Source organism: Chryseobacterium rhizoplanae (genome assembly GCF_900182655.1).
GTDB lineage: Bacteria > Bacteroidota > Bacteroidia > Flavobacteriales > Weeksellaceae > Chryseobacterium > Chryseobacterium rhizoplanae.
Window position 1 is genome coordinate 1 of sequence record NZ_FXTC01000010.1, and the last position, 57,671, is coordinate 57,671.

The following is a 57,671-nucleotide window of genomic DNA, read 5'->3' on the forward strand; positions in this document are numbered from 1 at the left end:
AATACCTACCACAAAAGGCTTGGCTCAGACCCTGAAAAGCTTATTGTAGAAAAATTCACCTATGATTCCCAGAACAGGCTTCTGACCCATACCCACCAGGTGGGCAGTAACCCTGTTGAATACCTGTCTCAAAATAAGTATAATGAACTTTCCCAGCTTGAATCTAAAAAAGTGGGTGGAATAGCTGCAGCCTCTCCGTTACAGGCCATTGCTTACCAATACAATATCCGTGGCTGGATGACAAAGGTTAATGATCCTGTCAATCTGAATGGGAAATTATTCGGGTATGAAATGAAGTATAACAATCCTGTTTATACCAATACTTCATCCGGAAGATTTAATGGGAATATCGCCGAGATTGATTGGAATATTTCCAGTGCCGAGGGGTTGAAAAGATACAATTACCAGTATGATGCATTAAACAGGATGTTGAAAGGAGCTTATTCCCAGCCCAATTCTTCACTCGCCCAGAATGATTACTTTAATGAAGAGCTAAGCTATGATCTCAACGGGAATATTAAAACCTTAAAGAGATTATCATGGCCTGCTGCCGGAGGAACAACCGCAGAGAAAATTGATGATCTGATCTATAATTATCAGAATGGAGACAAAAGTAATGTACTGGACAAAATTACCCTTCCTCCGGGAGTTATTAACAACAGTTCAGGATATAATGCATTACAGGGAACCATGGTCTATAATCCCAACGGGAATATGACGGATCATCCTGACAGAAAAATGAAGATCATTTACAATTATCTGAATCTTCCCAATAATATTGCGGTTAATGCAGGGATAATGGACAGTTCCAACACCAGCTATATTTATAGGGCAGATGGCACGAAAGTCTCTAAAACATATAGCAATAACGGATCTATAGAAACCAATTACCTGGACGGTTTCCAGTATGATAACAGGCATGCCTATGATACCTCAGCCTCCCTTTATACCATTCCTGCATTGAAGTTTTTACCTACCTCAGAAGGATATTATGATTTCACTGAAAATAAGTATATTTACAATTACACGGATCATTTAGGAAACGTAAGAGTGAGTTACAGAAGTAATGGCAGTGGTGGAACAGAGATCATTGATGCCAACAATTATTATCCTTTTGGATTAAAACATCAGGAGAGCCCTATTGTCCCAGCTCCTTTTGGAGGGGTTCCGTATAATTACAAATACAACGGAAAGGAATTGCAGGAGACGGGTATGTATTCCTATAAATTCAGGCAACTAATGGTTGATCTTACACAATGGACAACTCCAGATCCATTGGCAGAGCTATATCCGGGGCAGAGTCCGTATGCTTTTGTTGGTAATAATCCAATAAATAGAATAGATCCTTTAGGTTTAACAGATTATAAAGTAAATGGAGAAACTCGAACAATTGATGACGGACATACAGATGTAACAATGAATGTAACAGAACGTCAATTTAATCGTCTACAGAATAGGTTTAATAAAGGAGGTTCTAGTTATGAAAGATTAATGAACCGATTATCTGATCGCAACGGTTACACGACTTTCTCTGCAAATGGGAGTGGCGTTGGTGATGGTTTTACAATCACGAAGCATAAACCAAGTGAGGACACTTATGGCCAATGGTCAATCCAGAATAATCATCAGACTTACGGAACAGTTGAACATATAGCAAGAGTTACGGATTCTAGTTTAGGATCTGTGACAGGTCAATTTGGAAATATTAATGTTGGAAGTAACAATAAGCTTTACTTTAGACAAAATACTGGAAGAATCTTTAATGGTAATCAGTATGTAAGAACTGTTTCTGCTGCATCAAAATATAGCAAATTAGCCAAAGGAGCTAAATGGGGAGGACTTGCTACAGGTGTTGCATTAGGTGGATATGAAATATATCAAGGAGTGCAGCAAGATGGAGGTACTTACGGATATAACGCGCAAGTACAAACAGGTGGCGCAGTTGGTGGTTTGGCAGGAGGATGGGCAGGCGCGGAAGCGGGTGTTGCAGGGGGAGCTGCTATTGGCGCTTTGTTCGGAGGTATTGGAGCTATTCCCGGAGGAATAATTGGAGGATTGATAGGTGGTGCTGCAGGAGCTTGGGGTGGAGACTATTATGGAGAAAAAGCAGCAAAGGCAATTATTGAATAAACTATAACTTATTATGAAAGATGTTCTATTGCTATGGCAAAAAATACATTATAATATATACAGATTTAATGTATTTACAAGCATATATGTATTTGGATTGCCTATCATGCTGCTACTAAAAAATAAATATATTCTTGAAATATATAAAAAAAAAGGCATTAGTAATCCTGAAAAATTAATTAGAAGTACTGTGTCAAATTCTAAAGTAGGAACAATCAATTGGTTAACTGATGGATTTATGATATTATTTATGGCGTTAATTTGTTTTTCTATTTTAAATTTTATTACGATAATATCAGGATATGTAATTTGGAAAAACTGGTCCCCTTTAATTTTTATTTTGTTAATTGGTATTCCAGCAATAGTAATTAATTATTTTGCTCTATGGCAAAATGACAAATACCTCACATATTTTAAAGAATTTGAAAAAGAAACAAGAAATATGAAGCGTAAATGGGCTTGGATAAGTTTTAGTTTGATTCTTGGGATTTTTGGATTATTAATTTTCAGTTTTTACTGTATTAATCATACATCTAGAAGTAAAAATTCAACTTATCAAGCTAAAGAGAAAGCAATAAATGATATTTTGAACAAAGCTGAAGATAGTTTATACCAAGGTATTGATAAAGACTCAATTGATGCTAATATAGAGACTCGATTAGAAAAAATAGAAGATAGCTTATATAAAAATATAAATTGAAATAGTCAATACTTAATCTGATAGTTTATAAAAATGATTGGCTTTACCATAATATCAATAGGTAAAGCCAATCATTTTTATTTTAAGCCACTTTCAGGCACTCATCAGTATTATCGATACCAACAACTATTACCCTTTTGGGCTGAACCATATTTCAGGGGCTTTCAGTACTTCAGGTTTACTATCTTCAGACACTTTGAAATGGTCTTCAAACACTATTATAAGTATCCCGAGCTACTTGATCAAGTGCCGGGAACCATTTCGTAAACTGTCTCAAGCCATTTGAGAAATGCTTTAAAATACTATTGTAAGTATCTCCAGGCACTTCATCAAATAGGGATAACTATTTTACAACCGCCTCAAACGTTTACATAACTTCCTATAGCTATTTATTCAAGTAGCTTGCGGCTGTTACTGAACACTCTTCAGCCATTATGTAACCGGGTATAGCCCCTTGTCTAAGGGGATAGAGGGAGTTGGTAAAGAGGATAAGCCTGCTTCCAATATATGGATTTGGGTGAATGGAAACAGGCCATCTCAGTATATTTTAATTTCCTAACTTTGTAGTTCTCAATAACAATCAAAATAAAACTATGTCAATCACGAACGAAGATCAGATGACCGGAATGCAAAAAGTAAGTGAAGCCGTTGCCTATACCTTGAAAAAGATGATGGAATATGCTGAACCGGGCATGACCACAAAAGATCTTGATGAATACGGAGCCAAAATACTGGAAGGCTTCGGGGCAAAGTCAGCGCCTTACCTGACTTACGGATTTCCTGGCTGGACATGTATTAGCGTGGATAATGAATTCTGCCATGGTATTCCAACTGATCAGAGGATTTTGAAGGAAGGTGATCTGATCAATATTGATGTGTCTGCCGAACTGGGCGGATATTGGGCTGATAATGGCGGTTCTTTTGTCATCGGAAAAGATATTCATGGACATCAGAAACTGGTGGAAGCATCCAAAGATATTTTAAGAAAAGCTATTGATAATATAAAAGGCGGTGTTAAAATAGCAGACATAGGGCATTTAATGGAGACAGAAGCAAAGAAAAGAGGTCTTAAAGTCATTAAAAATCTTGCCGGACATGGAGTGGGAAGAAGCTTACATGAGCAACCTGATGAATTGCTCAACTACAAAAACCGTTATGACACCAGACGTTTTAAGAAAAACTCTGTGGTGGCTATTGAAACTTTTATTTCCACTGATTCCAACCTTGCAGTAGAATTAAAAGACGGATGGACTATGGTAGGAAATAAAGGCGGCTATATGGCTCAGCACGAACATACCATTGTAATCACCGATGGAAAACCTATCATTCTCACCGAAATGAACAAAATCCTGAATTAAAGAAACCACGACGGTGCGAAAACAATCATAATCATTTTTTAAGGCACAAGAATATTATTGTAATTCCCTGCTGAAAATCTTTGATTTTCTTGCGCCTTAAATATACATCAGAATAAAATCCTTTAGCGCCTTTGCGTTAAAAAAAAAATACTATAAAGCTCCAAAGCTTCATCCAATCAACTTGTTGATTCCTTCTTCGCTCCCCCTATATTCAGGATCAAGAATAGAAAACTTTGCGTTTACAATAAAATCTGCTTTCAAAATACTTCATTCGTAGAATTAAAATCTTTCAGAATACTTTCATAATCTGCTGTAAACCCATTCTCCATAGTCCCTTCAATACGATAGGTTTCTACATCCGTAATTCCCGTATAACTCCTGAAAACATCTTTGATATAAGCGGAAACATAATCCGGAGCACCTTCTGCACTCCTGCCTCCGGAAGCAACTGCTAGATATACTTTTTTACCTTTAAATTGTCCTACGCGGTTCCACTGCTCATCAAAAACATAAGTCACTCCCGCCCGGATCAGCTGATCCAGCCATGCTTTCAAAGGAGTGGAAATTCCCAGATTAAACATGGGAGTTCCAATGACAATAATATCAGCCTCACGCACTTCATCCACAATTGTATTGGCATAGGAAAGAAGCTGCTGGCTTTGCTCATCATACAATCCCGGATGCTTATAAAACTCATGAATAGACATTTCATTAGCATGTGGTGGAGTGTCTTTAACCAGATCCCGGACTGTTATCTTATTGATATTGCCCTGTTGTAAAAGCCTTTCTAAGATGAAAGTACTCAATTTATTGCTATAAGATAGTTCTCCTCTCGCGCTGGAAATAATGTGCAGAATATTCTTCATACTTTATTTTTTGTTCTTATGACGATCTGATGTTCATAATGGGGACAGATGTGTGTACTTTTTATCAGTCTAAAACTTAAAAAGTAGTATTCAAGAGATTTTACGATTGAGAAAGCTTGGTTTTAAATTGTTAAACAATAAATACTTTGCTATATTTATAGGATCAAACCACCTCACAAAACTTATCTGCTATGAAAAAAGTTCTTTTAATCCTTCTGGGAATCATTGTCATTCTGGCCGCTGTAGTATTGATTAAAACTTATACCTATCCGTTTAAGAAAAATAATATTGGAGCAGGTGAAGGATGGAAACCTATAAAAAATGATTCTGCAGTCATGAGGCTGTCGGGAGGAATAAAGGTTCCAACCGTTTCTACAGGAAGTTTAGGCGAATTCAATTATGCGCCGTTTGATCAGTTCAAAACTTATTTAAAAACATCTTATCCATTAGTGTATCAGAACACAGAAAATGTTGAGGTGAACCAATATGGGTTGGTGTTCAGGCTTAAAGGGAGCAATCCTGCCCTGGAACCCATTTTATTTCTTTCCCATATGGATGTTGTTCCACCGGGAGATGCTGATATCAAAAATAATGAAGAAAATGTCTTCCGTCCGGATGATAAACCGGCAGAACCTGTTGCAAAAGTAGCGGAAGACTGGGATTTTGCCCCTTTTTCCGGAGCTGTAGCGAATGGAAGGATCTATGGAAGAGGTGCAATAGACATGAAAGGAATGCTGTTTTCCTTAATGGAATCCATGAATTCTATGATTAAAAATAAACAGATTCCAAAACGCGATATTTATCTGGCGTTTGGTTTTGATGAAGAAGTTGGCGGGCAAAAAGGTGCTATTCAGATTGCTGATTATTTTAAGAAAAAAGGCTTGAAGTTCGATGCCGTATATGACGAAGGCGGATTGATTATGAGAAAGGGAAATGTGGCAGGGATAGATACAGATGTTGCTGTTGTAGGATGTGCTGAAAAAGGCTTTCTTTCCGCAAAAATTAAAGTGAAAGGACTCGGCGGGCATTCTTCTATGCCTCCAATGGAAAGCGCTATAGGAAAAGCGGCTGTTATTATGCAGCGTCTGGAAGATGATCAGATGAAACCTGTGATTACCCCGTTAATCAAAGAGTTCTTTAATAATATCGGAGGGGAAATGCCTTTTACAACACGAATGGCGCTTGCCAATCAATGGCTTTTAAAACCTGTTTTGATTTCACAACTCACTAAAAACAATACAACCAACGCATTGGTAAGAACAACAACAGCACTGACAATGATGAAAGGCAGTGATGGGACCAACGTACTTTCTCCTGAAGTTGAATTTGTGGTTAATTTCAGATTGCTTCCCGGAAATTCAGTAAAAGATGTACGGGATCATATAGCTAAAGCAACTGAAGGTTTCGATGTTGAAGTAGAAGAAATTGACAATACAAGAGAAGCTTCTGCTATTTCCCCAACCAATACGAAAGCTTTTAAAATCATAGAAGCGGGCATAAAAGAAATTCATCCCGGAGCAATTGTTACCCCATATCTTACCATGGCAGGAACGGATGCCGGGAAATATGAGATTGTGAGCAAAAATGTGTACAGATTCATGCCTATCAAGATCAACAGCGCAGAACAGCAGAGCATACACAGTACCAATGAATATCTCAGTATCGAAAACTACCTGAAAATGATTCACTACTTTGAGTTTGTGATGAAGAATTATGATAAGTAGTTCGGGGTACGGGATCTAGGGATAATGCATACTATTAAACGCAGAGTTCGCGAAGTTTTCTATACTATCTTATTTTTTTTTCGATCGCAAAGGCGTTCCACTCAGCAAAGAAAAAGTATGTCTCTCTGCTAAATGAAATGCCTTTGCGAACAAATAAGCTATGTATATTAATAAACTTTGCGAACATCAGCGTTAATATCATTGAGGATTGACTTTGCGAAACAAAAATTGATCTTTGACCAAAAAATATTTTACGAAAAATATATTACGTCAAGTTTTGTCGCATTACGCATATAGCTTTGTCATATCAAAATTACAGAGCTATGGAATTGCCATTTTACTTAAACTTTAACGACTTTGAAAGTAATTATTACGACAACCTTGAAAAATGGTTTGAAGAATATCATAATACCAGCGAAACAGATTATCTGAATGCTCTTGCTGAACTTTACCGTCCGTATGTCTATTATAATTTTACAGATGACATGCTAAAGCCGGATGCTTCCATTGAAGTGAAAGACTGCTTTTTTCCTTATCATGAAAAAATAGGGATTTCTTTCTGTATTGATTGTGAAAACGGAACCTCTCCATCCAATGGAATGAACCAGGTTTTTGAATTTAAAAATATTTCCATGATGGAGTATGCCCAGCATATTCTGGATAAGATTAATAAGTTTTGTTCAAAAAATCCAAGTGCTTTTGACGGTACCAAAAATATTCAGGATTATCTTAATCACTATGCTATCATTACCTCTATGGAAGGAGTAGGGTATTGTATCAGCTACAACCGCCATCAGAAAGCCATTCCTTTTTTGAAAGCCTACCTTCCATACTATGGCCAGACGGTGAGTATGGCGGTATACAGAGACTTTCTTTTCTCTGTGGTGCAGATTGCCGAATTCATAGATCAGAAACTGAAGACAGTACATGCATTTAAACAGACTATCTATGCCCGTTCAAAAGCTGAAGCCAAATTCAATGTGCAGTTGAGCCGCCAGTTTCTGACGTTGTGCAACTAATATTTACACCAACATTCATACTTAATTATATTGCAGAGAAACTTATGTTTCAAACAAAAATCCCGGTCAGCGACGACTGGGATTTTGTTGTGGTTATAGTATTATTCTTTTTTTTATCTCTTTCTGTAAGGAATATTCCAGATCAGGTCCGCTGCCAGATAATGAACGCCTCCATGATGAATACTTCTGCTGTCTCTGATCAGATCATCCATATATCCTACATCTACTGTAAAAGGAGAATTGGGGATTGTAAACATATAGTAAGCTGCAATTCGCATTTCACGATACCCGAAAGAACCCCAATGCGGGCCAGGTTCATTGAGATGACTGATGGAGAACAGGGCTTCTGCACTCAATGCCAGCTTTTGATTGTTTTTAGGAGATAAATTATAGGTTAATTGACTCTTGATACGCGTTCTGAATTGAAAATCTTCCTCTACTTGATGAAAGTCTGCATCAAAAAATTTTCTGAATTCCTGTCGCACTGTATTTTTTAGTTTCCATTTCTGTCCAAGGTCAAAAGTATACGCATATCTTCCGTAAATTCTGAATTCCTGTTCCATATTTTCTTTATCATAAGGAGCTGTGTTTTCGTACTGTGGCTGCCGGCGGTAACTGATGGCGTAGCTGTACTGCTGATGGGGTGCAAAAGAATGATACACTTCGTGATTGAGGACAATGATAGCCTGTTTTGAAAATAAATTATGATCATCCGGACTGCTTTTTCGCCCGATGGCAATATAGCTCAACGCCTGTTTCTTTCCCAAAGAATCCAGCTGTCGTTTGACTCCAAAGGCTCCCCAGAATGCAGTATTGGCATCTCCCAAACCGGGTGGACTGATCTGTGCTTGTAAAGTTGAACCGATAAAGCCCAATAAAAATAATCCGGCAAAAAGTTTCTTTATGCTCAACATCATGGGTGGCTGCTTTTTTGTTAGTTTTAAATGACTGCGAAACCATGAGGTGGGCAAAAATACCATTGATACGCAGAGAGAATACTTTAAGATGTCAAAATTAGAGGCTTTGTTCATAGAATGTTTATTCAAAAACTTTTAATACTGTTTAAAAACATGACAAAATAAAGAGATGATTTAGGATAGATTTAGGAATGGAGCTTTCTGAATCAAAATAACGATTGTGGATAAAATGTTAATAACTTGTGGAAAAGTGGATAACTAATCATGAATCAGTTTTTACAATTAGCGTATGCAATTGTTTTACTCTTTCTATTTTCAAAAAGAATATAATATTTGTTAAAATTTATTTAGAATAATTCAAATTAATATTGTGAGAGAATTTGCTATTCCGTTATTTTGCACCTTTATTTATAATTATTTTAAATAAGGCTGAAAAAATGATACAATCAAATGAATATATGCTCTCATCAGGGCATATGAATCATTCCGGAACTATTCCTCAGAATGATATACCTACCCATCACAACATACAATGGTCTAAGCAGCTGCTCATCCTTTTCTTTTCGTTTCTGAGCTTTGTAACTCTATATGCACAGGATTTACATGGGGGAATAACCGGGAAAGTGAGTATGGTAGACGGACAGCCTCTGAGGGCAATATCAGTCTCATTACTTGAAACAGATCGACAAACCCTTACAGATGATGAAGGGAATTATCATTTTGAAAATCTTAATGCGGGTTCTTATACCCTAAAATTACAAATTCTGGGAAGTAAGGAAATCCGTCTTCCTGTGGAGGTTAAAACAGGGGAAGACACAAAATTGGACTATCAGCTTACCAAAGAAAATATTCAGGCGATACAGGAGGTGGTTATCATGAAAAATACCAACAGGTTTTCCAAGAAAGAAAGCGGATTTGTAGCAAGATTACCCTTAAAAAATTTAGAAAATCCACAAGTATACAATACGGTGACAAAAGAACTTTTCCAGGAACAGGTTGCTGTAGATCTGGGAAGTATTTCTAAAAATGTACCGGGAGCAGGAGTGCCCATGATTGCCAATCAGGGAAGAGTAACATTCCGTTCAAGAGGATTCGAAACAGAGCCTAATGCAAGAAATGGAGTGGCAGGAGCAGCATTCTCAGTGATTGATCCCGTAAACCTTGAACGTATAGAAGCTATTAAAGGACCATCCGCTACATTATTCGGGAAAAGTGTAGCCAGCAGCTATGGTGGAGTCTACAACAGGGTAACGAAAAAGCCCTATAATAATTTTGGCGGTGAAGTAGGCTATGTGGGTGGAAGCTGGAGCTATAACAGGTTAACAGTAGATGTGAATACTCCTGTTAACAAAGATAGAACTGCTCTTTTCCGTCTTAATGCAGCGGGAACTTTTGAAAAGAGTTTTCAGGACCTTGGTTTTACCAATTCCTTAGCGATTGCACCTAGTTTCTCTTACCAGATCAACGATCGTATGTCGCTTCTTCTTGATGTGGAATTTAATCAGGCAAAAGGAACATCTGTTGTTCGTTTCAATCCTTATACGGGAAATAACAAAACTCAGTCTATTGCAGATATGAAATTTCCGTATTATAAAAAATTCTTAGGGGATGATCTGGCGTATGAAACGCAGATGATGAATATCTTTGCCCAGCTGAACTATAAAGTTTCAGAAAACTGGACTTCCCAGACCATATTATCCCGTGCAAGATCAACCATCAAAGGGTATATTTCTGCAATTAACGGAAAAACAGACTCTACAGCAAGTGCTCAGGTAATGGTGGGAACAACTTCATTTATTGCCACAAATATCCAGCAGAATTTCATCGGAGATTTCCATATTGGGAGTTTCAGAAACAGAATGGTGGTAGGATTGGATTATTATAACAATTCCAATCATTTCGACCGTTACCATACCAATACCAAAGTATTCAACTTTGTTCACCCTTCAGCGGATTTCAGAGTGAATCAGAATATCATCGATGCCCTTACGGCAACTTCCGCTTTCAGAAAAGAAAACAATAGCGATAATACCTATGCGGCGTATGTATCGGATGTATTCAATATTACAGACCAGCTTATGGTAATGGCTAGTTTGAGGGTAGACAGGTTTCAGTTTAAAGGAGTTTATGATATCACCACAGGGGAAATTAAAGGAGGCTTAAGCAATAGCGGAACCCAGTCAGGTCCCTATGGACAGACCGCTTTTTCACCTAAGATGGGAATCGTATATGAAATATTGAAAAATAAGGTTTCCTTGTTTGGAAATTATATGAATGGTTTCAATAACGTAAGCGGTGTTGATATCAATGGAAATACATTCAGACCGGAATATGCCAATCAGCTGGAATTTGGGGTGAAGGCAGATATTTTCAATCACAGACTGGTAGGAACCTTAAGCTATTATAACATTCGTGTAGATAATATTTTACGAACCAACCCTGACGATGTCAACTATTCAATACAGGACGGAACACAGCTAAGCAAAGGAATAGAAGCTGAAATTACTGCCAATCCCTTTGATGGATTCAATATTGTGGCGGGATATGCTTATAACGACAGTAAATATACCAATGCCAATCCTTCTGTTGACGGTTTAAGACCTGCACTATCAGGCCCAGCCAATATGTATAATTTCTGGATCAGCTACCGGATCTCTGAAGGAAAATTAAAAGGCCTTGGAATAGGTGGAGGAGGAAATATGGGTTCCTCTTCTTATCAAACCAATACACAAACAGCGAAAGTTATAATCCCATCTTATAAAATGTTTGATCTTGGGATTTTCTACGATCAGCCGAAATATAGAGTAGGATTGAAATTCGATAATATAACCAATGAAAAAGCATGGTCTGTACGTCTGACACCACAGGCTCCGGCACGTTTTCTTGGAAGTGTTTCTTTAAAGTTTTAAATAATTATTATAATTGAAAAAATCCCGGACTGATGTTCGGGATTTTTATTTTTTATGATTAAGATAAGATCAGTTGATCCAAAGGCAGTAATTATTCCGGTAACGTATTTTTCCATAGGAATTCCCCTGAAAAGTTCCGGGAGTATTGTCATTCCAGTCCTGTCGGATTACATACAGCCCCGCAAGAGTTGGCTTAAATACAGCTTGATGGTTTTCATCAATAGAAATGTTTTTCTCCCAGTTTTCGGGGTTAAATATCCTGATGGCAGTTCCTTTTTCAACAGGTTTCATGTTCCTGTACGGAGAAATAGTATAAATGCCGTTTTTTTCCTTAAGAATAATATCCATGAACTGGACAGGTAATATCAATTCCGAAGGTTTCCCGACATGATAAGCACTACACATAAAATCAATTGGTCTTACATTTTCAGCAGGATTTTTAGAACGAAGAAGAACAGGCTGCTGATCGTTCATTCCTAAAATCCGGTAAGTTCCCTCCTGATCTGGGGTGAAAGTTCCTTCCCAATAGTCTCCCTTCATTTGTAATTCAAACTTTGATTTTTCTCCTTTGGCATTCAGGATAAAGAATTGGAAATTTTTGATTTCATGAAATTCTGGTCCAGTGGTCCGGTGGCACTCGCTAAGATCATCAATAAAACCATAAAAAACCTGAACCTTTACAGGATCTTTTAATTTTCCCGATCCGTGAATTTCCATCCAGTAGGCACTGGCTTTCGCCAATTGCGGAAATAGAAAAAGCGTTGAAAATAATAGCAATGAGAATACTGTCCTGAATGTATACATATTGAAAAGTCCTGTTTGAATAAGCGAATTTAGTGAAAAAGGAAATAAACAAATTTTTAGATTCAATAGTTTTCTCGTCATGAGCATTTGAAAAATGTTTTACAGAGAATAGTAAATTGCCACAGTATGCAAAATACTGTGGCAATCTGGTTTTATGGACTGGTTTTATTTATATTTTAATTTTGCCCTGTTTTACACATGGCATCCCATGTCGTCCAAAAGTGGGCATTGATAGCGCCGATAGGAGGATTGGTGCTGTCGGCAACAATACCTACCATTGATGCACAGTTAGAATTACAGCCTATTTCATTATGGCTTCCGTTCTGAGGAGGAATCTGGCGCCATGTACCGGTAGATCCGCTTAGCAATTCTACTTTAATCTCAAAGATCCCTGAAAGATTGGGAGTCTGAATTTGTTTGGTCGGATTTTCACTGGAAATCGTATCGCTCCAGTTTCCCTGTGAGAATGTTACGCGCCATGTAGATATCATTCTGGCGGTGTCGTTTTGAGGTGAAAGGTATACCCAAAACTGTGCTCCGTTTCCAAGTACGAGTTGACCTGAAGAATTTGCATTTACACTTGTTGATGTCATATTGATTTGGATTTTAGTTGATTAGATTGTAATTCAAAGTAACGAAGAACAGAAATGATATTGTATAGTATAAATTACCAATTATGTTTTTGAGTATAAATACTTATGGAATAGAGAATTGAATATAAATCAGGAATTTTAACCAAAAAATAAGCCTGTGCTTCATTAGCACAGGCTTTAATTTTTTTTGCAGAGAGGAAGGGATTCGAACCCTCGATACAGTTACCCGTATACTACCTTTCCAGGGTAGCTCCTTCAACCACTCGGACACCTCTCTTTTTGAGATTGCAAAAATAGTGTAATTTCTTTAATATCCAAATTATTCTTGCAATTTAATCCGTAATTTCTCCACAAAGGCTTCTGGTGAAATTATCAGCAAAGCTTCCGGTGTAGCTTGGATTATCAATAAGGTGCATTGCTTTGGTAATAGCTGTTTCCGCAGTCATGTCCCTTCCGCTGATGGCACCGATTCTGGAGAAAATATTACTGTTTTCATACTTTCCGAATGAGATACCTCCTGATATACACTGGCTTACCACTACGATTTCCGTTCCGTTATTTCTGATTTCCTGAAGTGTTTCCTGGGTTTTTGCACTGCTGAAAATGGTTCCGGAACCAAATACCTGAAGAATAAGCACCTTCATTTTAGGAATTTCCCTGAAATGACTTAAGTGCATTCCCGGAAAAATCCTCCAGAATAAAATATCTTCGGAAATATGTTCATCTACATGGAATTCTACTTCAGGCTCACAACGGAACAGGTTATCTTTAAGAATATTCAAATGAACTCCGGACTGACCCAGAATAGGATAATTCGGACTTGCATACGCATCAAAATACTCGGCAGAATATTTCAACGTTCTGTTTCCTCTTAATAGCTTGTACTCAAAATAAATGGCAACCTCCTGAATGACCGCTTCATCATTTTCATAAAGGCTGGCATAATAAAGGCTGGTCAGAAGATTTTCCTTGGCATCTGTCCTCAGGTCACCAATCGGAAGCTGAGAACCGGTCATGATGACGGGTTTTCTTAATCCTTTTAACATGAAGCTTAATGCTGATGCCGTATAAGACATAGTATCTGTCCCGTGAAGAATCAGGAATCCGTCGTAGTCATTATAGTTTTTAAGAATATAATTGGCGATAATCCTCCATTCTTCAGGTCCCATATCCGATGAATCCAGTGGTTTGGCGAAAGGGTGGACAAAGACTTCACATTCCATAAGCCTCATTTCAGGCATCTTTTCAAATATATTACCAAAATCAAAGGCACGGAGACTTCCGGTTTCATAATCTTTTTCCATCCCGATGGTTCCACCGGTATAGATGAGCAGGACTTTTCGCTTCATGTACTATTTTTAATTAAGAATTGGAGCCCGATTAGGGTTCATAGGTCAAAATTACGTTAATTTGCAAAGATTTGAAAATGAATGAAACGCTTAGATCGAAATTTTATAAAAATAAGATGGTAATTACAGGCGTTATATTAGGCTATTGAAAAAATAACTAAATGCAGATGAGTGATTTAGCACAGACTTATGAATATTTAAAACAGTTTTTAACTGAAGAAAGGCTGGCAAAAATTGAACATTTCTCGCAGGAAAGTTCAGACTTTGTGCTTCCGGTTGTAGAAGATGTCTATCAGTTTAGAAATGCAGCAGCAATTGTACGCTCTGTGGAGGCTTGCGGCTTTCATAAGGTGGTGGCTTTACAGGAAGAATATAGTTTTGAACCTAATCTTCGGGTAACAAAAGGCGCAGATACCTGGGTTGAGGTAGAAAAGCTTCCGCGGAATATGGAGTCCTTTCAGAGTATTAAAGACAGAGGATATAAAATTGTGGTGGTTTCATTGGAAAATAATGCTAAAATGCTGCCTGAATATGAAATCACGGAGCCGATTGCATTGGTTTTCGGAACCGAAATGGAAGGGGTGTCTCAGGAAATTTTAGACTTTGCAGATGAGACACTGGCAATTCCAATGTATGGTTTTACAAGAAGCTTTAATGTTTCGGTAGCAGCTTCAATCTGTATGTATGAATTGAAACAAAAGCTTATAAAATCTGATATTGATTATAAACTGGATGAAGAAAAACTTTTAAGGATGAAAATTCTCTGGACCGTAAATTCGATCAGAAGCGGACAGCAGATTTTTGAGAAATATCTGAGAGAAAACAATATTGACTGGAAATAGAATCAGAGAGAAAAAGAGAAGGTGCTGAACCTTCTCTTTTTGTTATCTATATCATGTTATAATAATTCCATGCGGCTACAAAAACCCCTGCAGTTTCCGTTCTGAGCCTTTGATTTCCGAGAGAGACAGCCTTTACTTTATTCTCTGCCAGAAATGCAATTTCCTTTTCAGAAAAATCACCTTCAGGGCCTATTAAAAAGGTAAGCTGTTTCAGTTGAGGAATATTTTTAAGATCAATTCTTTCCAGATTCTCATGACAGTGTGCTACAAAAGTATGTTCCGGATCAGTATTTTTCAGGAAGTCCATTAGTTTTACAGCATCATTGATGACCGGAAAATGAAATCTCAGACTTTGTTTCGATGCCGCTACAGCCTGCTTCCTGATTTTATCAATATTAATATTTTTACGTTCCGTTTTCTCAGTTACGATAATACTGATCTCCGAAATGCCCATTTCTACAGCTTTCTCCACAAAAAACTCAATCCTGTCAATATTCTTGGTGGGAGCAATCGCAATATGAAGTTTAGGAGTGAATTCCGGTAGACTTTCTTTGGTCTCAGAAACATCAATACCTGCCTTTTTACCTTCTATAAAAAGTTTTCCGGAAGCAAGTTTCCCTTTTCCATCCGTCACATGAATATCTTCACCATCTCTCATACGTAGCACTTTCACAATATGCTGCTGTTCTTCGTCATGGATGGTGACCTGCTGATCTGTTATTTCTCCGTAAAATAGTTTCATATATCCTGAGTTAAAAATGCAACTCCTGTTTTTATAGTTGTGTAGATGTCTGTATCACATTCACGGTAAGAACACATGTATATTTCTTCAATCCAGATATTGTTAATAAAAATCAGATTTAAATATTCCTGCTTTCTCAAATTATTTTTGATCGATAAATAGTCTCCTTCTTTTGGAGTATAAGGAAAACTGAAAAGATGCTCGGAATTTATTTTTTTTATAATTTCCTCTTTTATATCCTGGATATATCCTGTCTCGGAACTTGATGGAAAGTAATCTAAGGCATTTTCTGCATCTTCATTTTTTCCTGTAACCGTTTCTAATACCCAATAATATTTTGAATTCTTTTTAGAATGCGTGCCCAGTACTTTTTCTTCTAAGAGTATTTTCATAAATCGTATTTTGCTGTTGCCGAGGTTCTTAAATCTGTAAATTCACCTCTCTCAAACTTCAGTTTTGCTACCATGGCAATCATCGCTGCATTATCTGTGGTATATTCAAACTTAGGAATGAAAATACTCCAGCCCAGCTTTTCTTTGTTGTCTTCCATTGCTTTTCTCAGTGCAGAATTGGCAGATACACCACCTGCAATAGCAACTTTATTGACATTCAGATCCTGAGCTGCCTTTTCAAGTTTATTCATCAGGATTTCAATGATGGATTTCTGTACAGATGCACATAGATCATTTAGGTTTTCCTTGATGAAATCCGGATTTTTTCTGACTTCTTTCTGGATGAAATACAGTACCGAAGTTTTAATGCCGCTGAAAGAATAATCATAATTTTCCAGCTTCGGTTTGTTGAATTTAAATGCATCAGGATTCCCTTCTCTGGCAAGTCTGTCAATGATAGGTCCGGCAGGGTAGTCAAGGTCAAAAATCTTTCCGATTTTATCAAAAGCTTCTCCTGCGGCATCATCAATGGTTTTTCCGATAATTTCCATATCGAAATAGTCTTTTACCAGTACAATCATGGTGTGTCCGCCACTTACCGTAAGACATAAGAATGGAAAAGTAGGCGGCACAGGATTTGCATCTTCGATAAAATGGGCCAGAATGTGGGCTTGGAGGTGATTTACTTCAATTAAGGGTACGTTCAGGCTCATAGCCAAAGACTTAGCAAATGATGTTCCTACAAGAAGAGATCCTAAAAGTCCCGGTCCGCGAGTAAATCCTATAGCAGAGATAGCATTTTGTTGTATATTTGCTTTAGAAAAAGATTTTTCAACAACGGGGATAATATTTTGCTGATGGGCCCGTGAAGCCAATTCAGGGACAACACCACCATATTCTTTATGGATGGCCTGGTTTGCGGCAATGTTTGAAAGAATAGAATTTCCCTTGATGATAGCTGCTGAGGTGTCGTCGCAGGACGATTCAATACCTAAAATTATAGAGTCGCTCATAATAATGGCAAAGTTAGAGAATAATAACGAGAATGAGAATAAAAAATCGGTAGCTGAAAACCTAGGGGATCAGGTACAGAAAACTGTCGAAAATGTTGAGGAAAAAGTTCGGGAGACAGTAAAAGAAGCATCTGAGCTGGCTTCAGATGCCATACATCATCCTGTGGAAACGGCTGAAGAGTTTGGAAAGCAGGCGGTGAAAGATGTTACCAGCTATACATGGTGGGCGAAACTTCTTTTGATTCTCTTTTGGATTGGTTTATTTCTGGTAGGAAGTGTATTGGTTATTATCAATCTTCCGGTAACAAAACAATGGGCAGCAGATCAGGCTCTTCAGATTGTAAATCAGGATTTTAAATCAGGGTTTTCCACAGAAAGTGTGGATGTTAACTACTTTGGAGATGTCACCATCAAAGGTTTAAAAGTAAAAGATTATAAAGGATTTGATTTTATTAAAGCCCGTGAATTTCGTGCGGATTCCGACTGGATTTCTCTCGCGGTAAATGCTATTTCAGGAAATAGTAATTCTCTAAGTTTTAATTCTTTGACCCTTGTCAATGCTGATATAAAAGTGATTACCTACAAAGGAGACAGCATTTCAAACTTTGTGAGATTTACAGAACTATTTGATAATGGTAAGAAAAGAGATCCTAACAAACCTCCTTTTCAGCTGAATTCCAGAGTGCAGATTATTGACTCTAAAGTTTCTATCATTAATGATAATTCTCCCGGAGAACAGGGAAAATGGCTTACAGCTACACAATTCAACTTAAAAGCCCCAAACGTAAAAGTCAACGGCCCGAATGTTTCTGCATTGATCAATAATATGTCTTTTGTAACCTCAAGATGGGGAAAATCTCATATTGTGGATACTTTTTCAACAGAACTGTCTTTAACGAAACAGTTTTTGTCATTGAAAGACCTTACATTAAATACCGATCATACCTTACTTCAGGGAGATATTAAATTTAATCTTCATGACGGATCATGGTCAGATTTTGCTGACAGAGTACGATGGGATATGAACATTCAACAGGGAAGCCAGGTGAGTGGTTATGACATCAGCTATTTTGTGACGAACTGGGATAATATTAAACCGTTCAATCTTTCAGGGACAATGACGGGACCTTTAAATAAATTCCATCTGGAGAATTTCCTGATCAGAAATCCTGATGTTAATATTGCAACCAAAACCATGAAGGTGGATAACCTGCTGAAAGGACATTTTGCCATTGAAACAAAAGATCTTTCCACAGATTTTACATACAAGGATTTAAAAGCGATGATGCCTTCCTTTATCTCTAAAAAGATGAAGAATTTTGCTGATGATTTCGGGAAATTAAAATACAACGGAACAGCAAGAGTAAATCCGGATCAGATCTATGTGGACAGCGGGAATTTAATGACAGGAATAGGACAGGCTAAAATCTCCAAACTTACGTTATCGGGTTACAGCACCGCAATGCCTAAATATTCAGGTTATCTTGATGTGAAAGATCTGAATACATCTGTCATTACAAAAAATAAAACAGTAGGCTTAATCTCCGGTAAATTTGATCTTAACGGGCAAAGTTTTGATGTGAATACTATGCGTCTGACCACTAAATCTCAGATTGCAAGTGTTGAAATTATGGATAAAACGATCAATAATCTGTATCTGGATGGATTATTGGATCATAAAAAATACAACGGACTTATTACCGTAAATGATGAGCAGGCAAAAGCTACAATCAAAGGATTAATAGATTTCAGTACTTCAAGAGTGGCTATGGATGTCAACGCGGATGTCACTTACCTGAACATGAACTATTTTACCAATAAGCCTGGCAGTCAGGTGGTAAGCGGTCAGGTTGAAGGAAAGATGGCCATGTCTTCCATTAATGACCTTACACTGGACGTTAATGCCAACAATCTGAACTTTGCTACAGCAACTCAAAAATATAATATTCCGAATGCCAAATTAAAAACCTTTGTAGAAGCAGGAGGCCGTGTGATTGATGTAGATGCTCCGGGAGCTGCAACAGGCAAGATATCGGGAAGATACAGCCTGGCAGATCTTGCAGGAATGGTAGAAAACGGAGTCGGAAAAATATTGGTGGGACCACCGCCGAGAAAACTATATCGCGGACAGAATTTTGCGCTGAAATTTGATGTTCAGCAGGGATTAGTCAATTACTTTTTACCGGAACTTAAAATCCCTCAGGGAGCTATTGTGGAAGGAGAATATGATGGAAATTCAAACAACCTGATTCTGAACCTGGATGCTGCTTCTTTGAAATATATGATGACGAAGGAGGATGAGATTACAGATGCTGATAAAGCGCTGGCAGCTTCCAATCCTGATTATAAAGTTCACGACAGAAAGAACATCAACAGAGACAGTGCAATGGTGGACAGTGTTAAAGTAAGAATTAATACTGCTGACCTTAACCAGCAATTGTACGCAAAGATCAATAGAGTAGTTTACAATAAAAATGTAATCAAAGATTTTGAGCTGAAAGGGAATAATGAAAATGGAAATACTCTTCATTTAGCTACCGTATTCAAGCATGGAAGCCCTGATGATGAAATTAATGAAAAGCTTAAAGAATACGCGATTAATGTAGATCAGTCTACCGATGCAGCCGGTGATTATGTTTTCCGGTTTGAGCCTACTGAAGTGAAATTTAATGAAGTGACCTGGGCTATAGATACAAGTCCGGAGCTCAATCATTCCATTACCTATAGAAGGAAGACCGGAGATTTTGATATCAGAAATCTAAGGGTTTATTCCGATAAAAGTGCCTTGTTTATTAAAGAAGCACAGTTTAAATCGGCAAAAGATTTTTATGTAGATGCCGATATCAACGACTTTTCAATAGAAAAACTTCTGGAAATGCAGTCCGGAGGAAATACAATGGACATTAAGGGTCTTGCCAACGGAAGTGTCAAGATCAAGATGGATAAAAGTACACTTCAGCCACTGGTAGATCTTAATATTGATGATATCAAGATGAACGGCAATGATATGGGAGATATTTCTATTTCTGCCACCAATGGTTTCTCACTGAATGTTTATGATATAGATGTAAAAGTACATTCTGCAGGAGTCCTTGGAAATAATAGTCTTAATTTAACAGGAACAGTCAACAATAATACTTCTTCTCCGATCATCGATCTTACGGCAGAAATGCGTGATTTTGACCTGTCATTTACACAGCAGTTTGTACAGACTGTTTTCGCAAACCTTCGTGGAAAAGCAACCGGAGACCTTAAAATCAACGGAAAGCTCAACAATCTGGATTATAGCGGTGATATTGCTTTAAAAGATTTCGGCTTAAAGCTTTTGTTTACGGGGGTAGATTATTCATTTGATGATACTGTGATTCAGCTGACCAAAGGATTAGCCATCCTCAACAATATTGAGGTACATGACGGCAGAACCAATTCCAAAGGAAATGTTTCCGGGGCAATCCAGTTTGAGACCCTTTCTTCAATGGGTGTATCTCTCGTAATGAGAGCAGATAACCTGTTGATGCTTAATACTACCCAAAAAGATTTTGACCTGTTCTGGGGAAGAGTTTACGGGCAGGGAGATCTTTATGTGGACGGACCTGTCTCAGGATTAAGTATTACAACTCCTAATATGAAGGCACTTAACGGAAGTACCTTTACCTTTAATTCCAGTTCCACATCCAATGTTGAAGAATTCAAGATGCTGAGGTTCCTGAAAGAAGGGAAAGATGGCCTGATTACGCTGGAAGAAAAGAAGAAAACAGGAGCCAATATGAATATTGATTTCAATCTGGCGGTAGATAAAGGAACAACTGTAAACGTACTGGTAGGAGATGATGTAGGAAATATTACCGTAAAAGGTTCAGCAGATCCGTTGAGATTCCACATGAACAGACAGGGAAATATCGCGATGAGCGGTACCTATAAAGTAGATAACGGAACATTTGTCTCTAAGGCAATTCTTAATAAGACTTTCCAGATTGAAAAAAACAGTAGTATCAGATGGGATGGTGACGCTATGAAGCCGGCATTAGACATTAACGCCAATTATATAAGGATGGTGGCCAATGTTGGAGAATATCTGAGTATGGGAAAACTACAGCCTATCAGTGTTTTACTACAGGCTCATATTACCCAATCTTTAGTAGATCCTCAGATCGATCTGAATGTAACGGCAATGGATGTGTCCAGTCAGGTAAGAGAAACGCTGGCTGCTAAAATGAGTCAGGAAGGAGAGAAAGTACTCCAATTCGGTTCAGTTCTTTTGCTGAGCACCTTTAACGTGTCCAATAGTGGCGGAGTGGAAGTAAACGTAGGTAACGTTGCGGAATCGCAAGGGTATAACATGCTTCTTAAACAGTTGGGATCTGTTCTTAATACAATGAGTAATGAATTTCAGATTGACCTTAATTATGTGAAAGGAGACCAGAACTCAACAGTTGGAGACAGAGCCAATGCAGGAGTAAGTGTAGCGGTTTCTCCCAGAATTAATATTAAGACCGGATTGGGAATTCCTCTATCGAAAACAGATAATACACAGAATAACTATCTTTCCGGAGAAGGGTCTGTAGAATATGACCTTTCAAAAAAGAATGATGGAAGTTTAATCATACGAGGATATTCTAAACCCACTAATATTGGGATGGGAATGGTGAGCACAAACGGTTCTGCAAATCAAGCCTATGGAGGCGGGGTAGTGTGGAGTAAAAGCTTCAATTCTTTGTTTAAAAAGAAGAAAAAAGACAAAAAAACTTCAGATGCAAAAGGTGAAATAAAAACAGATTCTATAAAATCGAATAGTAAATAATCAGAATATTTTAATGATTTTTATCATCTGTGTTAATTATTGTTAATATTTGATATATATTTTTTAGTTAAATTATTTTTCGTAAATTTGCAAAAAATACATAGATTTTTTAAAGAAATTGTAATTTAACTAATATGAACTATCAACTGGACGAAATAGACAAGAAGATTCTTGATTTCTTAGTAGAAAACACAAGAATGCCTTTTACTGAAATTGCAAAGCAGATGGATGTTTCTGCTGGAACAATTCACGTAAGAGTGAAAAAGATGGAAGATGCAGGTATTATTTTGGGATCATCTCTTAATATCGATTATGGTAAGCTGGACTATCACTTTACAGCTTTCATAGGGATCCTTTTGACAAAATCAAATCGTACTCAGGAAGTATTGAAAGAATTGTCAACTTTACCTAACGTCATTGAAGCTAGCGTTATTTCCGGAAAATATAATATTTTCTGTAAAGTAAGAGCTAAGAATACCGATGATGCTAAAAGAATTATTTATCAGATAGATGACATTCAGGACGTAATGAGAACGGAAAGTATGATCTCTATGGAAGAATTCTTAAGTGACAAAAATAGACTGATCAACGCTATCTCTATATAAGTCAAATTTTAAACGAATAATTATAAAAGAACTTATGAAATCTCTCATAAGTTCTTTATTTTTGCAGGTATGGAAGAATACAGCTATTTTGATGAAGATCCGAAGAAAGGATGGGGATTTGTACTGGCATTTGCAGCTCTTATGTTGTTTACCATCATGGGGCTTGGAATAGATGTGGATGAATATCTGCAGCATGAATACCTGGAGATTCCAAGGTGGTATTTCTATGTTATTTTTTCAATTGATGTACTGATGATGATTGGGCTGGTGCTGATGTTCTTCTACAGAAAAATAGGAATTTTCATGTTCCCGGCTTTACTGGTGATGCACTTCTTTATGCACAATTATTACCTGTCTACATTTCTGTACACAGATGTTACCAACCTTTTCCTGTTTACAGGATTCGGAATGCTGGCCATTATCCCGAAATGGAAGTTTTTCAGATAAGAATATAATCACTTTATAATAAGACGAACGGCTTTTAAATTCAATTTAAAAGCCGTTCTTGAATATAAGAGGGAATGGGAAACATTATATGAGTTCTGATGAATGAAAAATTTTTTGCTTCAAAGGATTTTTTGTCCAGTCTTCCCAGACTCCTGAATAGGGATTATAACCACATTTTAGAGGTTTTGATACATTCAGGCTTTCTTTGCTTTTTTCTGCATTTTCGGTGTAAGCCCTACAGTCTGTGCAGACATAACGGAACTCACAGTCTCTGCAGACTTCTATATTGTCTTTGGTCAGATCCCAATATTTTTTGAAATCAGGTTGGGCTATTGCTTCTTCAAGGCTGTCATTATGGATGTTTCCAAAGTTTTCAACCATCAATGGGCAGTTTTTAATGGTGCCGTTTCGGTCAATACCCATCTTTTTATACAGGCATGAATTATGGTTCATTGCTTCCAGTACTTTTGGAAGGTTGGTGTTGAAATATTTCAGTTCTACTTTTCCACAGGCAGATATTTTCAGGTCATCTTTCAGAAAATTCAGCGAGAATCTGTATTCATCTTTAGCTTTGAAAGGAGGGTTCGAACAATTGTAGAAAATGAGACTGTATATTCTGACTGTATTTTTGTGAAGAGCCTGTATAAAAGATAGATTGGTTTCCTGATGAAATGGTGAAAAGACTTCTATTCCTGACAGCACTGAGGTTTTAAAAGTATCATCAATTTCTATGAATTCATTGATTGTTAACGGTTTTAAACTATAAATAACCAAATGTTTAATGCCAAGGTTTTCCACAGAAGGTTTTATTTTTTTCAGCAGCTCTATATCTTCCATTTCGATAAAGAGATTTGTTATAGCACTGGGCTCATGATATTCATAAGAAAGTGGGGGGAAGTTCCTGTCCCAGTCGTTTTCAGTAACAAATCCATATTCTTTTTCCAGCAGCAGATTAATGTATTCCTGAACAATTGGCCTGGATTCATCATCATAATCTTTCAGGATGTCTTCAAGAGAATGTTTTTTCATTTCTTCTATCATCTCGTACAATTCCAGGGGATATAGTTCAGATACATTTCTCTGTAGATCCGAAATAAGAATTCTGGTGGCTCCTTTGGTGATCAGGATTGTTGAAAAAAGATTAAAGTATTTCATAAGCTATGTAAAGTTGGAAAATGATCCGTATCAATTTTTCTTTTTCATTTTTTTGAAGAAATCCTTTGTGATCAACTGAGCATGCTGTAAACTTGGCAGCCCTATGCTTTTGCGATTACGATTGACGGTTGCGGAATCTTTTATATTTTCATATCCTTGATAAACGCCATAAGTATAAGGTACTTTATGGTGTAAATTATTTCTATCTACCATAGCAGCATAGTCTCGTGGGGGACATTCACCAGATTTTACATACTCTAATAGTTTTATTTTCAAATATTGGTAATGATCTTCATAGTCAGCCATGTGAAGTAATATCGGTCCGGAAGGCATAAAAAAATCATCATTCCATAAACCTATTTTTTGCACGTCTGGAAATCCATAGTTCTCAAACATCCACTTCAGAAGCTCAGCATTCTTTTTGTCATTTTTACTGAGATCTGTATAATTTGGATCAATACGGCTGTCTTGGTCACGTTTAAACGCAACAGTAAAAGAATCTATAAGTTTTTGATTAAGTCCTTTTTTCCATTCTTCAACTTTCAATTCCATTTCCTGCCTGCCAATACCATATTTTTGATAAAGTTGTATAAAGCTGGAGTCTTGCTTTTTATATTTCCAATTAGGTGCAACTAAGGGAATAAGCTTGTAAAGACTTTTCTTACCTCCGAAATTTTTGTGATGTTGATCTGCAAGCTTTATGTAATTTTCATATTCCTCCCTCCGTTCCTGGTTTTTGGGTTTGTATTTTCGGAATAATTTTCGGTACTGCTTTATAGCTTCGTCGGGTTGATGTGTGACACGGTAAATACTGTCAATTTCGTTTACCTTGTTATAGTATAAAATATAATTTCGATTTTTGCAGGCGGACAGAAATAAGCAAAGTATCAAACAAATTATGTACGTTAAAGTAATGTCTTTGTTTTGTGTTTTTATATTAAAATACTTCATAATAATCTGACAAGAGGTTTCATAGGTTTAATGCTCATTAAAAAATCAGTTTGATATTCTATAGAGGTAACATAATTAATCTTATGACTGTTTTGTATTTTATCAGAGGCATCTCTAAAATTTTCTATATACTTTAAAGTAAGAGGCAGCTTGTTTTTTTCTTTGAATTTCTTTTTCATAAGTATTCTGCTATTTCTTTTTCAAGTAAGTAATTACAAATGGCAGATAATCCTAAAAACTGACCAACAGGGTTGATTTCTAAGAAGTAAAAATCATTTTTGTTTTTTATAAAATCGAGTGAGCCACAGGTTAAATCTAGTTGTTGCATAAGGGTATGTATTTTTTCTTCAACTTCTTTTGGGAGATTATATCTTATATTCCGGATAGGTATTTCATGATTATATTTTCTATGATCAATTTGAGTTTTCTTATCAGTTTGAGAAAAAATAGCGGTAGCCCATATTTTACCATCAAGATAAAAGGCTCGTACTTCAAAATCTTTTTCAATCTTTTCCTGAAAAAAAGTAATAAAGAAGTTTTCAGTTTCCTTTTCTGTAATAAGTGAAGTATACAAAATGCCTTCAGAAAGATTATCAACTGATTTTAGTATTATATTTTCAGCAATAGATTTAGTAATAGTTTTATTCACAATTATCTTGTCTGTATTTTCCGCCAGATAGTATTCTGGAACTTTAAGTCCTGCTTTTTTTGCCTGTTCAAGTACTAGAAGTTTATTCAAATGGCTATTACTTTGTTTATTAATGTGCTTTTTAGTTTCAAGTATTTTTATGACATAATCTTCAAGCCAATATTGAGTTTCGTCCATATAAGCATTAATTGAAGGATTGTCATATTCTTTCCTTATAAATTGTAAACCTCCTCTGCGATACCAAACACTAGTAATATCTTCAATAAAAAAACTATTTCTTTGGCTTTGTAAGAAGATCTTGTTTTGATATATTTTTATTTCAAAAATTTCATCTTCATGTACACGAATAAAGGCTTTGCCTAGTGCTTTGAGCCATTTGATAACTTCATTGGTTGTTGTTTCCTGATTAGTAGAAAGGATAAGGATCATTTTTTCTTAAATTTATCTTTTCTGATTTTAGATGAATGTTTTATACTGGGAAGTCCAATACTTTTTCGGTTGCGATTAATCCGGATAGAATCCTGATCACTATTCCGTAAGCTGTATCGCACAGCAGTATTTCTATAATAATCATATGTGTCAGACATTAAGGCATATTCTTGAGGAGAACAATTACCAGATTTCACATATTCTAATAATTTTTTTCTGAATTCGGGATATTTTTTTGAAGCAATCATATGACTTAGCAATGTAGGCATGGCAATGAAAACATCATTGTTTCCTAATCTACCTATTTTTTGTCCATCAGGAAACCCATATTTTTTGAATGTCCAGAAAAAGAGATCTGCATTTTTTTCAATATTCTTAGTTACAAGGGCTATGTTATCTGGTCTTCCTTCCTGGTCACGAGTCATTGCAATACTGAAGGAATCTATTAATGTTTTGTTCAGGCTGTTTTTCCAGTCAGCTACTTTTTGATCTACCTCCAGACTATCTATTCCATATTTTTTGCAAAGCGGATAAAGGTTTTTATAATCATGACCATAAGGAGCTACCAATGTAATAAGCTTGAATAAACTCTTTCTTCCCCCAAAATTTTTATTATGCTGATCTGCAAGTGTAATATAAGTTTTATATTCTTCAGTAAGCTCTTGGTTTTTAGGATCATATTTCTGAAACAATCTTTTGAATTTTTTTATGGCTTTTTCAGGCTTGTTGGCCATTCTATAAATACTGTCTATCTCATTTACTTTGCTGTAATAAATAATATAATTCACTTCCCGATTTTTACATGATAAGAAAGATATCAATATAAATAATAAGACATAATAAGTATATTTTTTCATATGCTCATTAAGGAGTTATTAGGACATTAATTTTGAATAATGAAAAAGGAGGGCAATGCCCTCCATATTCTATAGCATTAGTTTACTGATTGTGTTGGACTACATACGGTAATTCTACCTATATATTTCCCTCCCGGCTCAGTATAGGTATCATATTCTATACAGCCTTCTCCAACAGAAACGTTAGATTGAACATTATAGCTGCCTCCTTGAATTGTTTTAAGATCTTTCAACTTTTTGTTTTCCAAAGAAGAGAAGCCTCCCTTCATTCCATTTAATTTTTTCATTGTGATAATTTTTAAGATTAAGAATCATTTGTGTCATATAAACCCTGACATTGGGATTGAATACTTCACCTATTTTTTTGTACTGTACACATACAATGGAAATACGTAAAATGTATTCCGTCAACGTTGATGTTTTCAAATCTATAAATATTCATTTCACTTCAGTGGGATAAAATATGTAAGTGATTTGCTTATTTTATGTACAAACATGCATATTCAGATTGTACCTGTATCAGAAGGTTGGGTGAAATATTTCAAATATTGAAAAGTATAAAGTGAAGTCTGGAAATGTTATGAAAGCTTAGGAATATAATAGCCTATTGTAGAGTAAGATATTCTATTGTACAATACGGTGGAATAAATGGATTTAACATTAGAAATCACATGATCATTCATTCATTTTGAAAGAAATTTGTATGTTTCTAAGGATGTTTTTTGTGGAAAAAGTACTGGTTTTGAATGAAAATAATCTGAAAAACGTGTTGCTTTTATATCCTTTCACCATCTAAGTAATTGTGTTCAATCATAAAAATGACTTTTTTTAGTTTAGTCCGGTAAGTTTTTGTGATTTAAAGTATAGCGGTGAAATGTAGTTACAGTTTACAAATTAAATACCCTGCAAAAAGTCTGAAATCATATTTTAATTTATACCGGACTTCTTTTTTAATCGGTATTTGGTCATTCTATATTTTCCCACTCTTGCATCAAAAGAAACAGAGGTATCTGCAGAAATAATCTAAATACTCACTGTGAAACTATAAATTAGAATAGCTATAATCATGAATTTGGCTATACTTATAAAGAATATAAGGTGCTGATTTGACAGGATAAAGGTAATTTTACCGCCCATTTTAAAAAAGAAAAGAAGGATGGATTTTGAAATTTTGAAACAGCAGATAGAAGATGCTGCTAAGAAAGCTTTTTTAGAAGTGTATGAAAAGCATGGAGCAGAAGGGGTTTACAGCTTTGCATTGTACAGTGATGAAGGTGCAATGACAGTATGTCCTGCAGCCAATACCATAAAAGTACTGGAAACGGCAGATGAGGAGGATGCTCTTTATTATAAATATGAACCGGCAGAGTGGACCTATGAAATGGAAGGAGCTGATGAAGAGTTCAATGAAATCTGTACTCAGCTGAGAGCAGAACTGGATCAACATGAAGATGATGATCAATGGTTTGAAGGTTTCCAGGCTAAATTGTATTCGGCTTGCATCGAAGTGTTGGAAAAACTTAAAAATGAGAACTTTTTCACAAAGATTACAGGCAAAGATATTTTCTTGATTTTCACGGTCTCAGATTATGAGTTTGAGATGGAAGAGCTGAAAAATCTTGTTGTAAGACTTAATAATAATGAATACAGAAGTGAATATCTGAACTGGATGGCTACCTGGGGCAATTAAAAGAATGACGAATTAAAAAAACACTTTAAATATATACATATGAAGCCCGATAAAATAATTGTCTCAGAAGCCTCTTATCAATCACAGTCTCTAAAAGCATAATAATCATATCAGTAGCCAAAAATTAAACAACAATTATATTAATTATGAACAACTACAAATTTTATAAACAAGAAGGAAATCAATATATTTTTAAAAACCAGCCGGTATTTGTATCTGTGCTTTGTATTATCTTCCTGATTGTAGCAGCATTGCTCTTTAACAGCGTAAGAACTCTTAGCTATGTTATCATTGCTGTGGTAGCACTTATTCTGGTTAATTTTTTCACCAAGAAATTCATCATTGATATGGATCGCATGACAATTACAGGAAAACACACCATTTTTGTTCCGGCAAGAACCTATCCGATAGATAACTTCAGAAATTTTCATGTACTGGCAACAAAATACATGGGTTTTATCACCACAAATGTAATGCTGTCGATGTATTTTGAAGTGAATGGCAAAGAAAAACAGCTTACAATAGGCCAGGCTCTTACCCAAAAAGGAATACAAAAGATGGTGAATGAAACAGAAGATATTATGAACATTAATAATCCTGAGAATGGATATCAGAGACCGCTATAAGTTTGAAGAAAACGGAAGTGAAATAAGCTTTATGCCCAACTACAACTTCCTGCGTACTTTGGTATGGTGGCTGGCATTGGGTGTCATTGCACTTCCTGTAATCCTATATTATTTTAAGGGTAAAACTTCCGGAGATCAGTTTAAAATGGCAATGGGACTATGGACAATTTATATGATCTATTTCCTGTTTGATCTGCTTTTCAGGGTTCCTGTGAAATATATTTTTGATAAATCAGAGAGGTGTATATACAGAAAACTTTTACTGTCTAAAAAGCTTATGAACTTTGATGAAATGACTTATTTTATCAATGATGAGAGAGGAGGATACTATTATTCAATTGGGAAAAAAAGAAATCAGTTTGTAAAAAACTACAGAATCAGCAATTATTTTTCAGGGTCAAAAGCTTCCGGTAGAAGAGAAGGAGAGTATATTGAGAAAATACTATGTCCTATTTTGAACGCCGTTGGAATTCCTTTAAACCAGCAATCAGAACAATAATAATGAAGGATAAAAACTAATACAATGAAGAATGGGTGTATAACCATTCCCCTCCTCCGGAGGGGTGGCAAAAATTCAAAGAATTTTTGACGGGGTGGTCTATAACGTAATTACAAAAACTCCGGCGGTTTCTTCGAAACCGCCGGAGTTTTTCTATTATAATAGCTTCTTAAGCTAAAATTCTCTTTACAGCTTCTTTCACTGCAGCAGCATCAATTTTATACTTTTTCATCAATTCTGCTGGTGTTGCAGACTCTCCGAAAGTATCACTTACCGCTACAAATTCCTGTTTTGTAGGTCTTTTTCTTGCAAGCATACCTGCAACAGATTCTCCTAAACCACCAAGGTAGTTGTGCTCCTCAGCTGTTACAATTTTACCTGTTTTTTCAACAGATTTCAGAATGATCTCTTCGTCAAGAGGCTTAATCGTGTGGATGTTGATTACCTCACAAGAAATACCTTCTTTCTCAAGCTCATCTGCAGCTACAAGAGATTCCCATACAAGGTGCCCAGTTGCAACAATCGTTACATCAGTACCTTCCTGAAGCATAATTCCTTTTCCGATTTCGAAAGGCATATCTTCCGGAATGAATACAGGAACTACCGGTCTCCCGAATCTTAAATATACAGGACCTTCAAAATCTGCAATCGCCAGAGTAGCAGCTTTGGTCTGGTTATAATCACAAGTATTGATCACTGTCATTCCAGGAAGCATTTTCATCATACCGATATCTTCAAGAACCTGATGAGTAGCTCCATCTTCTCCTAAAGTAAGACCTGCGTGAGAAGCACAGATTTTTACATTCTTGTTAGAATAAGCGATAGACTGACGGATCTGGTCATATACTCTTGAAGTAGAAAAGTTAGCAAAAGTTCCTGTGAAAGGAATTTTCCCTGTAATGCTAAGACCTGCAGCCATTCCCATCATGTTTGCTTCTGCAATCCCTATCTGGAAGAATCTTTCCGGAGCCTTCTCAATGAATTTCTCCATTTTCAAAGAACCGATAAGGTCTGCACAAAGTGCTACTACATTAGGATTTTTGTCCGCCAGTTCTGCTAATCCTGCTCCGAATCCTGAACGAGTGTCCTTTTTTTCTGTATATGTATATTTCATTTTTATTGTATTAATCGAGATGTTAAGATATTAGTAATCAGCCGGAGCTTCTAGGTACAATTGCTTGAATGCTGTTTCTAGCTGCTCATCATTAGGAGCTTTACCATGCCATGCATGAGATCCCATCATGTAATCAACCCCGTAACCCATTTCTGTATGAAGAAGGATGGCTACCGGCTTCCCTTTTCCGGTTTCTGTTTTTGCTTTCTCAAGGATTGCAATCACAGCTTCAAGATCATTACCGTTCTTTTCTTCCAAAACAATCCATCCGAATGCTTCAAGTTTAGCATGAAGATTTCCTAAGCTTAATACATCATCTGTATCCCCGTCAATCTGACGTCCGTTGTAATCAATAGTAGAGATGATATTATCTACTTTTTTAGCAGAAGCATACATCAATGCTTCCCAAACCTGACCTTCCTGAAGTTCACCATCTCCGTGAAGAGTGTAAACAAGAGATTGATCACCATCTAATTTCTTACCCTGAGCCACACCCAGCGCTACAGAAAGTCCCTGTCCAAGAGAACCTGAAGCAATTCTCACTCCCGGAAGTCCCTCATGAGTAGTCGGGTGCCCCTGTAACCTTGAATCTAATTTTCTGAAAGTACTCAGCTCTTCAACAGGGAAGAACCCGAATCTTGCCAAAGTAGAATAGAATACCGGAGAAATATGTCCGTTTGATAGATAAAAATGATCTTCATTTTTGCCTTCCATTGTGAAAGGAAGTTTATAGTTCATTACCTTTCCATAAAGGGCTGTGAAGTATTCTGTACAACCTAAACTTCCGCCCGGGTGTCCTGAATTTACAGCATGAACCATTCTTAAAATGTCTCTTCTGATCTGCGTAGTAAGAGATTTTAGCTCTTCAATACTTTTACTCATTATGTCTGATTTATTTGAACGCGAATTTACAATTTTTTACCGGCTTATGGAAATGCAAAAATCCGGATCTGAAACCCCGGATTTTAATTAATTTGAATTTTTTTCCGCTTTTAACAGCCTTCATTGAGGTAAACAGAGATTTCGGTTACTATATTATTAATGAATTTAAAGCTTAACATCGTTCCTGCCTGGCTGTCTTCAATATTAAAATAACCGGAATCTTTGATGGGTTTGCTATTGTCATCCCAATCCGGACGTACACTGAAGTTGGGATAATTTCTGTAAGCATTAATAAGGTCATCTCTGGTGCTTCCAACCCCGATTCCGCTTTTGGTTTTAAATTTTTTACTCTTTGTTGTCATGTAAGTAACAGAAGGAACACTCGGATTGGCTTCATTAATATAATTGTCGAAAAGATCAATCTGGATGATTTCTCCATTATACTTTACATTATTTTTTTTCTCCCCACCAGAGTTCGTAAGTTTTGTTCCAGCAATTTTTTCAGCCTCCACCTTGGGCATAAAGACTTTAAAAGGTCCGATTCTTAATGTTGACACCTCAAAATTTTCCTGAGCATTCATAAATGCGAATGTTAATGAAAACATGAAGATTGAGATAATTTTTTTCATAGTTTTTTAATTTCTGTTTCTTTTTATTTTGTTGGATTTTTGAATGGATTTATATCATTCGGATCAAAGATAATTAAAATATAAAAGTCTATAAAATTAGTTATTTTAATAAAGGAAATTTACTTATTGAGTAGAATGCTTTGTGGTAGCTTGATTATTGATTTTTTACTACTGAATATTATTTTTTTTTGAATTTTAGTATATAATATTTGAATAAATTTAATTAATTTTATAATTCAAGATTATTTGAATTATAAACCTTTAACTGGTTATTTTTTAGTTTATGGTCTTGTTATTTGAATTAATAAAAATTACATACCATTATATATGAAAATTAAACAATTATTTTATCTGGGGATATTTGTGATATCCATTTCTTCAGGGAAAGCCCAGGACTTTTTTACAGTAATCAGTGAAAGGTCCATTAAAGCAGATCCTAAAAACAGGACCGTACAGCCGGAAAAGTCATTAACTTACACATTAGATGTGGCTGGAATGAAAAGTTATTTTAATTCCGTTCCGGAGTTAAAAGACAGTGATCGTAAAGATAACGCTCCGATTATTGTTTTGCCAATGCCGGACGGTACGAAAGCAAAATTCAAAATCTGGAAATCTTCGGTGATGGCTCCTGGGTTAGCCAGCCAGTTTCCTCAGATCGTTACTTTTACAGGGCAGGGAGTAGATGATAAGTATGCTACTATCAAACTTGATTTTACTGAGTTGGGGTTTCATGCACAGATAAAATCTGTGGTAGCAGGCGATACTTACATTGATCCTTATGCAAAACAGGATATTAACAATTATATCATTTATAAAAAAAGTGACTTAATTGATAAAAATCCAAGATCCTGCGGAGTAAAAGATGAGGACGATTCTCCATTAGGAAAAAAAAACGCTCAAAAAACCGTAAGTCCAAGCGTAGGAACTCAAATTAGAGTTTTTAGGTTTGCTGTGGCTTGTACCAATCAGTATGCAAAGGCAGCAACGGGCTCAGCAACACCTACTGTTGCCCAGACTTTGTCAGCGATTGTAACTTCTGTAAACAGAGTAAATGGAGTATATGAGCAGGAAGTAGCCTCAAGATTGGTGTTAGTGGATAGTGAGACGAATGTCATCTTTACAAATTCTGCCACAGATCCTTTTACCGGAAATGATAATGCCGGGACATTAATTAATGAAAGCCAGACTCAGATTGATGCGTTGATTGGAAATGCCAATTATGACATAGGGCATACTTTCAGCACAGGTGGCGGCGGATTGGCCGGATTAGGAGTGATCTGTAATGCAACCAATAAAGGAAGAGGGATCACCGGTTCTCCTAACCCGGTTGGTGACCCCTACGATATTGATTATGTAGCCCACGAAGTAGGACATCAGTTTGGAGGTCCGCATACTTTTAATGCAACTACAGGAAGCTGTGGAGGGAGTAACCGCAGTGCTAACAATGCCGTAGAACCTGGAAGCGGAATTACCATTATGGCATACGCAGGAATTTGTGGAAGTACCAATAACTTAGCACCTAACAGTATTCCTACTTTCCATACCAAATCATTCCAGTCTATTACAGCGAAAGTTCAGTCAACCACATGTCAGGTGACAATTCCTTCTAACAATTTTCCACCTTCTGTAAATGCCGGAGGTGATTATACTATCCCTAAGAGTACACCATTTAGATTAGAAGGATCCGCTTCAGATATTGATAACAATCCACTTACTTACAGCTGGGAACAGAATGATGTAGGCCCGGCAGGTGACTGGAATGCCCCAACAGGGAATGCGGCTATATTCAGGTCATATGTGCCCGTAACCGTTCCTTACAGATACTTTCCGAAACTTACAGATGTGATCAATGGCACTGTGTCTAAAGGAGAAGTGAGACCAGCCTATGCCAGAACTATGGAGTTCAGACTGACGGTAAGAGATAATAATGCAGGTTGTGCAGGAGTTACCAATGATGATGCCATCATTACTGTTGATGGAAATTCAGGGCCGTTCAATGTAACTGCTCCTACCACAGCTGTAAACTGGGCAGGTAATTCTACTCAGACTATAACATGGGATGTAGCGAATACAACAGCCTTCCCGGTAAATTGTGCTACCGTAAACATTTTCCTTTCCACAGATGGAGGTCTTACGTATCCTACACTTATCTTAGGTTCTACGGCAAATGATGGTTCCGAGACCGTAACGATTCCTAATATAACGACTACGCAGGCCAGAATTATGGTGGCAGCAGAAACGAATGTATTTTACAATATCAACCCTATTAACTTTACGATCACACAGACATTAGGAGTGAACGAAACAGCTTCAAATAATGATGTATTCGTAGTATATCCTAATCCGAGTAAAGGGCTTCTGAATATTAAATTTACCAATTCAAATGAAGTGTATGATATGACCGTATATGATGTAAGTGGAAAATTAGTATTCACTCAGGCTAATAATAAACTGAGCCATGATAAAACAGGCACTTTTAATTTATCACAATTGGTTAAAGGTAATTATCTGATTAAAGTTAAATCCAAGACTATGGAGAAAACGATCAAGTGGATTAAAGAATAAAGAATCCATTCACCAACATAAAAAAGGCTGTCCTTCAATGGAGGACAGCCTTTTTATTTTTTTATAAAGATTAAACGACTCTTAAATAGTTTTTGTTTTTTACCAGCCATAGGCCAATAAAGGTCAGCAATCCGTTAAGAACAATCAGTTCCACACCAATTTTGTAATCGGTATAAGTTGTAACGGCAAGGTTGATCAGATAGGTAAGCACAGGTGCTAAAATAGTCACTGTAAGGATGGAGTATTTTCTGGAAATCTGAAACTTCGTGAAAATTCCAAACGCAAAAAGGCCTAAAAGTGGTCCGTAAGTATATCCTGCAATTTCCATGATCAGATAAACAATAGACTTGTCATTCATTGCTTTGAAAACCATAATCAGGATGAAGAAAACTACTGTAAAAATCAAATGCACTTTCATACGAAGGTGTTTCTTTTCTTTTTCCGTTTTGGTTTTATCTTCATTAAGGTTTAATAAATCTACACAATACGAACTGGTTACAGCCGTTAAGGCACCATCTGCAGAAGGAAATAATGCTGAGATCAATCCGATAATGAAAATAACGGAAATCATCATTGGGAAATGCCCCTGAAGTGATAAAGCCGGGAAAAGGTCGTCTCCCATTATATTTTTGATATTTCCAGCATTATCTTTAAATCCGAAAATATTCGTGACTGTTTCTCCGTTTATAGTTCCATATTCTGCTCCATGTTGTAGGGCAAAAAGATATAATAATCCTCCCAGGAATAAGAAGGCAAGATTCACGATAAGAAGTGTTCCTGCAAAGGTCAGCATGTTTTTCTTTGAATTCTTAAGATTGTCTACAGAGATATTTTTCTGCATCATTTCCTGATCCAGTCCCGTCATCGCAATCGTAATAAAAATTCCGCCTAAAATTGTTTTTAGGAAAAAGGTTTTGGAATTAGGATCAAAGTTGATAAAATGGGTGTAGTTTTTCTGTTCCAGAATCGTATACGCCTCCCCAAATGATAAATTCAGGTTGGATAAAATATAAACAATACATGCTACAAGGCTGATAATCATAAAGGAAGTCTGTAATGTGTCTGTAATGACAATTGTCTTTACACCGCCTTCAAAGGTGTACAGAAGGACCATCAGCAAGAGAACAAGAGAAGTTACCCAAAACGGAACTCCCAAACCTTCAAGCAAGAATATCTGTAAAACGTTTACCACCAGATATAATCTTGCCGTAGCGCCAATTGCCCTTGAAATAATAAAAAAGATAGAACCTATTTTATGAGCCTCCACATTGAATCTTTTCCCCAGATACGTATAGATAGATGTGAGGTTCATCTTATAATAAAGCGGGAGCAGTATTGCTGCAACGATAAAATACCCAATGAAAAACCCGATCACCATCATGTAGTACTCAAAACCACCATAAATGTATTCGGAGCCAGTCATTTTTCCTACAGTTCCCGGAACAGAAATAAAAGTAACCCCGCTTAAGCTGGTTCCTATCATCCCGAATGCAACGAGCCACCATTTACTCTTTTTATTACCGATAAAAAATGACTGGTTATCAGAATTCCGGCTGGTGAAATAAGAGATCACCAAAAGGCCGATAAAATAGATGAAAACAAATAGCAAAAGGATAGTTCCTGAATTCATGCTTGATTTTTAAATTTTAGCAAATATATAAAAAAGATCAGTCGGGAATCATGAATTTACAAAGCAGTCAATTTTATAAATGTTTGAATAGTGTTTTGAATTCAAATTAAAAAGTAAAATACAAACCCAATATTCATAGATAGCCGAATCTTCTGCTGAGTGAAGCGCCTTTGCGAACATTTTAAACAGTACTTAGAATAAAAAAATTGCGTATTCTGCGTTAAAAAATAAAAAACCTTCCAGAAATACTCTGAAAGGTTTGTATTGTAAGGGTGGAAAACAGTGGCTAGTTCACTAAAACATCCTGAAGTTCCTCACTTTTCTGGAAACTTGCCTTAGCGAAAGGGCAGAGGGGAATGATCTTTTTCCCGTTTTTTCTGGCAAAATCCACTGCAGCCAGAAGCATTTCCTTGCCTACACCTTTTCCGCTGTAGGCTTCTTCCACCTCGGTGTGGTCTATAATAAATCTTTCTTCTCCCGCCCAGGTGTATGTCATCATTCCTGCGCGACTTCCATCTATGAAAGCTTCAAAACTTCCGTGTTTATCGTCGTTGTTTTGTTTTACTTCGATCATATTACGAGAATTTAGTTAATATTTCTATGTCGTTGGTTAATATTTTATGAACAGGGCATGCATCTGCAATAGTGTGAAGTCTTTTCAGCTGCTCATCATCCAGAATACCTTCAAAGCTGATATCTCTTTTGAAAACCGCTCTTTTTGTCAATGGAAAATTTTCAAGCTCTACTTCCACATTGATGTTTTCTATATCCCATTCTTTTCTTTCAATATACATTCTCAAGGTAGCAGCCGTACAGCTTGCCAGTGACGTTGCCAGAATTTCCAGAGGGTTAAAACCTTTGTTCTGTCCGCCTTTATCAATCGGTTCATCAGTGATGATCTTATTTTCACCGGCTGTTACCTCTGTATAATATTTTGTTTTTCCTAAACTTGCTTTTACCGTTACCGCCATTATTTTTCTGTATTGAATTTATAACTTAATGCACCTGAAGGGCATTGGTCTATCTGTGTTTTAAGTTCTTCCGGGCTTGCATTTTCTGCTTTTATCCAAGGTCTTTCTTTTGGATTGTAGACTTTAGGGAGCAATTTTACACATACAGCCGAGTGGATACACTTTTGAGGCTGCCAGATGACGGTGATGTTACCGTTGGGATATTCGTGTGTTTCCATATCAATTTTCTTTTAATGATTTTTCGATTCTTCTGTCCGGAATCAGCCATATAAGAGCCACTAGATAATAAAAACCTATGGCAATATAAGGATAAAAAAATGAAGTAGCGATGCCAAGAACATAAAAAATAATAGAGATATACTCCTTATATTTCGAATGGATGGCCTCTTTCAGCTTGGAATCTTCTCCCTCGCAACGGATAATGACATGCTCCATAATGGTATAGGCAATTGCCGCCATAATGAGCCCGATCCCATACACTGCAACAGGATTTTTAGCGAAACCGGTAGTTCCGATCCATTCCGTGGCAACAGGCATCAATGAAAGCCAGAACAAAAGGTGAAGATTGGCCCAAAGAATGCTGCCATTTACTTTTTTTACCGTCTGAAACAAATGATGATGGTTGTTCCAGTAGATTCCTACATAAATAAAACTGAAAATATAAGCCAGGAACTTGGGAAGAAGAGGTTTGAGGCTGGCCCAGCTATCTCCTTCAGGTACTTTCAGTTCAAGTACCATAATGGTGATAATAATAGCAAGGACACCATCACTGAATGCCTCTAATCTTCCTTTAGTCATTTGCTTTAACCTGATTTTTAAAGTTTTGTATTTTTCCTTTCAGCTCATTCAGCATATCCGGATTGATGACTCCGCTTTCCATATCAAAATTTTCATAAAATTTAGGCAATGAAAAAGTTTCCTTGATATCTGCTGCAAACTGAGGGAAAAATGTTTTTGCTGTATTCATTACATTTCCGCCGCCGTAACCTCCGGGAGAGGTACTCATCAGAAGCATGGGTTTATTCTGAAATACTTTTACATTAATTCTGGAAGACCAGTCAAAGACATTCTTAAAAGCTGAGCTGTAAGAACGGTTGTGCTCCGCAAGAGAGCAGATGATTACATCACATTCTTCAATGGCTTTTAAAAACCCATGGGCTTCATCCGGAAATCCTTTCTTTTCAAGATCCACAGAGAAAACAGGCATAGTAAAATCGTTGAGGTCAATCAGGTTGATTTCTTCATCCTGAAAATCTTTCAGAACAAACTTTACCAGTTCCCTGTTGATAGAAGTGGAAGACGTACTTCCTGCAAATGCTAATATTTTCATGGTTTGAACTGAAATTATTTTCTGTTTAAAATAGCCTTAGGAAGTGGAACATATTCATTTTCATCGCCCGGAACCAAAGGAAACGCATCATGATTCTGATCATTCCAGTTTACTTTTGCCTGATCAATTAATTCTTTATCAGAGTTAACGAAATTCCAGAATATAAAACGTTCTTCATCAAATGGCTCACCACCGAAAAGATATACCGTTCCGTTTTCGCTCATATCAAATTCACATAGCTTGGTATCTTTAGCGATCATCAGCTGTTTTGAACCATAAGAATTTCCTTCTGTAGTAACTGTTCCGTCCAGAACATACATTGCAGCTTCTCCGTAAAGATCTTTTCCGATGCTTATTTTCTTAGCATCTTTTGTTTTTATTTCGATGAAAAATAACTTGCTGTGAACAGGAACCGGAGATTTTCTGCCAAAGGCTTCCCCTGCAATGAGTTTATACTGAATACCATCTTCTTCCCAAACAGGGATCTCATCTGCTTCAATATGATGGAATGTAGGCTCAGACTGTTCAAGGTGCTTAGGAAGTCCTACCCAGATCTGGAATCCATGAAGTCTTTTATCGGTGTGTCTTAAATATTCAGGGGTTCTTTCTGAATGTACAACTCCTTTTCCGGCAGTCATCCAGTTAACGGCACCCGGTTTTATTTCAAGAGCACTTCCAATACTGTCTCTGTGGAAAATAGAACCTTCCAGCAGATATGTTAATGTAGATAACCCGATATGCGGATGAGGGGGAACATCAAGGTTCTGATAATCCTTTAATTCCGAAGGTCCCATATGATCAATAAAAACAAAAGGTCCAACAGCTCTTTTTTCGCGGAAAGGAAGAAGTCTTCCTACCAGGAAATTTCCGATATCTGCAGCTTTTTCTTCAATGATAAGTCCAATATTTGACATGATGATGTGATACTTTTTAAAATGTTAATTAAATAAATTGAGTGGGCTTACAGGAAATTTAAAGTTTGTCATATCCTTCAAATTTCTCATCCACGATACGTTTCCATTCAGGATGTTTCTTAATAAAAGCGAAAACGAAAGGACAGAAGGGAAGAAGCTTTTTTCCGCTTTCTTCAATATAATTCAGCGTTTTTTCTACTACGGCAGCCGCGGCACCTGTTCCTGCCAATTCAGGGTCTGCTTCAGTATGTACCAAAGCGATCTGGTGCGTTGTCTCACGATAATCAATGAATGCATAATGCCCGTTGAATTCTATTTCAAATCTTTTTTCAGCTTTTACAAGAGGTATATTTTCAAATTCTGGTTTCATAATTTTGTATTAAAAGTGTCTGTTTTGCAATAGAATAAACAGAACTCAGTTGTTAAAACAGCTAAACCTTATAGGTTTCAAAACCTACAAGGTTTGCCATTATATAAAGTTAATAAAAAAGGAATTACCTAAGATTAAGATAAATTTAATTCTTTTAATCTTCAAGGTATCCGAACTTTCCGGTGTTGAAATCCTCAAAAGCCTGCATGATTTCCTCTCTGGAATTCATTACAAAAGGGCCATGTGGATAGATCGGTTCGTTGATCGGTTCACCACTGATGATTAGAACAACAGCATCTTCTTTTGCTTCAATGGTGAAAACTTCACCTTCGTTTTTAAATAATGCAAGATGATCTGTTTTCACAGTTTCTTCACCATTGATGATAATACTACCTTCGATAACCAAAGCTGCAGTATTGAAATGAGCCGGAAAATTAAAATCAGCTTTTCCACCTGTCTTAAGTTTGGCATTCATCATATGAACCGGAGTAAAAGTGCTTGCAGGACCTTTATGGCCGTCATATTCGCCGGCAATTACTTCCACAAAACCATTCTCACCCAGATCTACTCTTTCCATTTTAGAGTTTTCAATAGCCTGGTATTTCGGGCAGCTCATTTTATCCTTTGCCGGAAGATTTACCCAAAGCTGAACCATCTGAAAAATTCCTCCTTCTTTTGCCCATGCTGTTTCATGGTACTCTTTATGAAGAACTCCTTTTGCAGCGGTCATCCATTGAACATCACCTTCTCCTATAACACCGCCGCCGCCAGCGCTGTCATGGTGTTCTACTTTTCCGCTATATGCTATCGTTACTGTTTCAAAACCTCTGTGCGGATGAACTCCCACACCTCTTGGTCTGTCGGAACCATTGAAATGAAATTTTGAATTGTAATCAAGCATAATAAACGGGTCCATTCTTTTCATATCTAAACCGGATACTCCCGGAATAAAATTGTGAACCCTGAATCCATCGCCTACAAAGTGCGCAGGTCTTGGAGATACTACGATTTCTATTTTTTTAGTTGCCATTACATTGTTGATTATGTAAACAAAATTACCATAGTTATGTGCGAAAAGCATTGATCTGTGTTAAGTTCGTAGGAAGGGTAGAATGGCAAAATGAAAGAGTGTAATTGTAAATTGGCCCTTTAAAGTTTTATTTTTTACTCTTCCTTCGACTTCATATTCTTTCCATCCGAAATATGCAGTCTTCTGAAAACAAATCCTGATAAAATCGTTAATATTCCTACCGTAAGAAATGTAAGTCGAAAGGCATTGTGGATTTCACCATTAATCAAATTTGTATTTTCAAACAGTTTTAAAACAATCAATCCGAATGCAATCCCGAAACCGATAGCGAGCTGTTGATTCACTGAAATTAAAGAGTTTCCGCTGCTGGTCTGGAAATTCCGAAGGTCAGCAATAGAAATAGTGTTCATAGAGGTGAACTGTATAGAGTTGAAAAATCCTAATACTGCAATAATGGGAACAAACCAATATAAAGAAGTGTGAATATCAGGTATGGCAAGAAGACAGATGAGTGTTCCGATGATGAACGTATTCACCATTAAAGTCTGACGATAGCCGTATTTATCCAGAATTTTAATCACGGACGATTTTCCGAAGATAGCCGTTAAAGCCATAGGAGCAATAATCCAGCCCGAAGTTACAGCTGATTGTTTATATGCAATCTGAATCATCAGGGGAAGCAATAATGGAACAGAACTGATTCCTAATCTGGTGGCCAGGTTTCCTACAATACCTACCCGGAATGTTCTCACCTGAAAAAGGTTTAGCGGGAAGATTGGATTTCCTCCCCTTTTAGCATGTTTGTAATAATAATACAGGAACAGGAAGCCCATAATGAATACAAGCAAAACAGGGCTGATATTCTGCATGTCCCCGAAAAGTTCCAGTGAAACCGAAAGCAGGAGGGAGGCTGCTGCAAATATTAAGAACCCCTTTAAATCAAAATCAACATCATCCGACTTATAATTGGGCATGAATTTCAATCCTAAAAGAATTCCTAAAATGCCAATTGGGATGTTAATCAGAAATATCCAGTGCCATGAAAGGTAATCTACCATATAACCCCCCACTAACGGACCGAGCACAGGACCAATAAGAGCCGGAATGATGGCAAAGTTCATCGCTTTAAGCAGTTCACTTTTATCAAATGTTTTGATGAGTGCCAGCTTCCCGACAGGAGTCATTAAACTTCCCCCGACTCCCTGGATAACTCTGGAAATCACTAAATGGGTGAGATTCTGAGACAAGGAACAAAACAAAGAACCTAAGCTGAACAATACCAACGAGAAAATAAATACTTTTTTGGTCCCGAACCGGTCTGCCAGAAATCCGCTGGCAGGCATGAAAACAGCTAATGTCAGAACATAGCTGATAATTGCGTTCTGCATATTAAGCGGAGACTCATGCAGATCTTTTGCAATAGCGGGCAGAGAAGTATTCAGGATCGTGGAATCCAGCATCTGCATAAAAATAGCCGTGGCCAGAATTAAGGGAAGTATTTTCTTTATGGACGTCTGTTGTGTGTTTGCTTCTGTCATTTTGTATAGGCTGGAATGTGAAAAATGTCCAGACTTGTTTTATGTGAAGAGCCGCCTTCTTTAAGCGGTTTGATCCTTAGATAAAGAAATCCATATAAAATTAAAAAAGTCCTGTGAAATTTCACAGGACTTTTTGATTTATTTTCTAGGTTTTTCTACTCCTTTCCATTCATCACCGGCTTTTCTGTACTGGCTTAAAGTGAAAGTTTTGAAATCCTTTGTTTTGTATTCGATGTTATCGGTATTCTGCTCAAACGGCATGATGTAATAATATTCAATGTCTGTTTTATCAGACTTGTTTCCTTTTTTTACAGTAGGAACATATTTCGAAAACTTATAGCTTGGAAGATATTGTTTCAGTCTTGCGTAGAAAGCTTTGTCTTCTTTTTCGCTAGGAATGATATCTACAATATTCAAATCATCTTTTTTCTTATCAATCCAAAGGTAATACGTCTTTTCTTCTCCTATATTTCTGTTGAAAGAGTTGAAGGCAAATAATTCTTTCGGTACAAGTTCCTTGATTTTTTCAGGATCAACCTTAGTGTAGTATTGCCCTTTTGAAGGATCTACATACGTTTCAAGGTTATACATTAATACAGAATTGTTTTCAAATTTTTTATTTTTAAAATATTGATTTAAAGATAATTCTGCAGTGGCTCTGAGTTCTTTACCTCTGGCATCCAGTTTTTTTGTTGGATTCTGAGGATTTACATATTTTACAAATTCATATAAAACAACAGGTTTTATATCTTTAAGGTGAGGATACGTTTTTAGCTGCTCTGCTTTTACAAGCCAGTAGAATTGTTGGTAATAATCATCTTTATCCTGATCTTTTACACTTTTATAAGCCAAAGCAAGCTTCTTTGAATTCAGATATTTGCCATATTTTCCTTGTCCAAAAGCAAAACTTATGGCTAATAAGGCAAATAAAACAGTTAGGTTTCTTCTCATTTTTTTATAATTGATATTTTCGTTTTCCAAATATAATTATTTATTAGATATTATTTTGGATTGTCAGTTAAATTATGCCATATTGTTATTGTTAATTCAAAAGAAAATCCTGTATTGCTACAGGATTGATAAATTATAACTGAGGGAGTTATATGTTTGAATGAAAAATATATATATTTTAATTAGTGAATTAATATTATTGGCAAGGTTAAATAAACGCTATGGTCGCAAGGTTTATATTTTAATCCCATATATTTCGTTCGCAAGGGCACTTTGTTCAGCGAGGATATCAGTTTGTCTGTTGCTAAGTGAAACGCCTTTGCGATCGTTCTTAAACACTAATGGAAATAGCTTAGCGTACGCCGCGTTAAAATATCCCGAAACCAGAAACACGCAACAAATTTACCAGCGCAGCAGATTGACGATTGACTATTCATCAACATACCTCTCTAATACGAAGTTTCATGTACTTTCACCGCTCTTCCGCTTGGATCATTCATTTTTTTGAAGGCTTCATCCCATTCTAAGGCGATAGGAGTGGAGCATGCGACAGATGGAACAGAAGGTACAGTCGCGGCTGCTGTTTCACTTGGGAAATGTTCTTCAAAAATAGTTCTGTATCTGTATTCTTCTTTGTTCTGTGGTGTATTTAGCGGAAATCTGAATCTTGCGTTTGCCATCATTTCATCCGTTACTTCTTTTTCAGCAACCTCTTTTAAAGTATCGATCCATGAATAACCCACACCATCCGAGAACTGTTCTTTCTGTCTCCAGACAATAGAATCAGGAAGAATGTCTTCAAAGGCTTTTCTCAATACCCATTTTTCGATTTTTCCTTCAGCGGTATTGATCATTTTATCTTTTGGGTTAAGAGTCATGGCAATATCCATAAATTCTTTATCAAGGAAAGGAACTCTTCCTTCAATTCCCCAGCTCATTAAAGCCTTGTTAGCTCTTAAGCAGTCATACAGGTGAAGTTTACCCAGTTTTCTTACTGTTTCATCATGGAATTCCCTTGCGTTGGGAGCTTTATGGAAATATAAATATCCACCGAATAATTCATCTGAACCTTCTCCTGAAAGTACCATTTTTATCCCCATAGACTTGATTACTCTTGCCAGCAGATACATTGGGGTGGATGCCCTGATGGTTGTTACATCATAGGTTTCCAGGTGATAAATGACATCGCGTACAGCATCCAGCCCTTCCTGAACGGTAAAGTTAACTTCATGATGAACAGATCCGATGTGTTTTGCAGCGGTCTGTGCAGCAGTCAGATCGGGAGAACCTACAAGTCCTACAGCAAAACTGTGAAGTCTTGGATACCAGGCTTCCTGTGTATCTCCACTTTCAACTCTCTGGCGGGCAAATTTTGCAGTAATTGCTGATATAACCGAAGAATCCAAACCTCCGGAAAGAAGCACTCCATAAGGAACATCACTCATCAGTTGTCTGTGAACAGCATCCTCAAGGCCTTTTCTCAATTTTGCGATATCTGTTTCGTTTTCTTTCACATGATCAAAGCTGTCCCAATCTCTTGTATACCATTGCTGAAGCTCTGTGCCGTCTGGACTGTAAACAAAATGACCCGGTAAGAAAGTTTCGATTTTTTTGCATACTCCTTCAAGGGCTTTTAATTCAGAAGCTACATAATAGTTTCCGTTTTTGTCCCAGCCTTGATAAAGAGGGCAGATTCCCATATGGTCACGGGCAATAAGATAGACATCATTTTCAGTGTCGTATAATGCGAAGGCAAAAATTCCGTTCAGTTTTTCAACGAAATTTTTTCCATATTTTCTGTAAAGAGCAAGGATAACCTCGCAGTCAGACTGAGTTTGGAACTCATAATCAGGAAATTCTTCTTTTAGTTCTCTATGGTTGTAGATTTCGCCGTTCACAGCTAATACTACTTTTCCGTCTTTTGTAAATAAAGGTTGTTTTCCAGAGGTAGGATCTACAATAGCAAGTCTTTCGTGAGAGAAAATTACTTTTTCATCCTGAAAAACTCCGCTCCAATCCGGTCCTCTGTGACGGATTTTTTTTGACATTTCCAAAACCTGAGGTCTTAATACTTCAGTTTTCTGTTTGGCGTCAAATAAACATACAATTCCACACATAATTTCTATTATTTATGAGACAAAAGTAAAGTTGATGTTTATAAATAACAATAAAAAATGTTTGAAACGGAATATTTTTAATCAATTAATATTTTAAAGTTAAAAATATCAACTATTTGTTCGATTTTGCGTGTTTTTGATTGATTTTTTTCGTTAGGCTAAAATTTGTAATATTTCCATACAAAATAAAAATGACATATTTATTAATCTATGGTAATTAATTATATGAATTTTAACCCTTACTTTGTGGCTCGAAATAATTTTTTTTCATCATTTGTGTTTTTACCTTCTTGCAATTCTCATGCAAGAAGGTTTTGTTTTTATTGTACTCCAAGTAACGTTCCCGAAACATTCCATGAACTGAAACTTGTGCCTTCGGAAGCTCCCTGAGGAATTTTTACCTGGATTGTATGTTTACCCGCTTTCAAATCTCCAAGAGGAATAAAGTTAGGATTGGTAACCGTTCCCGGGCACCAGTTTGATCTGCTGAGGTCTGATGATGAAAGACCGTCCTGGAAATTTCCTGATGCAGGATTGTACAAACGGTACGAACCACAGTCTGTTCTCCATGGCACGAATGAAAATATTTGATTTCCATCAACGAAAATAGAATTGGCTTTAGGAACAAACTCATCGCCGTTTTCCCAACCTCCATGTCCGGTTGTGGTATATCTTAGCTGTGCATTTTTCAAATCTTTATTTAAAGTGAAATTGACAAGGAGTCCTTTATCCTGATTGAACATCGTAGAGTAATCCTGTCCGGCCATTTCCATAATATTTAAAGTATTGAATAATGGTATCGCTGTATTGTTTTTATTAATTGTCTGATCGCTTTTGTGAATGGTGATATCAAGGCTTACTTTATGTCCGCCTTTGTCATAGTTGCCAATAAATGTACCTACCCAAAGTTCTTTTCCGGATAATGCAGGTTTAAGATCTGTAATATCCTGGCGGTAAGGACTGATGGTCTGCCAGTTTTTTCCTTTAAGCTGGATATGATTAAACTTCTGGATTCCAAAAGCGGTAAAGAATCTCATCATTTCCATAGCAGGACTATAGTTGTCTGTAGCTATTATCCCATAATACTGCTTTCCGTTTCCATTTTCGTAGACAGGAAGTGTTTTTGCCCCTTTTTCCAATCCATCAAAAAAGGATTTTTCTTTATCCTGAGGAATGAAAAATACGGTTCCGGTTCTGTCATAGGCATCACCGTTCGATTGTTGTTTCAGTTCTACAAAAATATTTTCTCCTTCCGTAATCGCCGGGAATTTTATCTTTTTAAGAATGATTGTCCCGTTGGCGTATCTTTTTATCTTATCATCTGATTTAGAAGTATCAGAGAAATTGATCGTTTCATTTTCAAAAACATTCAGCGTGGTAAATCTGCTTTTCCAAAGTAAATCTTTGTATCCCAGCTGATCTGTTGTTTGTATGTTTCCTTTTACAATATTTTCAATTCCGGTATTTTTTATTTTTTTGATCGAACCGGCTGTAATTAAAGAGTTCTTATTTCTCTCCACTTCCAGAACCAGACCTAAACTCTGTCCTAATACAGAAGGCCCTCCTTTTAGCTTTAAATCATTCGTATACCAGATCTCAATGGTATTTGAATTGACTTTGGTAACTGCTTTTTTACAGTTGTATCCTAAAATCTTTTTAGTTTCATTGGTAAGTTCAAAATCCTGTTTTCCTACAGACTCATTATCTGATGTTGAAATAATGGATTCCGGTTTTAAAAAGGCGTATGAAACAATAGTATTTGATGGTTTTTCTACCTTAGTGATTTCATAAGGGAAGCTGCTTTTTTGTTCTTTGATGGTACTGTTGAGGATGAAATTTTCTTTCTCATTAACCCAAACGATAGTGGAGGGCTGGTCAGCAGTAGTTTTTCCGTTATATGAGCTGGTATACTGAATTTCATAGGTCTGTGCAGAAAACAAACAGTATAAGAAAATGGCCAGGAAATTGAAAACAGTTCTTGTATGCATAAAAATGAGTTTGCTGCAAAGTTATTCTAAAGTTTCCACAGCATCAAAACGGTTGAATTTATACAGTTAGTAGACAGTATGCTTTAAATGTTACAAAAAATGTTACATTTTTTAGAAAGATTTTTAAATAAAAAAAACTACTCCAGAAAATAGAGTAGTTTTATGTATTGTTTATTGGTTGAGATTAAGAAACTCTCTCAATCAAAGCCATGTAGAATCCGTCATAACCTTCGCTAGGCATTACTTTTTCATCCTTAATCATTTTGAATCCAGGATTGTTTTTGATGAATTCATCTACCTGCAGATTGTTTTCAGAAGGAAGGATAGAACATGTAGCGTACACCATTTTTCCTCCTTTTTTAAGCATTTTAGAATAGTCCTGAAGGATTTGCTGCTGTTCTTTTTTAATTCTGTCAATAAAGTCCTGATCAATCTTCCACTTACTGTCCGGGTTTCTTTTTAAAACTCCAAGACCGGAACATGGTGCATCAATCAGAAGTCTGTCAGCTTTTTCATGAAGACGTTTGATTACTTTGTTATCGGCAATCATACGGGTTTCAATATTGTGAGCTCCGGCTCTTTTAGCACGGCGCTTCAATTCGGCAAGTTTCCACTCGAAAATATCCAGGGCAACAATCTGACCTTTATTTTTCATTAATGCTGCCAGGTGAAGAGTTTTTCCTCCCGCACCGGCACATGCATCCACCACTCTTTGCCCTTCCTGTACATCAAGGAAATAACCGATCTTTTGAGAAGAAGCATCCTGAACTTCAAATAATCCTTCTTTAAAAGCGGTGGTAAGAAAAACGTTTTTCTTCTCTTCTAGCTGAACAGCATCAGGATAATTTTTAATAGGGAAAGCAACAACACCTTCATCAGAAAGGTCAGAAATAAGTTCTCTTGTTGTTGTTCTTAAAGAGTTTGCTCTTAAAACAGTAGGTGCCTGCTCATTCAAAGCAGCCATTTCTCTTTCCCATTTGGGTCCAAGTTCTTTTTCAAGAGTTTCGGCAAGCCATTCAGGAATAGAATGCTCTATTGCTTTTGTAGGAACTGTATTCTTTTTAAGTTTTGTAAGAATGTCGGCAATTTTGATTCCGTCAAATTCTTCAAATTTTTTATAATTGGTTTTACTCCAAAGTAAATAGGCGATGATAAGCTTGTAAATATTGTTGGGTTTTACACCTTCCCCCATGTAATATTCAAGACGTTTTTTCCAACGGATGATATTGTAGAAAATCTCAGAAACAACGGCTCTGTCCTGGCTTCCCCATTTTCTGTTTGCTTTCAGAAGTCTTTCAATAACCTTATCGGCATATTTGTTTTTTTCAAAAAATGTCTCCTGTAGGGCATCGTGAATTCCGATGGCCAAGTTTCTGTGAATAAGTTCCATAAATTTGCTTCGCTGTTTGAATCTGCAAAAATACGACTTTTAATTGAGAGTTTGGAATTTGGGGTGGGAGAGTTTGAGAATAGGAGAGTGAATGGTGAATGGTCAATATGCTGGGCTTGTGAATTTTTTTCGGGGTACGAGATGCGAGATGGAAGATTCGGGGTTTGGGGACTTTGGTTGAGATTGAAGTTGGGAATTCACCTTTCACTTTGCGAAGTAAAAATTGACTTACTGATGGTCTCATTATTCCCTCTTGACTTCAACCTCTAAAAAGCTCTACCTTTGCAAAAAATAAAAAATATGAGTGATACAGTACTTTGTCCGAAATGCAGCTCTGAGTTTACCTATCCGAGCGATAATATGATGGTTTGTTCCCAGTGTTTCTACGAGTGGGATCCTGCAGAAGCGGCTTCAGAAGCAGCTAACGAAGGGAAAATATTGGATTCAAACGGTAACGAACTTCAGGATGGAGATTCTGTAGTCGTAGTAAAAGATCTTCCTGTAAAAGGAGCACCAAAACCGGTAAAAGCTGGAACCAAAGTGAAAAATATCCGTTTAAGACCAGGAAGTGATCACAATATTGACTGCAAAATTGATGGTTTCGGAGCTATGGCTCTTAAGTCTGAATTTGTAAAGAAAGCGTAAGAAAACTTTGTTTTTTTATGCCCATAAAATAAGAAAAGGAAAAGATTGGACAGTGTAATCTTTCTAAGACTTAATTGCAAGATTGCTAATGTCCGTCTGGAAGGCAGAAAGAGAAATAACCAAAAATTTCCTTAAGCTTTGGAAGTACAAATGTAAGAAAAAGTTTTATAACCAATTCTTATGTTTGTATTTTTTTTATAGATAAGTGTAAGTAAATGTATAGGTTATGTAAAATGTAGGGAAGGGTAAAATGCTTCATCTACAATAACCATCTTACCTTTCTGGCTTTAAAAAAATGAAATATTTACAGATCCGGATATTCTCTCGTCCGTATAAATTACAAGTTCTTTTTCCTTTGCTCTTAGCTTATTCCAATAATAGTTTCCTGCAAATCTGCTTTCAAGGACCTCGGCTTCGAGACCGCTTTCCGTAATTTTGATTTCTTTAGGATAATAGGAGAATTTTGAAAGCTGGAAATTTTTAGCTTCGGTTTCACTGAAAATATTCACTTCCCCGAATAATTTCGCAACATATGAGTTGTAAGGGTGTCTGTAGGTTTCTTCCGGACTGTCATTCTGAATCAATCTTCCTTCCTGAAGAATAATAATCTGATCCAGCCATGGCATAATATCCTGAAGTTCGTGAGTAGAGATGATCAAAGAAACTCCATGCTGCTTTACGTATTTGAAAAGCCTTTCTCTGAGCTCAATTTTTCTCGGAAAATCCAGATTGCTGAAAGGTTCATCTAAAATCAGAAGTTTCGGAAGTACAGATAATGCTCTGGCAATGGCCACTCTTTGCTGCTGTCCACCGCTTAAATATTTGGGAAGGATATGGGCAAATTCCTGCAAACCTACCACTTCAAGAAGTTCCGTTACGGTTTCTTTTTTTTGTTTTAAATTGATATTAGAAATAAACTTTCCTACATTTTCTGCAACTGTAGCATAAGGCATAAGGTCAAAATTCTGTGCTACAAATTTCATTTCCGGCTCTCCGGGAACAAGATTTCCTTTCGGCCCTAAAAGCCGGGTTCCGTTAAAAATGATTTCTCCGCTTTCCCAATCGAGAAGCCCATAAATAAGGTTGAGAAGCGTAGATTTTCCACATCCGCTTTCTCCGGCAAGAGCTATAATTCTGTTTTCGTCAAACCTTAGGTTAAGGTTCTGAAACAGGGGGTTTTCTTTGGTGTGAGAGAAAAATAAATTGTTTATTTCTAATAGCATATTACAAATGTAAGGTTTTTATGAAAACATAATTTTTTTTATTATATTAGCGGAACTAATAAAAATAAATCAAAAATGAGAAAAAAACTGTTTTCGATAGCTATTCCTGCTTTATTCGTTGCTGCTGTAATGGTTTCTTGTAAAAAAGATAAACCGCTTACCAGTGAGAGTAATGAGGTGACTACTACCAAAGAAGGTAGCCAGTTCACTTTGGATACGCTAAACAGTAAGGTTGAATGGAAGGGATATAAAGTTTTTAAATCTGAAAATACGAGTCATTTTGGAACAATCAGGTTTGAAAGCGGAGATGTAACAGTGAAAGACGGAAAACTGGAAAGCGGAAAATTCGTTGCTGATATGAGCTCATTAACTTCTGTAGACTTGAAAGACAGCCCGGAAGATTTAGGCAAATTAAATGGCCACCTGAAGAGCGGTGATTTCTTTGAAGTTGAAAAATTTCCAACAGCTTCTTATGAAATTACAAAAGTGACTCCGGCTACGGAAGGGGATTACAATACTCTTTTGGATGGTAATTTAACGATTAAAGGAATTACAAAACCTGTTCAGTTTAAAGCTAATGTTTCTGTGAAAAACGGAGAGGTGAGTGTGGCTACTGAACCGAAAGATATTAAGAGAGAAGAGTTTGGTGTAAAGTTCCAGGCTCCTGCTGAAAACGGAGTGATTAAAGATGAGGTGACTCTTCAGATCAGCGTTAAGGCTTTAGAAAAGAAATAATTTTTTTATTTAAGTGAAATAAGTGATTGAAGTCTGCCTCCCGAAAAAGAGGCAGATTTTTTTATGACGGACTTAATATTCAACTAAAAGTCGTATTTTTGCAAAACATTTTGAAAGGGTAAAACAATGATAGAAAAGATAGAAGAACTACTGATCGAAGTAAACGGCTTCAATGCTACCTCCAGGGAAGATATCGAAAACTTCCGAATCAAGTACAATGGTAAAAAAGGGGTTCTTAATGATTTTTTTGAAAAATTTAAAGAAGTTCCTAACGACCAGAAGAAAGAATTCGGACAGAAGATCAATACTTTGAAACAGGCAGTTGCTGTAAAATTGGAAGATTTGAAAAATTCTTCTGAATCTTCTATTGTCGTAGAAAAAGAAGATCTTACAAGACCTGCATTTCCATTGGAACTGGGTTCAAGACACCCGATTAACCTGGTAAAAAACAGAATTATTGAAATCTTCAAATCTATTGGTTTTGCAGTAGCAGACGGACCAGAGATTGAAGATGACTGGCATAACTTTACGGCGCTTAACCTTCCGGAATACCACCCGGCAAGAGATATGCAGGATACATTCTTTATTGAACAGAATCCGGATATTCTTTTGAGAACACACACATCTTCTGTACAGACCCGTTTTATGGAAGAAAACCAGCCGCCAATCAGAATTTTATCTCCGGGAAGAGTTTTCAGAAATGAAGCGATCTCTTCACGTTCTCACTGTATTTTCCACCAGATTGAGGGATTGTATATTGATGAGAATGTAAGCTTTGCAGATTTAAAGCAGACCATCCAGTTCTTTACTACTGAGCTTTTCGGAAAATCCAAGATCAGAATGAGACCTTCTTTCTTCCCGTTCACAGAGCCAAGTGCTGAAATTGATGTGTATTGGGGATTAAACTCTGAAACAGACTACAGAATTACGAAAGGAACAGGATGGCTGGAAATCATGGGATGCGGAATGGTAGACCCTGCGGTACTGAAAAATGTGAATATCGATTCTGAGAAATATTCAGGGTATGCATTTGGAATGGGAATTGAGAGAATTACAATGCTTCTTTACCAGATGAGTGACATCAGAATGTTCTTTGAAAACGATATCAGAACACTTGAACAGTTCAAAACACTATAAAAAATCAAACCTCCGGAGCTCCGGAGGTTTTTTGTTTTTAATTACTGACCTAAGAAACAAAACGTAATTAAAAACTGATCTTATTGAAAAATTTACACGTGTCTGTTTCTTATGTCCATACTTCGGTTGGAATCCGCTAGGTATTTCAAAGAAGTATTGACATACTGCAGCTGTAGGGCTGCCTCTATTATTAAGACAACCTGCGTTAATGATATATTACATCAGAAATAAAAAAGCCTGTAAAATTTACAGGCTGTATATTCAATAATAAAGATTGTTATTTACTAAATTTCAAAGGATATTTTACATTTTTGTAATCGTCAATACTGGCTTTTAGTGAACCTACTGCCAGTTCAGCTTTCAACAGCATCGGAATATGATTGGCATCATTGGAAACCCACATCGTTACGCCTTCTTTTTCTTTAAATACTCTTCCGCTTTTTACAGATGGAATAATCTTTAAACAATTGATGGTACCGAATTTTGTCTTTAAATTTTCTGTACCCGTTACTTTTAACTGGAAAGGAAACATTTCATCGTCAATCCATACATTCATATTGATCACTGTTCCCACCTTCAGTTCATCCGGGCTTTTACTTCTTAAATAGTAAAAACATGAAAGCATATCCTGAACTCCTTTTACTGATTTTAAGACCTTAGAACCATTGGCGGGAGTTTTCTTATCTGTTAAAATTAATGTATTATTATCATGATTAAAAACCGTTTCAAAATGCTGGCGATAACTTCCTTCACGTACATTTCTGACGTAGAAACTTGGTAATCCTGTTTGGGTATTGATGAAACTTTCATATAGATCTTCCACTTTGAAGAATGCTTTTACGGCGCCGGTAGTCTGTCCTGTACCTTTTACATACAGATGGGGAATCCCTTTGTAATTGGTCTGTTTTGTAGTAAGGTTGGCTGTTCCTGCGTTAAGGAAGCCGTAATGTATTCTGAGAGTGATAGATTCTCCGTCCGCGATGTTATCAATCTGGGCTGAGCCTAAAAAGAATATAAATACTGCAAAGAGGTTTAAAAATTTCTTCATAACAAGACATTTACAAAAACATTGCCAAATTTAAAATCTTAATTGATAGATATTTGACAAATCTCAGGTTTTTATTTAGAATCAATTAAATATGCTTCGCATTAAAATTAGTAAATTTGCAGTTACATGTATAATTAAATTATCTTAAATATTATGATAACCACTGATATATTGATCATAGGTGCGGGACCTACAGGACTTTTTGCAGTTTTTGAAGCTGGTTTATTAAAAATGAAGTGCCATATTATTGATGCACTTCCACAGCCGGGAGGGCAGCTGGCGGAGCTTTATCCTAAAAAACCTATTTTCGATATTCCAGGTTATCCTTCAGTGAACGCTGGAGAATTGGTGGATAATTTGATGGAGCAGATCAAGCAGTTTCAGCCTGGATTTACTTTGGGAGAAACCGCTGTTTCTTATACTAAAGTGGATGATGAATGGTTTGAAGTGATTACTAACAAAGGAACTGTTCACAGATGTAAAGCAATTGCCATTGCCGGTGGTCTGGGTACTTTCGAGCCAAGAAAACCTACGATGGATAATATTGCAGACTACGAAGAAAAAGGTCTTGAGTACTTTGTGAAAGAACCTGAACATTTCAGAAACAAAAAAGTAGTGATTGCCGGAGGTGGTGACTCTGCTCTTGACTGGAGTGTTTTCTTGTCAAATGTAGCAAGTGAAGTTACACTGATCCACAGAAGAAATGAGTTCAGAGGAGCTCTGGATTCTGTAGAAAAAGTTCAGGATCTGAAAAATCAAGGAAAAATTAAACTTATCACTCCAGCTGAAGTTACAGCAATTAAAGGTGATGGAAAAGTAGAAGCGATTACGGTACAGGTTGACGGTGAGGAAGCTTATGATATTGAAACAGATTATTTCATTCCATTATTCGGATTGACTCCAAAACTGGGAGAGATCGGAAACTGGGGATTAAATATCGAGAAAAATGCTATCGTTGTAAATAACGCTTTAGATTACCAAACGAACATTGACGGAATCTACGCCATTGGAGATATCAACACCTATCCTGGAAAACTGAAGTTGATCCTTTGTGGTTTCCACGAAGCTACTTTGATGTGTCAGAGTGTTTATAACAGACTGAATCCTGGTAAAAAATTCGTATTGAAATATACAACGGTAAGTGGTGTTGACGGATTCGACGGAAGCCGTAAAGAAGCAGAGAAGGCAGTTGTGAAAAAAATTGACTAATTTTGCAGAATTATGTCAGACGTTAATATTAAAATTACCGACAGAGAAGGGGTAACCCATGATGTCGTAGCTCCTACGGATATGTCCATGAACTTAATGGAAATTATCCGTTCCTATGAATTGGCAGAAGAAGGTACTATTGGTGTATGCGGAGGAATGGCGATGTGTGCTTCATGCCAGGTATATGTAATCAATGATCCTGGTCTGGAACCAATGGGAGATGAAGAAGATGCTATGCTGGGTGAGGCTTTCCATGTGAAAGAAAACAGCAGATTAGGATGCCAGTTACATATTGCCGATTCCATGGAAGGGCTCGAAGTGGAAATTGCTCCGTATCCTTAGAAAATATTTTTTAATCTTAATAAGAAACCCGTCCGGATTTTTCGGACGGGTTTTGTTTTTATTTTGAAGATACTTTTTCAACAAGCTCAGAAAGGTCTTTTTCTAAAATTTTTCTGTTGGCAAGACTGTTAGTCAATATAATAAATCCTGACTGAAGCCCCGGGAAAAATTCCAGAGAACTTCTTGACCCGCCTGTTCCACCGGTATGTTCGTACATGATATTTCCGTTTTTAGTGGTATGAAAGAACCAATTGAGTCCCAGAGAGCCTTCTTCTCCTTCAAATGTATACTTATGGGATAATGAAATATTCAATTGGTTTCCGGCAATATTGGCTTTGATATACTTAATCATATCGCTGGTATTTGATCTTAATTCTCCTGTGGCTACCAGTTCTGGAAAATCCCAATACGGCGTTACCTCTCTGTTACTGTTATGGGCTTTGGCAATATTATTTTTATCAACATCTGCAAGGCTTACTGTTGTATTGTTCATTTGCAGCGGTTTCAGAATATATTTTCTGACCAATGAAAAATAGCTTTCATGATAAACATCCTCTAGAATATATCCTAATAAATTTACGGCCATATTAGAATACGTATATTTTACACCTGGCAGCGTATCCATTTTCATATTTTTCAGTCCTTCGTAGAACATTTTTTTAGAATAATTACTGAACGGATTAAGTTCTATATAATCTGGCCTTTCATAAAGATTAGGAAAAATTCTGGTAATTCTTGAAGTATGGCTGGCCAGATTTACTATTTTAATGGGATGGTTGTTATATTGTAAATTAGGATAATTCTCAGGAAGGTACTTCCGGATATCATCTTCCATTCCTACCTTTTTATCTAAAATGGCCTGGGCAGTAAGAATTCCTGTAAATGTTTTGGTAATGGAACCTATTTCATAGATGGTTTTATTATCAGGAAGCACTTGTTTTCCATATTCTAACTGTCCGTAATTATAGTAATAATCTTTGCCTTTTACGGTGATTCCAATTGAAAGCCCGACGGCTTTGGAATCTTCATAGTATTTTTTTACGTATTTGTCTACTTCCAGATCAAGTTCTGATTGTAATGGATTGTCCGTTTTTACAGCTTTTCCATTGGATGGTAAATTTTGATTTTGTGAGAAACTCCAAAAGAAACTGAGAAATAATGTCAGACAAAAAATATTTGTAATTGTTTTCATATATCAGATTTTTTTGTGGTGCTGTTGATATTTCAGATAGTCATTTCTAGTGTTTAACGGTTATTTTATCCTTTGGAACACTTCTCTAAATTAGTATTTTATCTGGATTTTTTTCGATAATAAAAAAGAGATATTCATGAATACCTCTTTTTTTATTAAATTTTTTCTTTAGAAATCCACTTTCCAACCGTAGGAGCCTGATAATTTCTCATCTTTTCCAGCAGATCGTCAATCATATCACTGATTAGCAGCATATCTCTGTTTACCTGCTTTAAAAATCCTTTATCTACCATGGTCTGAACCAGTTTGATAAGATCATCATAAAAGCCGTCAATATTCAGAATTCCGATGGGTTTTTTGTGAAGTCCGAGCTGTGCCCAGGTGATCATCTCGAAAAGCTCTTCCAACGTTCCGTAACCACCGGGAAGAACGATAACACCATCACAAAGTTCGTTCATTTTGGTCTTTCTTTCATGCATGGTTTCCACGATGATAAGTTCGGTCAGGTTTTTATGAGCAATTTCTTTGGCTTGTAAAAACTTGGGCAGGATTCCGGTTACCTTACCGTTTTCACCTAAAGCTCCATTGGCTACCGTTCCCATTAAGCCGGTTTCCGAACCGCCATAAACAAGTTGTATATTTTGTTTTGCCAAG

The 57,671-nt window shown here is 36.6% G+C and carries 54 protein-coding genes and 1 tRNA gene (1 of these 55 running past the window's edge); 20 read left to right on the forward strand and 35 right to left on the reverse strand.

Annotation, left to right across the window (positions count from 1 at the left end):
* The 3 genes from FN817_RS23335 to map all read left to right on the forward strand — a co-directional run.
* On the forward strand, nt 1-2,130 hold a 2,130-nt coding region (locus tag FN817_RS23335), incomplete at its 5' end, for an RHS repeat-associated core domain-containing protein (RefSeq protein ID WP_185149921.1).
* A gap of 13 nt (nt 2,131-2,143) precedes the next feature.
* On the forward strand, nt 2,144-2,830 hold the full coding sequence (locus FN817_RS18575; RefSeq protein ID WP_142719234.1) for a hypothetical protein: 687 nt from the start codon (nt 2,144-2,146) through the stop codon (nt 2,828-2,830).
* A gap of 593 nt (nt 2,831-3,423) precedes the next feature.
* Nucleotides 3,424-4,188 carry a type I methionyl aminopeptidase gene (gene map / locus FN817_RS18580; RefSeq protein WP_142719235.1) on the forward strand — a complete coding sequence of 255 codons (765 nt, stop codon included), beginning with the start codon at nt 3,424-3,426 and terminating at the stop codon, nt 4,186-4,188.
* 257 nt (nt 4,189-4,445) lie between these two features.
* Here the strand turns inward: map and FN817_RS18585 are convergent, their stop codons facing one another.
* Nucleotides 4,446-5,054: an FMN-dependent NADH-azoreductase gene (locus tag FN817_RS18585; protein WP_142719236.1), complete on the reverse strand. Its 609-nt coding sequence runs from the start codon at nt 5,052-5,054 to the stop codon at nt 4,446-4,448.
* A 191-nt stretch (nt 5,055-5,245) separates the two neighbouring features.
* On the opposite strand from FN817_RS18585, the gene FN817_RS18590 reads away from it, so the two are divergent.
* Together FN817_RS18590 and FN817_RS18595 are read left to right on the forward strand one after the other, a co-directional pair.
* A complete protein-coding gene (locus FN817_RS18590) occupies nt 5,246-6,778 on the forward strand; it encodes a M20/M25/M40 family metallo-hydrolase (RefSeq protein ID WP_142719237.1) in 1,533 nt (510 codons plus the stop codon).
* A 323-nt stretch (nt 6,779-7,101) separates the two neighbouring features.
* The gene (locus FN817_RS18595; RefSeq protein ID WP_142719238.1) at nt 7,102-7,797 is read left to right on the forward strand and encodes a hypothetical protein; all 696 of its coding nucleotides are present in this window, start codon (nt 7,102-7,104) and stop codon (nt 7,795-7,797) included.
* A gap of 113 nt (nt 7,798-7,910) precedes the next feature.
* Here FN817_RS18595 and FN817_RS18600 read toward each other — a convergent pair whose 3' ends face one another.
* Nucleotides 7,911-8,714, reverse strand: a complete 804-nt coding sequence (locus FN817_RS18600) for a DUF2490 domain-containing protein (RefSeq protein WP_167498898.1) — start codon at nt 8,712-8,714, stop codon at nt 7,911-7,913.
* A gap of 437 nt (nt 8,715-9,151) precedes the next feature.
* Here FN817_RS18600 and FN817_RS18605 point away from each other — a divergent pair, with 437 nt between their 5' ends.
* Nucleotides 9,152-11,623 (forward strand): TonB-dependent receptor, encoded by a 2,472-nt coding sequence (locus FN817_RS18605; RefSeq protein WP_228451601.1) that lies wholly within the window; start codon nt 9,152-9,154, stop codon nt 11,621-11,623.
* A gap of 69 nt (nt 11,624-11,692) precedes the next feature.
* Here FN817_RS18605 and FN817_RS18610 read toward each other — a convergent pair whose 3' ends face one another.
* The 4 genes from FN817_RS18610 to FN817_RS18625 all read right to left on the reverse strand — a co-directional run bounded on the left by FN817_RS18610 (nt 11,693) and on the right by FN817_RS18625 (nt 14,369).
* Nucleotides 11,693-12,427, reverse strand: coding sequence for a hypothetical protein (locus FN817_RS18610; protein WP_142719240.1), 735 nt, complete (start codon nt 12,425-12,427; stop codon nt 11,693-11,695).
* Between the two features lie 176 nt (nt 12,428-12,603).
* Complete coding sequence (locus FN817_RS18615; protein WP_142719241.1) at nt 12,604-13,020, reverse strand: hypothetical protein; 417 nt, start codon at nt 13,018-13,020, stop codon at nt 12,604-12,606.
* Between the two features lie 190 nt (nt 13,021-13,210).
* Nucleotides 13,211-13,297, reverse strand: a tRNA-Ser gene (locus tag FN817_RS18620).
* Nucleotides 13,298-13,352: 55 nt separating this feature from the next.
* A complete protein-coding gene (locus FN817_RS18625) occupies nt 13,353-14,369 on the reverse strand; it encodes an asparaginase (RefSeq protein ID WP_142719242.1) in 1,017 nt (338 codons plus the stop codon).
* Nucleotides 14,370-14,530: 161 nt separating this feature from the next.
* Here FN817_RS18625 and FN817_RS18630 point away from each other — a divergent pair, with 161 nt between their 5' ends.
* The gene (locus FN817_RS18630) at nt 14,531-15,211 is read left to right on the forward strand and encodes a TrmH family RNA methyltransferase (RefSeq protein WP_047424246.1); all 681 of its coding nucleotides are present in this window, start codon (nt 14,531-14,533) and stop codon (nt 15,209-15,211) included.
* A gap of 46 nt (nt 15,212-15,257) precedes the next feature.
* Here the strand turns inward: FN817_RS18630 and FN817_RS18635 are convergent, their stop codons facing one another.
* Genes FN817_RS18635 through tsaD form a run of 3 tightly spaced genes read right to left on the reverse strand, consistent with a single transcriptional unit; the run spans nt 15,258 to nt 17,358 of the window.
* Nucleotides 15,258-15,953, reverse strand: a complete 696-nt coding sequence (locus FN817_RS18635; RefSeq protein WP_142719243.1) for an RsmE family RNA methyltransferase — start codon at nt 15,951-15,953, stop codon at nt 15,258-15,260.
* Nucleotides 15,950-16,345 (reverse strand): hypothetical protein, encoded by a 396-nt coding sequence (locus FN817_RS18640; RefSeq protein WP_142719244.1) that lies wholly within the window; start codon nt 16,343-16,345, stop codon nt 15,950-15,952. The genes FN817_RS18635 and FN817_RS18640 overlap by 4 nt, the downstream gene beginning before the upstream one ends.
* The gene (gene tsaD / locus FN817_RS18645) at nt 16,342-17,358 is read right to left on the reverse strand and encodes a tRNA (adenosine(37)-N6)-threonylcarbamoyltransferase complex transferase subunit TsaD (RefSeq protein WP_142719245.1); all 1,017 of its coding nucleotides are present in this window, start codon (nt 17,356-17,358) and stop codon (nt 16,342-16,344) included. Before tsaD ends, FN817_RS18640 begins: the two co-directional genes overlap by 4 nt.
* A 4-nt stretch (nt 17,359-17,362) precedes the next feature.
* On the opposite strand from tsaD, the gene FN817_RS18650 reads away from it, so the two are divergent.
* From FN817_RS18650 to FN817_RS18660, 3 genes are all read left to right on the forward strand, one after another.
* Nucleotides 17,363-22,159: a translocation/assembly module TamB domain-containing protein gene (locus tag FN817_RS18650; protein WP_142719246.1), complete on the forward strand. Its 4,797-nt coding sequence runs from the start codon at nt 17,363-17,365 to the stop codon at nt 22,157-22,159.
* A 134-nt stretch (nt 22,160-22,293) separates the two neighbouring features.
* Nucleotides 22,294-22,764: an Lrp/AsnC family transcriptional regulator gene (locus FN817_RS18655; protein ID WP_039371059.1), complete on the forward strand. Its 471-nt coding sequence runs from the start codon at nt 22,294-22,296 to the stop codon at nt 22,762-22,764.
* A gap of 69 nt (nt 22,765-22,833) precedes the next feature.
* Nucleotides 22,834-23,211 carry a hypothetical protein gene (locus FN817_RS18660; protein ID WP_142719247.1) on the forward strand — a complete coding sequence of 126 codons (378 nt, stop codon included), beginning with the start codon at nt 22,834-22,836 and terminating at the stop codon, nt 23,209-23,211.
* Nucleotides 23,212-23,295: 84 nt separating this feature from the next.
* Here FN817_RS18660 and gwsS read toward each other — a convergent pair whose 3' ends face one another.
* The 5 genes from gwsS to FN817_RS18685 all read right to left on the reverse strand — a co-directional run bounded on the left by gwsS (nt 23,296) and on the right by FN817_RS18685 (nt 27,539).
* The gene (gwsS, locus tag FN817_RS18665; RefSeq protein WP_142719248.1) at nt 23,296-24,366 is read right to left on the reverse strand and encodes a grasp-with-spasm system SPASM domain peptide maturase; all 1,071 of its coding nucleotides are present in this window, start codon (nt 24,364-24,366) and stop codon (nt 23,296-23,298) included.
* Nucleotides 24,367-24,396: 30 nt separating this feature from the next.
* Nucleotides 24,397-25,317, reverse strand: coding sequence for a hypothetical protein (locus tag FN817_RS18670; protein ID WP_142719249.1), 921 nt, complete (start codon nt 25,315-25,317; stop codon nt 24,397-24,399).
* A 175-nt stretch (nt 25,318-25,492) separates the two neighbouring features.
* Nucleotides 25,493-26,395 (reverse strand): grasp-with-spasm system ATP-grasp peptide maturase, encoded by a 903-nt coding sequence (gene gwsG / locus FN817_RS18675; protein WP_142719250.1) that lies wholly within the window; start codon nt 26,393-26,395, stop codon nt 25,493-25,495.
* Nucleotides 26,392-27,183 carry a hypothetical protein gene (locus FN817_RS18680; protein WP_142719251.1) on the reverse strand — a complete coding sequence of 264 codons (792 nt, stop codon included), beginning with the start codon at nt 27,181-27,183 and terminating at the stop codon, nt 26,392-26,394. The genes gwsG and FN817_RS18680 overlap by 4 nt, the downstream gene beginning before the upstream one ends.
* A 146-nt stretch (nt 27,184-27,329) precedes the next feature.
* Nucleotides 27,330-27,539 carry a TIGR04139 family peptide modification target gene (locus FN817_RS18685; protein ID WP_142719252.1) on the reverse strand — a complete coding sequence of 70 codons (210 nt, stop codon included), beginning with the start codon at nt 27,537-27,539 and terminating at the stop codon, nt 27,330-27,332.
* An 869-nt stretch (nt 27,540-28,408) separates the two neighbouring features.
* Here FN817_RS18685 and FN817_RS18690 point away from each other — a divergent pair.
* The 3 genes from FN817_RS18690 (at nt 28,409) to FN817_RS18700 (ending at nt 30,067) form a co-directional block, all read left to right on the forward strand.
* On the forward strand, nt 28,409-28,942 hold the full coding sequence (locus FN817_RS18690; RefSeq protein WP_142719253.1) for a DUF4303 domain-containing protein: 534 nt from the start codon (nt 28,409-28,411) through the stop codon (nt 28,940-28,942).
* Nucleotides 28,943-29,088: 146 nt separating this feature from the next.
* Nucleotides 29,089-29,568 carry a hypothetical protein gene (locus FN817_RS18695; RefSeq protein WP_142719254.1) on the forward strand — a complete coding sequence of 160 codons (480 nt, stop codon included), beginning with the start codon at nt 29,089-29,091 and terminating at the stop codon, nt 29,566-29,568.
* Complete coding sequence (locus FN817_RS18700; protein ID WP_228451603.1) at nt 29,546-30,067, forward strand: hypothetical protein; 522 nt, start codon at nt 29,546-29,548, stop codon at nt 30,065-30,067. Before FN817_RS18695 ends, FN817_RS18700 begins: the two co-directional genes overlap by 23 nt.
* A 169-nt stretch (nt 30,068-30,236) precedes the next feature.
* Here FN817_RS18700 and FN817_RS18705 read toward each other — a convergent pair whose 3' ends face one another.
* From FN817_RS18705 to FN817_RS18715, 3 genes are all read right to left on the reverse strand, one after another.
* The gene (locus FN817_RS18705) at nt 30,237-31,181 is read right to left on the reverse strand and encodes a transketolase family protein (protein WP_142719255.1); all 945 of its coding nucleotides are present in this window, start codon (nt 31,179-31,181) and stop codon (nt 30,237-30,239) included.
* Nucleotides 31,182-31,211: 30 nt separating this feature from the next.
* Complete coding sequence (locus FN817_RS18710; protein ID WP_228451612.1) at nt 31,212-32,096, reverse strand: transketolase; 885 nt, start codon at nt 32,094-32,096, stop codon at nt 31,212-31,214.
* Between the two features lie 77 nt (nt 32,097-32,173).
* Nucleotides 32,174-32,692, reverse strand: coding sequence for a hypothetical protein (locus tag FN817_RS18715; protein WP_142719257.1), 519 nt, complete (start codon nt 32,690-32,692; stop codon nt 32,174-32,176).
* A 327-nt stretch (nt 32,693-33,019) separates the two neighbouring features.
* On the opposite strand from FN817_RS18715, the gene FN817_RS18720 reads away from it, so the two are divergent.
* A complete protein-coding gene (locus tag FN817_RS18720; RefSeq protein ID WP_142719258.1) occupies nt 33,020-35,257 on the forward strand; it encodes a reprolysin-like metallopeptidase in 2,238 nt (745 codons plus the stop codon).
* 70 nt (nt 35,258-35,327) lie between these two features.
* Here FN817_RS18720 and FN817_RS18725 read toward each other — a convergent pair whose 3' ends face one another.
* The 14 genes from FN817_RS18725 to FN817_RS18790 form a co-directional block, all read right to left on the reverse strand.
* The gene (locus FN817_RS18725) at nt 35,328-36,887 is read right to left on the reverse strand and encodes a sodium:solute symporter (protein WP_142719259.1); all 1,560 of its coding nucleotides are present in this window, start codon (nt 36,885-36,887) and stop codon (nt 35,328-35,330) included.
* A gap of 286 nt (nt 36,888-37,173) precedes the next feature.
* Nucleotides 37,174-37,461 carry a GNAT family N-acetyltransferase gene (locus FN817_RS18730; protein WP_185149922.1) on the reverse strand — a complete coding sequence of 96 codons (288 nt, stop codon included), beginning with the start codon at nt 37,459-37,461 and terminating at the stop codon, nt 37,174-37,176.
* 1 nt (nt 37,462) lies between these two features.
* Entirely contained in the window at nt 37,463-37,858 is a 396-nt protein-coding gene (locus FN817_RS18735) for an OsmC family protein (RefSeq protein ID WP_142719260.1), read from the reverse strand.
* The gene (locus FN817_RS18740; RefSeq protein ID WP_047424288.1) at nt 37,858-38,076 is read right to left on the reverse strand and encodes a (4Fe-4S)-binding protein; all 219 of its coding nucleotides are present in this window, start codon (nt 38,074-38,076) and stop codon (nt 37,858-37,860) included. The genes FN817_RS18735 and FN817_RS18740 overlap by 1 nt, the downstream gene beginning before the upstream one ends.
* 1 nt (nt 38,077) lies before the next feature.
* Complete coding sequence (locus FN817_RS18745) at nt 38,078-38,656, reverse strand: TMEM175 family protein (RefSeq protein ID WP_142719261.1); 579 nt, start codon at nt 38,654-38,656, stop codon at nt 38,078-38,080.
* Entirely contained in the window at nt 38,649-39,188 is a 540-nt protein-coding gene (locus tag FN817_RS18750) for an NADPH-dependent FMN reductase (RefSeq protein WP_142719262.1), read from the reverse strand. Before FN817_RS18750 ends, FN817_RS18745 begins: the two co-directional genes overlap by 8 nt.
* Nucleotides 39,189-39,202: 14 nt before the next feature.
* The gene (locus FN817_RS18755) at nt 39,203-40,102 is read right to left on the reverse strand and encodes a pirin family protein (RefSeq protein WP_142719263.1); all 900 of its coding nucleotides are present in this window, start codon (nt 40,100-40,102) and stop codon (nt 39,203-39,205) included.
* A gap of 58 nt (nt 40,103-40,160) precedes the next feature.
* Complete coding sequence (locus tag FN817_RS18760) at nt 40,161-40,472, reverse strand: GNAT family N-acetyltransferase (protein ID WP_142719264.1); 312 nt, start codon at nt 40,470-40,472, stop codon at nt 40,161-40,163.
* A gap of 154 nt (nt 40,473-40,626) precedes the next feature.
* Nucleotides 40,627-41,502, reverse strand: a complete 876-nt coding sequence (locus FN817_RS18765) for a pirin family protein (protein WP_142719265.1) — start codon at nt 41,500-41,502, stop codon at nt 40,627-40,629.
* Between the two features lie 134 nt (nt 41,503-41,636).
* Nucleotides 41,637-43,040, reverse strand: coding sequence for an MFS transporter (locus FN817_RS18770; RefSeq protein ID WP_142719266.1), 1,404 nt, complete (start codon nt 43,038-43,040; stop codon nt 41,637-41,639).
* A gap of 138 nt (nt 43,041-43,178) precedes the next feature.
* Entirely contained in the window at nt 43,179-43,991 is an 813-nt protein-coding gene (locus FN817_RS18775; protein ID WP_142719267.1) for a hypothetical protein, read from the reverse strand.
* 449 nt (nt 43,992-44,440) lie between these two features.
* Nucleotides 44,441-46,108: an asparagine synthase B gene (asnB, locus tag FN817_RS18780; protein ID WP_142719268.1), complete on the reverse strand. Its 1,668-nt coding sequence runs from the start codon at nt 46,106-46,108 to the stop codon at nt 44,441-44,443.
* Between the two features lie 320 nt (nt 46,109-46,428).
* Nucleotides 46,429-48,096, reverse strand: a complete 1,668-nt coding sequence (locus tag FN817_RS18785; protein ID WP_142719269.1) for a GLPGLI family protein — start codon at nt 48,094-48,096, stop codon at nt 46,429-46,431.
* A gap of 184 nt (nt 48,097-48,280) precedes the next feature.
* Nucleotides 48,281-49,486, reverse strand: coding sequence for an RsmB/NOP family class I SAM-dependent RNA methyltransferase (locus FN817_RS18790; RefSeq protein WP_047424309.1), 1,206 nt, complete (start codon nt 49,484-49,486; stop codon nt 48,281-48,283).
* On the opposite strand from FN817_RS18790, the gene FN817_RS18795 reads away from it, so the two are divergent.
* Together FN817_RS18795 and FN817_RS18800 are read left to right on the forward strand one after the other, a co-directional pair.
* A complete protein-coding gene (locus tag FN817_RS18795) occupies nt 49,472-49,756 on the forward strand; it encodes a hypothetical protein (protein WP_142719270.1) in 285 nt (94 codons plus the stop codon). The two genes, FN817_RS18790 and FN817_RS18795, sit on opposite strands and share 15 nt — an antisense overlap.
* 30 nt (nt 49,757-49,786) lie before the next feature.
* Nucleotides 49,787-50,131 (forward strand): zinc ribbon domain-containing protein YjdM, encoded by a 345-nt coding sequence (locus tag FN817_RS18800; RefSeq protein ID WP_047373671.1) that lies wholly within the window; start codon nt 49,787-49,789, stop codon nt 50,129-50,131.
* A gap of 287 nt (nt 50,132-50,418) precedes the next feature.
* Here the strand turns inward: FN817_RS18800 and FN817_RS18805 are convergent, their stop codons facing one another.
* Nucleotides 50,419-51,354 carry a sulfate/molybdate ABC transporter ATP-binding protein gene (locus tag FN817_RS18805; protein ID WP_142719271.1) on the reverse strand — a complete coding sequence of 312 codons (936 nt, stop codon included), beginning with the start codon at nt 51,352-51,354 and terminating at the stop codon, nt 50,419-50,421.
* Between the two features lie 75 nt (nt 51,355-51,429).
* On the opposite strand from FN817_RS18805, the gene FN817_RS18810 reads away from it, so the two are divergent.
* Together FN817_RS18810 and pheS are read left to right on the forward strand one after the other, a co-directional pair.
* Nucleotides 51,430-52,089: a YceI family protein gene (locus FN817_RS18810; RefSeq protein ID WP_142719272.1), complete on the forward strand. Its 660-nt coding sequence runs from the start codon at nt 51,430-51,432 to the stop codon at nt 52,087-52,089.
* Nucleotides 52,090-52,215: 126 nt separating this feature from the next.
* A complete protein-coding gene (gene pheS, locus FN817_RS18815; RefSeq protein ID WP_047424314.1) occupies nt 52,216-53,226 on the forward strand; it encodes a phenylalanine--tRNA ligase subunit alpha in 1,011 nt (336 codons plus the stop codon).
* A 277-nt stretch (nt 53,227-53,503) separates the two neighbouring features.
* Here the strand turns inward: pheS and FN817_RS18820 are convergent, their stop codons facing one another.
* A complete protein-coding gene (locus tag FN817_RS18820) occupies nt 53,504-54,274 on the reverse strand; it encodes a DUF3108 domain-containing protein (protein WP_142719273.1) in 771 nt (256 codons plus the stop codon).
* A 153-nt stretch (nt 54,275-54,427) separates the two neighbouring features.
* Between FN817_RS18820 and FN817_RS18825 the strand changes: the two genes are divergently transcribed.
* On the forward strand, nt 54,428-55,483 hold the full coding sequence (locus FN817_RS18825; RefSeq protein ID WP_047373677.1) for an NAD(P)/FAD-dependent oxidoreductase: 1,056 nt from the start codon (nt 54,428-54,430) through the stop codon (nt 55,481-55,483).
* Nucleotides 55,484-55,495: 12 nt separating this feature from the next.
* Nucleotides 55,496-55,825 (forward strand): 2Fe-2S iron-sulfur cluster-binding family protein, encoded by a 330-nt coding sequence (locus FN817_RS18830; RefSeq protein WP_142719274.1) that lies wholly within the window; start codon nt 55,496-55,498, stop codon nt 55,823-55,825.
* A 58-nt stretch (nt 55,826-55,883) separates the two neighbouring features.
* Here the strand turns inward: FN817_RS18830 and FN817_RS18835 are convergent, their stop codons facing one another.
* Complete coding sequence (locus FN817_RS18835; RefSeq protein WP_142719275.1) at nt 55,884-57,017, reverse strand: serine hydrolase domain-containing protein; 1,134 nt, start codon at nt 57,015-57,017, stop codon at nt 55,884-55,886.
* Nucleotides 57,018-57,172: 155 nt separating this feature from the next.
* Nucleotides 57,173-57,671: the 3' portion of an LOG family protein gene (locus FN817_RS18840; protein ID WP_142719276.1), read on the reverse strand. It continues 83 nt past the right edge of the window; 499 of the gene's 582 nt are visible here — the last part of the coding sequence; its start codon lies beyond the right edge, outside the window; it ends in the stop codon at nt 57,173-57,175.

What these genes read in the sequence shown, in the direction of transcription:
- FN817_RS18575 (WP_142719234.1), top strand. Translation starts at nt 2,144, where the DNA reads ATGAAAGATGTTCTATTGCTATGGCAAAAAATACATTATAATATATAC.
- map (WP_142719235.1), top strand. Translation starts at nt 3,424, where the DNA reads ATGTCAATCACGAACGAAGATCAGATGACCGGAATGCAAAAAGTAAGT.
- FN817_RS18585 (WP_142719236.1), bottom strand. Translation starts at nt 5,054, where the DNA reads ATGAAGAATATTCTGCACATTATTTCCAGCGCGAGAGGAGAACTATCT.
- FN817_RS18590 (WP_142719237.1), top strand. Translation starts at nt 5,246, where the DNA reads ATGAAAAAAGTTCTTTTAATCCTTCTGGGAATCATTGTCATTCTGGCC.
- FN817_RS18595 (WP_142719238.1), top strand. Translation starts at nt 7,102, where the DNA reads ATGGAATTGCCATTTTACTTAAACTTTAACGACTTTGAAAGTAATTAT.
- FN817_RS18600 (WP_167498898.1), bottom strand. Translation starts at nt 8,714, where the DNA reads ATGATGTTGAGCATAAAGAAACTTTTTGCCGGATTATTTTTATTGGGC.
- FN817_RS18605 (WP_228451601.1), top strand. Translation starts at nt 9,152, where the DNA reads ATGATACAATCAAATGAATATATGCTCTCATCAGGGCATATGAATCAT.
- FN817_RS18610 (WP_142719240.1), bottom strand. Translation starts at nt 12,427, where the DNA reads ATGTATACATTCAGGACAGTATTCTCATTGCTATTATTTTCAACGCTT.
- FN817_RS18615 (WP_142719241.1), bottom strand. Translation starts at nt 13,020, where the DNA reads ATGACATCAACAAGTGTAAATGCAAATTCTTCAGGTCAACTCGTACTT.
- FN817_RS18625 (WP_142719242.1), bottom strand. Translation starts at nt 14,369, where the DNA reads ATGAAGCGAAAAGTCCTGCTCATCTATACCGGTGGAACCATCGGGATG.
- FN817_RS18630 (WP_047424246.1), top strand. Translation starts at nt 14,531, where the DNA reads ATGCAGATGAGTGATTTAGCACAGACTTATGAATATTTAAAACAGTTT.
- FN817_RS18635 (WP_142719243.1), bottom strand. Translation starts at nt 15,953, where the DNA reads ATGAAACTATTTTACGGAGAAATAACAGATCAGCAGGTCACCATCCAT.
- FN817_RS18640 (WP_142719244.1), bottom strand. Translation starts at nt 16,345, where the DNA reads ATGAAAATACTCTTAGAAGAAAAAGTACTGGGCACGCATTCTAAAAAG.
- tsaD (WP_142719245.1), bottom strand. Translation starts at nt 17,358, where the DNA reads ATGAGCGACTCTATAATTTTAGGTATTGAATCGTCCTGCGACGACACC.
- FN817_RS18650 (WP_142719246.1), top strand. Translation starts at nt 17,363, where the DNA reads ATGGCAAAGTTAGAGAATAATAACGAGAATGAGAATAAAAAATCGGTA.
- FN817_RS18655 (WP_039371059.1), top strand. Translation starts at nt 22,294, where the DNA reads ATGAACTATCAACTGGACGAAATAGACAAGAAGATTCTTGATTTCTTA.
- FN817_RS18660 (WP_142719247.1), top strand. Translation starts at nt 22,834, where the DNA reads ATGGAAGAATACAGCTATTTTGATGAAGATCCGAAGAAAGGATGGGGA.
- gwsS (WP_142719248.1), bottom strand. Translation starts at nt 24,366, where the DNA reads ATGAAATACTTTAATCTTTTTTCAACAATCCTGATCACCAAAGGAGCC.
- FN817_RS18670 (WP_142719249.1), bottom strand. Translation starts at nt 25,317, where the DNA reads ATGAAGTATTTTAATATAAAAACACAAAACAAAGACATTACTTTAACG.
- gwsG (WP_142719250.1), bottom strand. Translation starts at nt 26,395, where the DNA reads ATGATCCTTATCCTTTCTACTAATCAGGAAACAACAACCAATGAAGTT.
- FN817_RS18685 (WP_142719252.1), bottom strand. Translation starts at nt 27,539, where the DNA reads ATGAAAAAATTAAATGGAATGAAGGGAGGCTTCTCTTCTTTGGAAAAC.
- FN817_RS18690 (WP_142719253.1), top strand. Translation starts at nt 28,409, where the DNA reads ATGGATTTTGAAATTTTGAAACAGCAGATAGAAGATGCTGCTAAGAAA.
- FN817_RS18695 (WP_142719254.1), top strand. Translation starts at nt 29,089, where the DNA reads ATGAACAACTACAAATTTTATAAACAAGAAGGAAATCAATATATTTTT.
- FN817_RS18700 (WP_228451603.1), top strand. Translation starts at nt 29,546, where the DNA reads ATGGATATCAGAGACCGCTATAAGTTTGAAGAAAACGGAAGTGAAATA.
- FN817_RS18705 (WP_142719255.1), bottom strand. Translation starts at nt 31,181, where the DNA reads ATGAAATATACATATACAGAAAAAAAGGACACTCGTTCAGGATTCGGA.
- FN817_RS18715 (WP_142719257.1), bottom strand. Translation starts at nt 32,692, where the DNA reads ATGAAAAAAATTATCTCAATCTTCATGTTTTCATTAACATTCGCATTT.
- FN817_RS18720 (WP_142719258.1), top strand. Translation starts at nt 33,020, where the DNA reads ATGAAAATTAAACAATTATTTTATCTGGGGATATTTGTGATATCCATT.
- FN817_RS18725 (WP_142719259.1), bottom strand. Translation starts at nt 36,887, where the DNA reads ATGAATTCAGGAACTATCCTTTTGCTATTTGTTTTCATCTATTTTATC.
- FN817_RS18730 (WP_185149922.1), bottom strand. Translation starts at nt 37,461, where the DNA reads ATGATCGAAGTAAAACAAAACAACGACGATAAACACGGAAGTTTTGAA.
- FN817_RS18735 (WP_142719260.1), bottom strand. Translation starts at nt 37,858, where the DNA reads ATGGCGGTAACGGTAAAAGCAAGTTTAGGAAAAACAAAATATTATACA.
- FN817_RS18740 (WP_047424288.1), bottom strand. Translation starts at nt 38,076, where the DNA reads ATGGAAACACACGAATATCCCAACGGTAACATCACCGTCATCTGGCAG.
- FN817_RS18745 (WP_142719261.1), bottom strand. Translation starts at nt 38,656, where the DNA reads ATGACTAAAGGAAGATTAGAGGCATTCAGTGATGGTGTCCTTGCTATT.
- FN817_RS18750 (WP_142719262.1), bottom strand. Translation starts at nt 39,188, where the DNA reads ATGAAAATATTAGCATTTGCAGGAAGTACGTCTTCCACTTCTATCAAC.
- FN817_RS18755 (WP_142719263.1), bottom strand. Translation starts at nt 40,102, where the DNA reads ATGTCAAATATTGGACTTATCATTGAAGAAAAAGCTGCAGATATCGGA.
- FN817_RS18760 (WP_142719264.1), bottom strand. Translation starts at nt 40,472, where the DNA reads ATGAAACCAGAATTTGAAAATATACCTCTTGTAAAAGCTGAAAAAAGA.
- FN817_RS18765 (WP_142719265.1), bottom strand. Translation starts at nt 41,502, where the DNA reads ATGGCAACTAAAAAAATAGAAATCGTAGTATCTCCAAGACCTGCGCAC.
- FN817_RS18770 (WP_142719266.1), bottom strand. Translation starts at nt 43,040, where the DNA reads ATGACAGAAGCAAACACACAACAGACGTCCATAAAGAAAATACTTCCC.
- FN817_RS18775 (WP_142719267.1), bottom strand. Translation starts at nt 43,991, where the DNA reads ATGAGAAGAAACCTAACTGTTTTATTTGCCTTATTAGCCATAAGTTTT.
- asnB (WP_142719268.1), bottom strand. Translation starts at nt 46,108, where the DNA reads ATGTGTGGAATTGTATGTTTATTTGACGCCAAACAGAAAACTGAAGTA.
- FN817_RS18785 (WP_142719269.1), bottom strand. Translation starts at nt 48,096, where the DNA reads ATGCATACAAGAACTGTTTTCAATTTCCTGGCCATTTTCTTATACTGT.
- FN817_RS18790 (WP_047424309.1), bottom strand. Translation starts at nt 49,486, where the DNA reads ATGGAACTTATTCACAGAAACTTGGCCATCGGAATTCACGATGCCCTA.
- FN817_RS18800 (WP_047373671.1), top strand. Translation starts at nt 49,787, where the DNA reads ATGAGTGATACAGTACTTTGTCCGAAATGCAGCTCTGAGTTTACCTAT.
- FN817_RS18805 (WP_142719271.1), bottom strand. Translation starts at nt 51,354, where the DNA reads ATGCTATTAGAAATAAACAATTTATTTTTCTCTCACACCAAAGAAAAC.
- FN817_RS18810 (WP_142719272.1), top strand. Translation starts at nt 51,430, where the DNA reads ATGAGAAAAAAACTGTTTTCGATAGCTATTCCTGCTTTATTCGTTGCT.
- pheS (WP_047424314.1), top strand. Translation starts at nt 52,216, where the DNA reads ATGATAGAAAAGATAGAAGAACTACTGATCGAAGTAAACGGCTTCAAT.
- FN817_RS18820 (WP_142719273.1), bottom strand. Translation starts at nt 54,274, where the DNA reads ATGAAGAAATTTTTAAACCTCTTTGCAGTATTTATATTCTTTTTAGGC.
- FN817_RS18825 (WP_047373677.1), top strand. Translation starts at nt 54,428, where the DNA reads ATGATAACCACTGATATATTGATCATAGGTGCGGGACCTACAGGACTT.
- FN817_RS18830 (WP_142719274.1), top strand. Translation starts at nt 55,496, where the DNA reads ATGTCAGACGTTAATATTAAAATTACCGACAGAGAAGGGGTAACCCAT.
- FN817_RS18835 (WP_142719275.1), bottom strand. Translation starts at nt 57,017, where the DNA reads ATGAAAACAATTACAAATATTTTTTGTCTGACATTATTTCTCAGTTTC.